This is a genomic window from Nonomuraea cypriaca, assembly GCF_015645445.1.
In the GTDB taxonomy this organism is placed as follows: domain Bacteria; phylum Actinomycetota; class Actinomycetes; order Streptosporangiales; family Streptosporangiaceae; genus Nonomuraea; species Nonomuraea cypriaca.
Window position 1 is genome coordinate 1 of the sequence record NZ_JADOGI010000034.1, and the last position, 57,671, is coordinate 57,671.

The window sequence follows — 57,671 nt, forward strand, 5'->3', positions numbered from 1 at the left end:
ACCCCTGCGCGAGCAGGCCGACGACCGGCGGCATGACGATCACCAGCACCTGCGGTGCCAGCAGGTCCGTCACCCTCTTCGCCACCAGATCGGCCGTCATGTCACGAGAGATTACGCGATCATCGACCTCACCAGGCCGACGGAGTAATGCCCTTGCTCTCCACGGCCGATTTTTGGTGCCGGAGGCTGTGCGGGCGTCACTTCGAAAGGGGAGAACGCCATGACCGAACGCCCTCCGCTCACCAGACGATCGTTCCTCACGGCCGCCGCGGCCGCCGCCCTGACCCCCACGCTGATCTCCACGCCCGCCTTCGCGATGCGCGAGCCGTATCCCTTCCCGGTGCGTCCTGGAACGCCGGAGTGGGCGCGGCTGAAGACCCGCGAGGCGCGGATACGTGCCACCCAACTGCCCGACGGGATGGCGGCGGCCATGACCACCGACGACCTCGTGTCCACCGTGCTGGACTACCCCCTGCTGTCCGAGGCGCTGGCGTTCAACAGCGTCCAGCGCGGGTTCGAGACGGTCGCCGCCCGGTTCAACGGGTTCAGCGAGTTGCTGCGCCGCCGCGACGCCGGTCCCGCGCTGCTGTCCCGGTACGCGGCGCTGGACGTCCACGTGCCGACGTCCGCCGACCTTCTGGCGGCGGGCACGCACGTGGTGGATGTGTGGCGGCTGGAGACGCTGCTCGCCCAGCCGGAGGTGCTCGGCACATTGTCCGCCGGGGAGACGGCGTCGGCCCTGCGCACCGCCCACCAGACGTACGCGGTCAAGCAGGCCGAGCAGGCGTACGGTCCAGCCGGGCTGGAGCCGACCGCGACGCTGCTCGGCCGCGCGCTGGCCACCCGCGAGGGGTGGACGTGGAACCATCTGCCCCTGCTGAGCGACGGGATCGCCCCGACCACGGCGGAGGCGAGCGCCGTCGTCCGGGCGGTCGAGCAGCACTTCGCCGAACCCGGTAAGACCCACCGGGTGAGAACACCCAACACGACCATGGACCACCTGAGCACCGTCTACACCGCCAGAGGCACGCCGGTCACCGTCTCGGTGCACACCATCGAGCTGAGCGCGGCGCTGATCGCGAAGTACAACGGCGAGGCGGACTTCTTCTACATCGACGCCACCCGGGAGACCGACGCGACGCGCACGTACAACTGCCATGCCTACGCCTGGTACTCCACGTCCCCCTTCGGGAACGTGTGGATGAACGACCCGGGCGACAACACGTACTGGCTGGACGGCACCTACAGGCAGTGGTTCTCCCCCGAGACCTACAGGAACAGCATGAGGTGGTCGTGGGTCCACGGCGACCACTCCGGCGTCGAGGTAGACGCCACCGGCGTCATCGTGTCGAAGTGGGGTCAGTGGGGACGTATGCGCCACGCTTGGCACGACAGCCCCTACGTGGATTCGGTGACGTACAAGTATTACCGCAACCAGTGAGCGATGACATGAGTCTCCGGCCATTGTCGGCATTCCTCGAATTCGCCTGCGCACAGCGTCCGGCTGGAGAGATCAACCGACCAGAGTAAAGGGTTTACTCATGGGCGGCCCGCCGGACGGCGCCGGCTACTCACCGGACAGCCCCATTCAGTCGAACGCGGTCGGCGCGCCACGACGACCAGGGAGTAGCCATTGCTCTAGTGGCCTCTGAGCGATCTTCATAATCTGCGATGGAAAAGCCCGGGCAAGTGGCGGTCACGTCAAAGGAGAAAAGGAAATGGCGAATCGATTCAAGGTTCTCATGGCTCTGATCGCGGCGGCCGCGTTCGTCACGCTGCCCGCCGCGCCGGCCAACGCCGCGGTCGGCACCGTGTGCGCCTGGAGTGTCCCCGCCGGCTGGGTGAAGACCAACGATCAGTGGGATCCGACCCGCTGCGGCAACCCCACCGCCATCGTCAACAACGTCTGGACCATCGAGACCTACTACGACAAGAACATCGGCGCGGTCATGAACGTCTGCCGCGGCTGGGTCCCCACCGGCTGGACCACGATCAGCTCGCGCTGGGACCCGACCCGCTGCGACCACCCGACCGCGATCTACGACAACGTGTACACCATCCGGCGTTTGTTCTGACGACCCGCACCTCGGCATGACCCCGGCCCGGACGCGTCACCCGACGTGTCCGGGCCTTCGTTTCCCCCGAACCGATGTCCTGACTCACCGTAGTGCCACTGTTAGAACAGTCGGCCTCATCTAGGCATCCCCCTCCAGGCATGGGATCACTGGAATCCGTGATCCGCATATCCACGGAGAATCCCTGCGAGGTCGGTGCGATGACTGATGCACATCCGGCACCAGATTCATGGCCTTTCCTGGGCCGGGAACGCGAGCTGGAGACGATTCTCCGGGCATGCCGTACGGGGGGCGGTGTCGTCCTGGCCGGGGCCGGCGGCGTGGGCAGGACCCGGCTGGCTCGGGAGGCGCTGTCCCGCGTCGCCGCCACGCCGGAATGCGCCCATTGGGTGACGGCGACGCGTGCGGGGGCGGCCATCGCGTTCGGGGCGCTCGCGCATCTCCTGCCGGAGGAGGTCCGGCTCGACGGCGACCCGCTGGCGGTCCTGCGCCAGCTCACCCGCCGCTTCGAGGAGGCCAGAGGGCCGCGGCCGGTCCTCGTCGTGGACGACGCGCATCTGCTGGATCCGGCCTCCGCCGCGTTCGTGCACCATCTCGCCACGCGCGGGCTCGCCTTCCTGATCGTCACCCGCCGGGCGGGCGAGCCCGCCTGCGACGCGATCGTCGCCCTGACGAAGGAGGAGTTGCTCACCCGGATCGATCTCGCGCCCCTTCCCGTCTCCGTGCTGGCCGAGCTGCTCGACGCCCATTTCGGCCACCCGCTCGACGCGGTCAGCCGACGCGAGCTCGCCCGGCTCAGCGGCGGCCTGCCGCTGATGCTGAGGGAGCTGCTCCACGCGCTCCACGCGGCCGACGTGCTCAGGCGAGTGCACGGCATCTGGCGATGGACCGGCCGCCTGCCCGTGCCGAGGCGGCTCGCCGAGGCGATCGACGAGCAGCTCGGCGGCGTGGACGAGAGCGTTCGCGCGCTGCTGGAGATCGTCGCCTGCGCCGAGCCGGCGCCGGTCGCGGCGCTGGACGGGATGGCCGACGAGCAGGCGCTGGCCACCGCGGAGCAGAGCGGCCTCGTGGTCATGGAGACGGTCGAGGACCGGCTGGTCGCGCGGCTGGCCCATCCGCTGCACGGAGAGGTGATCAGGGCCACTCTCTCGTCCGCACGCGCGCGGGCGCTGTGGGCGCGGATGTCCAAGATCATCACGGTACGGAGCTGGCTGCTGGACGCGGGCATACCCCTCGAGCCAGCCATCCTCCTCGCGGCCGCGCGGACGACGCTGACCCGCCTCGACCACGGCCTGGCCGAGCGGTTCGCCAGGGCGGCGCGGGCACGGGACGGAGGCGACGCGGCGGACCTGGTGCTCGCCGAGATCCTGGCCCATCAGGGCCGCTACGAAGAAGCGGCGGACGTACTCCCGCCCCTGGCGCCACCCGACGGCCCCCAGCTCGCCCGATGGGCGATCACCTCGGCGGCGGTCGCGTACGGGGAGCGGTGCGACGTCGTGGCGGCGGAGCGCGCGCTGGCCCGCGCGGCGGAGCACGGAGGGCACGCCGGGACCACAGCCGTCCGGTACTGGATCATGCTGTCCGAGGGCCGGGGGAAGGAGGCTCTGGACGCCGGGCCGGCGGCCCCGAGCTCGTCCGGCTCCGCGGTGTGGGTGTCGGCCTGCGTGATCACGGCGGCCGGACTGGGCGGGCGGCTCGCCACGGCGGCGGACACCTACCGCCGGGGCCTCGCCGACGCGCACGACCGGCCCTGGGAACGTGCGCCGATCGGGTACGCCTACTGCCTGGCCCTGCTCGCGAACGGCCGCCCGCACGACGCCGGACTGCTGGCCGAGCGCGAGTACGAGATCGCCCTGGCCGGCGGGACCGCGGCCGTCGTCGGCGGATGGACGGCCTGCCGCGGCGCGGTGGCCAAGGCCCAGGGCAGGGTCGAGACGGCGGCCCGGGCCTTCCACGAGGCCATCGCCCTGCTGGACGGTCACGACCTCGGCCACATGGGCCTGCTCTGCCACGCCGAACTCGCGGGCGCGGCGGCACTCGCCGGCGACACCGCTCTCGCCGCGGCGTGGTCGCACCGCGCCGACCGGTACCCGCACGCCGGCCCGCTCCTGCGGCCCTGGATCGAGCTCGACCGCGCCTGGTCCATGGCCGCCGGAGGAAACGTCTCCGGCGCCGCCGCGCACGCCAGGCAGGCCGCGGAGCACGCGCGCCACGCGGGGCAACCGGCCATCGAGGCCACCGCGCTCTACGACGCGGCCCGGCTGGGCGACGCGCGGGTCGTACGCCGCCGGCTGGCCGTACTCGCGGGCGACCTCGGCACCCCGGCCGCCGCGGCGATGAGCACGGCGGCGGCCGGGCTGGCCGAGCCCGAGGCCGGCGCGCTGGACCGGGCGGCGGACGCGTTCGTGCGGTTGGGCCTGTGGCTGCACGCCGCCGAGACCGCGACCGCCGCCGCCAGGACGCACCAGCGGGCCGGGCGCCTCACCCACGCCCATCGATCGCTGGAGAAGGCCGCCGTGCTGCGCGGCCACTGCCCCCAGGCCAGGACCCCGCTCCTCGACACCACGCGACCGGTGGACGTCCTGACCCGGCGCGAGCGCGAGGTCGTCCTGCTCGCGGCGGCCAGGTGCCGCAGCAGGGAGATCGCCATCCGTCTGGGCCTGTCCGTGCGCACAGTGGACAACTACCTCTGCCGCGCCTACGCCAAGCTCGGCGTCTCCGGCCGGACGGAGCTCGCCGACCTTCTCCCCCGTTGAGCCGACGCGCGCGCACATTGAGCCGACCCCGTTGACGCCGATCCCGCTGAGCGGCCGATCAGCCCTTGCCGGCGGCGTTGACGATGCGGGTGGTGGAGCGGTCGGGGATGGCGGCGAGTTCCCAGCAGTCGGCCCCGATGATGGCGGCCGCGGCGGCGCGGGCGCCGGCGTGCGGGTCACCGGCCGTGTGCGCGAGCGCCCCCGGCCGCATCGGCTTGAGCAGGTCGATGTAGTCCTCTGGCCCGTGCGCCGAGGGCGGCCCCGTCACGATGAAGACGCCGCTCACGAAGCGGAGCGCGGCCAGCACCTCCGCCCGCTCGGCCGACGGGTTGAACGGCCGGGTGGGCCCCTTCCATGCGCGTACGCGCGGATCGTCCTCGACGCCGACGACGAGGGGCAGCCCGCGCGCGGCCACCGCGCCCAGATAGCGCACGTGCCCCACGTGCAGGATGTCGAAGACGCCGGTCACGACCGCCGCCCCCGGCCGGTCGTACGGCTGCACCCAGACGGCCTCCAGGCTGCTCACGCGACCTCCTCAGACGGCCGGGCGAGTAGGCTGCTGTGCACGTTTGCTCCCCCACGGGCCTAACGACTCGTCGATCGCAGCGTACAAGGTCGGCCCCGGCGGCCGCGCAGGCGACCATGGGAAAGGGCATTCCTACCTTTTGGCGATGCTCTCCCCGCCCGGTGTGGCGCGTCTCATGACGTCACCTGCTTTGGGGGAGGTCGCCGTGGCATCGCCGGACTCTAGCCGCGTCAACGGGGGTGATTCACCCGGCTCCCGCGATCTCGTGGCCCGGCTGCCTGGGGTTCCCTCCCAGGTGTCCAGGGCCAGGGGGCTCGTGACGGCCGCGCTGGGCCGCGATCATCCGCTGTACGACGACGTCGTCCTGCTCACCAGCGAGCTGGCCACGAACGCGGTCCTGCACACCGGTTCCGGCGCGGGCGGCTCGTTCACGGTGACCGTGACGAGCTCGGAGACGGCGGTGCGGGTGCACGTGGCGGACTCGGGATCGGACGGGCCGCCGTGCGTGTGCCGTACGAGCACGCAGTCGACAAGCGGACGTGGCCTGCCGCTGGTCGAGGCGCTCAGCCACCGCTGGGGCTTCATCCGCGAGGACGGCTCGACGACGGTCTGGTTCGAGGTGCTGCAGGCCCGGGTGACGGCCGGGGCGGCCGTCTGAGTCCACGAGTGAGCATGTCCGCGTCTAGACGTCCAGACGGCACAGGCCCTCGGCGAGGGCCTTGGTGGTGAGCCTGGTGCGGCTGTCGCAGCCCAGTTTGGCGAAGATGTGCTCCAGGTGGGTCGTCACGGTGCGGACGCTGAGCACCAGCGCGGCGGCGATCTGCGGGTTGGAGTCGCCGGCCGCCACCCTGGACAGCACGTCGACCTCGCGCCCGGTGAGGTCGTAAGGGAGCGGGCACGGCCGCTCGGCCGCGATGGCGCCCTGCAGCGCCCCCTGGAAGCCGACGCCCGCCCTGATCATCCGCAGCTCGTGCCAGCGCCCGTCGCGGTCGAGCCAGAGCCCGTGCCTGCTCAGCTCGCGCGAGTCGATGAACGCCCGCGCGAACGCCGCCACCGCCGGATCGGCCCACAGCACCTCGGACACCTCGTGACCGGGCACCTCGCGCCGCGTCCCCAACCGGTCGAACGCGACCGCGCGGAATTCCCTCGGCAGCCCGACCGGATCGATCACGCACCTGGTCAGGTCGGTGACGTGGGCCAGCATCGGGCTGACCGCCGCAACCAGCACGCCCGTGAGCCGGGGGAAGGCGTCCTTGGCGGCCAGGTGCAGCAGCCCCGTGTAGCGGCCCTCGTTCAGGAACAGCGGCGCCGTCAGCCCGGCCCGCCACCCGTAGGGGGCGAGGTGGCGGCGGAAGTAACGCTCTGTGCCCGGCTCGGGCATGCTCACCGGCGCCCTGGTGGCGATCGCCCTGCGGTACGCCTCCAGCCCGGCGTACTCCTCGGCGGCGTCCCGATCGATGCGCCGGTGACCGTCGGAGACGACGCTGAGGTGCCGCCCCGTGACGGGGTCGAAGGCGACGAACTCGTAGGCGTCGAGCGGGACCACCCTGCGCAGCGCCGTCATCGCGCCGTGCGCTCCCCCGCCGCCCGCCACCTCGTAGCCGACCTCGGCGAACGCCTGTAACCCGCGGACGTCCAGGGTGATCTCGACCACGGCCTCTTTATATCATCGCCGAATCTTGACCTCGCTTGACGACGAGCGTACGCCGCCGCCTCGGTGCTAAGGTCGATTCCATGCAGCGCGCCAATGTCACGACGACGCCGGACCCCGTCCCGGCGCGCTGAATCCATGCTTCCCGGGCGGACGCCCGGGATGCTGGTCGTTCGCCCTTTCCACGCAAAGGACGATCATGAACGACCACCGCAGGCTCGGCCGCGAGCTGGGCATCTTCGACACCGATCCGCTGATCGGCTCCGGCCTCCCCTACTGGCTGCCCGCCGGCGCGGCCGTGCGCAAGGCCATCGAGGACTACGTCCACGAGCTGGAACGCCGCAACGGCTACCAGCACGTCAACTCGCCCGTGCTCGGCAAACGCGAGCTGTACGAGATGTCCGGCCACTGGGCCCACTATTCGGCGGACATGTTCCCGCCCATGAACGTGGGCGGCGAGGAGTTCGTGCTGCGCCCCAGCCTGTGCCCGCACCACGCGCTCATCTACCGCTCGCGCGGCCGCAGCCACCGGGAGCTGCCGCTGCGCGTGGCCGAGCTGGGCGGCATGTACCGCTCGGAGCCGTCCGGCGTCCTCGGCGGCCTGACCAGGGTGCGCTCGATCCAGCTCAACGACGGGCACGTGTTCTGCGCGCCCGAGCAGGCCGCCGCCGAGGTGTCGGCCGCGCTCGACCTGATCGAGACCGCGCACGCCCAGCTCGGCATCGAGGCCGCGCGTTACCGGCTGTCGCTGCGCGGGGAGGGTGACAAGTTCGTCGACGACCCCGGCATGTGGGCCCGTTCTGAGGCGGTGCTGCGCGAGGTGCTGAAGGAGCGCGGCCGCGCCTACGACGAGGAACGCGGCGAGGGCGCCTTCTACGGGCCGAAGATCGACATCCAGATCGCCGACCCCGCCGGGCGCGAGAGCACCCTGTCGACCGTTCAGGTGGACCTCTACCAGCCGGAGCGCTTCGACCTGCGTTACGCGGGCGGGCACCGGCCCGCCATGGTGCACCGCAGCATCGTCGGCGGCATCGAGCGCCTGGTCGCGCACCTCATCGAGGTTCACGGAGGCGCGTTCCCCACCTGGATGGCGCCGGTGCAGGCGGTGGTGCTGCCGCTGTCGGACGAGCAGTCGGCCGCCGCCGGGGACCTGCTGCGCCGGTGCCTGGACGCCGGGCTGCGGGCGGAGCTGGCGCCCGCAGGCCGGGGCAGCCTCGGGGCCCGGATCAGGGCGCACCGGCTGGTGCCGTACCAGCTGGTGGTGGGGCCCAGGGAGGCGGCGAGCGGGGAGGCGGCGGTACGCCTGCGCGACGGCAGCCAGGCGGGCGCCGTGCCGGTCGAGCGGCTGGCGGCCGGGGCGCGGCCTTCGTACTGAAAGAACAATCAATCAGGTAACGGAGTCTTCCCACGCGGTGTAAACGACTCGTAAAGTCCCTGCAACGCCGTGTTCGGGGAGGACGACTTGACCGAGCTGAGCGATCGAGAGGCCGAGCTGGTTTCCGCCCACGAGCAGGAGCATCCGGCTCGGCGGCTCGGCGGGGTCCTGCGGCTCGGCGTGTGGATCGTGGGCGGGCTGTTGTCCGCCTATTCGCTGGTGGTGGTGTTCCGGCCGGTGGAGGCCCTGGAGCACCGGATGACGTTCCTGGCGGTGGCGCTGCCGCTGGTCTTCCTGTGTTACCGCTCGGGCCTGGCCTCGCTGGTGCACCGGCTGCGCGCCAGGGCCCGGGGTGGCGAGCCTGATCCGCTGACCGAGGAGACGCCACCGCAGGAGACGCCGCCGCGGGAGGCGCGGCGCGCGGAGCGGCCGAGCGTGGCCGACTGGCTGCTGGCCGCCGCCGCGCTGGCGGTGCTGGTCTACCCGCTGCTCGACATGGACGCGTTCCGTGAGCGGGGCTCGGGCGCCGCGCTGACGGACCTCGACATCCTGGCCGGCCTGGTGCTGACGGTGCTGCTGCTGGAGGCGGTACGCCGGACCGTCGGCTGGTCATTCGCCATCATTTGCATACTTTTCCTGATTTATGCCTATTACGGCGCATATTTGCCCATTGACTGGACGATCGGGCATCGCGGGTTCGACCTCGGTCAGATCGTCTCGCAGCTCTACACCGGCACCGAGGGCTTCTTCGGCGTCCCCATGCAGGTGGCCGCCAGCTACATCATCCTCTTCACCGTCTACGGCGCCGTGCTGGAGTTCTCGGGCGCGAGCCGGTTCTTCATCGACCTGAGCTTCGCCGCCTTCCGCCGGTCCCGCGCCGCTCCCGGCCGTACCGTCACCATGGCGGGCTTCCTGCTGGGCACGGTGTCCGGCTCGGGCGTGGCCACCACGGTGAGCCTGGGCAGCGTGGCCTGGCCGGTGCTGCGGCGGGCCGGCTACCCGAAGGAGCCGGCGGGCGGCATCCTGGCCGCCGGCGGCATCGGCGCCATCCTGTCCCCGCCCACGCTGGGCGCGGCGGCGTTCATCATCGCCGAATACCTCCGGGTGAGCTACCTCGAGGTGCTCCTGTACGCGACGATCCCCACGATCCTCTACTACCTGGGCATCTTCCTGGCCATCGAGATCGACTCACGCCGCTTCGGCACCCACGCCGTCCAGGTGGACGCGCCCAAGGCCGGGCGGCTGCTGCTGCGCTTCGGCTACCACTTCAGCTCACTGATCGTCATCATCGTGCTGATGGCGCTGGACCGGTCGGCGTTCCAGGCGGTGGTGATCGCCACGGCGATCGCGTTCGCGCTGTCGTTCCTCGACCCCCGGCACCGGATGGGCCCCAAGCGGATCGGGCAGGCGCTGGCCAAGGGCACGCTGGAGGTGCTGCCTGTCACCGCGGTGTGCGCGGCGGCGGGCATCATCGTCGGTGTCATCACCCAGACGGGCCTCGGGCTGAACCTCAGCGCGATCATCGTGGACGTCGCCGCCGGCAGCCTGATCCTGACCACGCTCATGTCCGCCGTCGCGGTCCTGCTGCTGGGCCTGGCGGTGCCGGTGACCGCGAGCTTCATCATCGCCGCCGTGATCATCGGTCCCGCGCTCACGACGCTGGGCGTGACACCGGCCGAGGCGTACATGTTCGTGTTCTACTACGCGGTGCTGTCGGAGGTGAGCCCGCCCACGGCGCTGTCCGCGGTGGCGGCGGCCGCGATCACCGGCGGCAACACGTACCGGACGATGATGCTGACCTGGCGTTACACGCTGCCGGCCTTTCTGGTGCCGTTCGCGTTCGTGCTGACGCCGAACGGCCAGGCGCTGCTCGGTCAGGGGCCGATCGGCACCGTGCTGCTGATGACCGCCGTCTCGGCGGTCGCCGTGGCGGCGCTCGCCCTGGCCACCGGCGGCCTGCCCGGCCTGCCCGAGCGGCTGCTCGCGGCCGTGGCCGCGGTGCTGCTGCTGTTCCTCGAGCCCGTCCCCATCGTCGCGGGCCTGGCCGTGCTCGCCGTGGCCGGCGCCATGCATCTCATCAGATCCAGGAGAAGGGACCCAGCGTGAAGCGGATCTTTGCGATAGTCGCCGCGGCCGTCCTGACGGCGGCGGGGTGCGGGGGCGGTGGAGCCGGAGGCGGCGGAGGCGGGTCGGGCAACCGGCTGTCGATCGCCACGGGCGGCACGACGGGCGTCTACTACGTCTACGGCGGCGGCCTGGCCAAACAGCTGTCGGCGAACATCGCCAACACCCAGGCCACCGCGTCGGTCACCTCGGCCTCGGTCGAGAACATCAAGCTGCTCGCGAGCGGCAAGGCCGACATCGGCTTCTCCCAGGCCGACACCGCTGCTGACGCGGTCAACGGCAAGGACACGTTCACCGCGAAGCAGCCGATCAAGGCCATCGCCCGCATCTACGACAACTACGCCCACGTCGTGGTGGCCCCCGGCGTCGAGGCGACCAGGGTGGCCGACCTGAAGGGCAAGCGCGTCTCGCTCGGCCCGGCCAACTCCGGCACCCAGGTCGTGGCCAGGCGCATGATGCAGGCGGCCGGACTGAACCCCGACACCGACATCAGCAAGCAGCAACTGTCGATCAACGAGGCGGTGCAGGCCGCCAAGGACGGCACGATCGACGCGTTCTTCTGGGTCGGCGGGCTGCCCACGGCGGGCATCACCGACCTGGCCACGAGCAAGCCGGACACGAAGCTGCTCGACGCGAGCGACGTGCTGGAGAAGATGCGGGCCACGCACGGCGAGCAGTACGTCGGGCTCGACGTCGACCTGGCGGCGACGTACAAGCTGACCGGCTCGATCAAGACCGTCACCATTCCGAACGTGCTGCTGGTGCCCGACAAGATGAGCGAGCAGCTCGCGTACGACATCACCAAGACCCTGTTCACGAAGAAGGCCGAGCTGACGGCCGTCCACCCGGAGGCGGAGAAGCTCGACGTCGAGCTGGGCCGGCAGGTGGCCCCGGTCGAGCTGCACCCCGGTGCCGCCCGCTATTTCCAGGAACAGGGCTGACCAGGCTGCTCCTGGCGCTGGCGATGGTGATGGCGCTCGGCTCCGGCGGCGGCGCCGGGCGTCTCACCGTGAACGGCCTGCCCGTCGCCGGCGGCTTCGCCATCGGCTACGTGCATTCCGTCTACCGGGCGCCGTCCGCGGAGGTGTTCACCGTGGAGGGCCGTCGGTTCACCATGCGGGCGATCGTCTCGGCCAGCGAGAACGTGCTCGACTACTACGCCGTCGCGGGCGGCCGCTCCCGCACGCCGGCCGGCCTGTGGGTGCTCCGGCTGGCCAGGCCGGCCACGTACGACGAGTTGTCGCTGCTCACCACCTCGATCGGGCGCAGGACCCTGCTGGCGGGCGGGCGCTGCCTGCCGCTCTACCCCGCCACGGGAGCCGCCGAGGTGTGGCTCACGGTGCGGCTCACGCCCGACGTCCACGGCGAGCCGTGCCGTCCGCCCTACAACCAGTCCTTCCTCTTGAACACCATGTAGAGCGCCACCGAGGTCACGGCCACCAGGAAGCCGGACATCCAGAACCCCCAGCCCTGCCCCGACCCCGGGTAGGGGACGTTCTGCCCGTAGAAGCCGGTGATCATGGTGGGCACGGCGATGATCGCGGCCCAGCTCGTGACCCGCTTCATGATCTCGTTCAGCCGGAAGCCCTGCTGGGACAGGCGGGTCTCGCGGACGTTCGCGAGCATGTCGCGGATCGACTCCACCCACTCGTTGACGCGCAACACGTGGTCGTAGACGTCCTCGTAGTACGGCGCCAGTACCGGATCGGCCACGATCTCCTGGTCGCGACGCAGCAGCGTGCCGACCACCTCCCGCATCGGCATCGTGATCTTGCGGAGCCTGGTGGTGTTCTTGCGCAGCACGTACATGGTGCGCTGCAGCTCCCTGCCGTCCCGCACCTCGTCCTCGAACAGCGACTCCTCCAGCGCCTCCGCCTGCCCGTCGAGGTCCTGGACCAGGGCGAACTGGCTGTCCACCACGTAGTCGAGCAGACCGTGCAGCAGGAACGCCACGCCGTGTCCCGCCCTGCGGGAGGTGGCGTCCCACCGCCTGGTCACGGCGCCGATGTCGAAGTGGTCGTTCTCGCGTACGGTGACCAGGGCGTTGGCGGTGACGAAGACGTTCACCTCGACGGGGTCGAGGTGGCCGTCGTCGAAGTGGACGCCGTACACGGTGATGAACAGATGGTTGTCGTAGACGTCGACCTTCGGCCGCTGGTGGTCGGAGAGCACGTCCTCGACGGCCAGCTCGTGCAGCCCGAGCTCCTCACCGATGACGCCGAGGTCCTCCGGCGACGGCGAGCACAGGTCGAACCACACCGTGTTGCCCGGATCCGCCACATAGTCGGAGACCTCCTCGACGGGGAAACCCTCCTTCTCCAGGACACCGTTTCTGTACAGGCGTGTGTGCACTAGGCGAGTCTGGCAAATCGCCTCGCGTTACGCACGGCGGCCCCTCCCGGATCGTTGTTGAAGTAGACGTAGGCGTCCGGCCAGCCCGCCTCGCGCACCCGGCGGGCCCACGTCCTGAGCGCTGTGTCGCCGTACGCCCATCCGGCGGAGCCCTCGTGCAGGCGCACGTACCCCCACCCGGCGGTGCGCCAGAACGGCGCCTGCGGCCGGCCCAGCCGGTCCCCCCAGCACAGCGCGGCGGCGTGCGCCGTCAGGATGGCGCGCACCTCCTCGGTCCACCAGGACTCGTGCCGCGGCTCCACGGCCACCCGCACGCCGGCGGGGAAGCAGCCCAGGCACCGGTCGAGCCGCCCGGGATCCACCTTCAGCGTCGGCGGGAGCTGCAGCAGGATCGGCCCGAGCTTGTCCTTCAGCCCCGCCGCCGCCCCCATGAGCCTGCGCACCGGCTCCTCCGGGTCGGCCAGCCGCTTGATGTGGGTGAGGAACCTGCTGGCCTTGACGGCCATCACGAACCCGCCGGGCGTACGGTCCCGCCAGGAGGCGAACGACTCGAGGCTCGGCAGCCGGTAGAAGGCGTTGTTGCTCTCGACCGTGCTGAACTCCGCCGCGTACGTCTCCAGCCAGAGCCGCTGCGGCACGCCCTCCGGATACAGGACACCGCGCCAGTGCTTGTACTGCCACCCCGAGGTGCCCACGAGCAACGCCATGCTTTTACGCCTACCCACCCGCCGCCGTGCACTACTGTCACAAGTCGTCAGCCGAGGAGGAACCTTTACCCGATGGGCGCCAACCACGCGCACGGCACCACCCCGCCCGCCTCGCGACGTACCGTCGTGGCCGGGCTGGCCGTCCTGGTGCCGCTGGCCCTCGTCACCCTGGCGAGCCTGCTGTGGCTCTGGCCGGAGGGCCGGCAGGACACCGGCCAGGCGGCGCCGCAGTCCACCGTCGAGCGGCTCACCGGGACGGTCACCGGCGTCACGCTCAAGCGCTGCCCGGCCACGGCGGAAGGGTCGCCCCAGCCCGACCCGGCCACCTGCGGGACGGCCACCGTCCGCGTCGGCGAGGGGCCTGACGTGGGCAAGGACGTCACGCTCCGGCTGCCCGGCGCGCCAGGGTCGCAGCGGTTCGCCGTGGACGACGACGTGGTCCTGCTGCGTGACGCGGAGGGCGCGTACCAGATCTCGGATCACGACCGGGCGGTGCCGCTGTGGCTGTTCGGGGCCGCGTTCGCGCTGGCGGTGATCGCCTTCGGGCGCTGGCGCGGGGTGCGGGCGCTGGCCGGGCTGGCGATCACGTTCGTGTTCCTGCTGACGTTCGTGATCCCGGGCATCCTGGAGGGCAGGCCGCCCATGCTGGTCGCCATCGTGGGGTCGGCGGCGATCATGCTCATCGTGCTCTACCTCACGCACGGCTTCTCCCTGCCCACGTCGATGGCCGTGCTCGGCACGCTGGGCAGCCTCGCGCTCACGGGGCTGCTGTCGTACTTCGCGCTGGGGTTCGCACAGCTCAACGGCATCACCGACGACGTCGGGCTGACGCTCGGGATGAGCCTGCCGATCGACACGCAGGGGTTGCTGCTGGCCGGCATCATCATCGGCGCGCTCGGAGTGCTCGACGACGTCACGGTCACGCAGGCGGTGACGGTGGCCGAGCTGGCGCGGGCCAACCCGTCGTACGGGTTCGCCCGCCTCTACCGGGCGGCCGGCCGGATCGGCCGCGCGCACATCGCCTCAGTGATCAACACCATCATCCTGGCGTACGCGGGGGCCTCGCTGCCGCTGCTGCTGTTGTTCAGCATCGGGGCGCAGCCGCTCGGTGAGGTGCTGACGACGCCGGTCATCGCGCAGGAGATCGTCCGCAGCGTCGTGGGCACGCTCGGGCTCATCGCCGCAGTCCCCATCACCACCGCCCTCGCCGCCCTGACGGCCTCCCACCACCGTGAACCCCCCACCGAGCCCACCCGGCCCGGCACCGGACACGACGGCCACCACACGGCCGGGCCCCCCACCCGGCACGACGGCTTCTTCACGCCGCAACCGAACTTCCCACCGCAGCCCGACCGGGACGACTTCTTCGCACCACAGCCCGACCGGGACGACTTCTTCGCACCGCAGCCCGACCGGGACGACTTCTTCGCACCGCAGCCCGACCGGGACGACTTCTTCGCACCACAGCCCGATCAGGACGGCTTCTTCGCGCCGCAGGGCGACCGGGACGGCTTCTCCGGCCCGCGGCCGCGCCGGGAGGAGGCCGCGCCGCCGCCCGAGCCGACGGCCGAGCGCCCGCCCCGGCACCGCCGCCGCCGCGCGAACACCTAGGACCGAGCCCCCTGCGACCGCTCAGTAGGCGTCGAGGCTGCCGTCCACCCGGAGCTTGCGCCGCGCCCGATCGTAGAAGGTGGTGGTGCCCAGCCGCACCACCTTCGCCGCCCCCGGCCACGCCCTGACCGTGACGTGGTCACCCGGGCGCATGTATCCGACCACGGCCCCGTCGACCTCCACCGCCAGCCGGCCGCTGGAGGGCAGCACCTCCAGCCTCACCTCCTCGTCGGCGGGCAGCACCAGGGCCCGGTTGAACGCGGAGTGCGCCGCGGCGGGCACGACGAGCACCGCCTCCACCCGGGGCGACACGATGGGCCCACCGGCGGAGAAACTGTAGGCGGTGGACCCGGTGGAGGTCGCCACGATGACCGCGTCGGAGGCGAAGCGTACGAAATCGCTGCCCGCCGCGGTGACGGACACGGCCGCCAGCCCCTCCCCGGGGGTGCGGACGAGCGCGATGTCGTTGAACGCGGTCACCTCCACGCCCCCGACCTCGCTCCTGATCGCCATGCGCGGCTCGATCGTGTAGCGGTGTTCGTCGATGGCCGAGAGCGTGCCGGCCAGCTCCTCCACGTCGATCTCGGCCAGGAAGCCGAGCCGCCCGAGGTTGACCCCCAGGACGGGGGTCGGGCGTCCGGCGATCAGCCGCATGGTGCGCAGCATCGTCCCGTCGCCGCCGAGCCCGACCAGCAGGTCGGCCCGCTCGACGAGGGCGGTGGTGTCGACCGGCACGGCGGTGCAGTCGATCCTCCCGACCTCCTCGGGCAACCCGAGCACGGTGACGCCGTTGTCGGCGGCCCAGCGCAGGATGGTGTCTATCGCCTTCTTGGAGTCGCGCTGCGGATGCAACACCAGCCCGACCGTCCCGACCATGCCCATGGCACCAGCCTATGCGCCGAAGGGAAGGCGGCTTGACCGTCAGGGAACGTGTTGCGCCCGGGGATGCAATACCGTCGGATCATGCGGCTTCATGTGGGATGCGCGATGTGGACGCACGCACGCTGGCAGGGCCGGTTCCTGCCTGACGGGCTCCCTCCCGGGGAGCGCCTGCGCGCCTACGCGACGTGGTGTGACGCCGTCGAAGGCAACACGACGTTCTACGCGACCCCGGCGCGGAGCACGGTGGAGTCGTGGGCCGGCCAGACCGATCCGGGCTTCAGGTTCGTCGTCAAGCTGCCCAAGACCATCACCCACGAACGCCGCCTCACCGGCGCGGACGACGATCTGCGCGCCTTCCTGGAGGCCATCGAGCCGTTAGGACCGCGGGCCCACGCCTTGTGGGTGCAGTTGCCCGGTTCGTTCTCCCCGGCCGACCTCGGCGCCCTGGCGGCCTTCCTGCGCCGCCTGCCGGGTTCGTACCGTTACGCCGTCGAGGTCCGCCACCCCGCGTTCTTCGCGGAGGAGCGCTCTGAACGACTCCTCGAACGCGTCCTCGCAGGCTCCGGCGCCGAGTGGGTGCCCTTCGACACCACCGCCCTCTTCCAGAGCCCGCCCACCAGCGACGCCGAGCGCGACGCGTGGACCAAGAAGCCGCGCGTGCCGCGCCGCGACCGCGCGCTGACCGCCCACCCGATCGTCCGCTACCTGGGAAGGGACGCCGAGGACCGTACGGTCGAAGGCTGGCGGCCGTGGCTCGACACGGTCACCGGCTGGCTGCGCGAGGGGCGCTCGCCGACGGTCTTCATCCACACGCCGGACAACGCCGACGCGCCGGCGCTGGCCCGCCGCTTCCACGACGAGGTACGGGCCCGCCTGCCCGCACTCGAGCCGCTACCCGAGCCGATGCCGGCCGAGCCCCTGACCCTCTTCTGATCAGGAACCCCGCCCCTCTGATCAGGGACCGGCCCGTCTGTTCAGGGACCCGCCCGCCTTCTGGGGACCGGCCTGGCTGATCAGGGACCGGCCCTTCTGATCAGGGACCGGGCCGGGAGCGAGGTCAGATGGCGGCCTGGAACGTGCTGGCGCGCATGCCCGCCAGCAGCCCCGCCGTCTGCTCGGGCGTGAACCGGCGCACCGGGTCGTGGTGGAGCAGGCCCTCGATCAGCGGCCGCATCACCCCGGCCCGCCGCGGCGACGGGTAGGGGCCGCTCCGCGCCATCCCGAGCACCGTGGCCGCGTCCTGGCCCGGGTAGGGCGGCTGGCCCTCGACGGCGCTGTAGAGGGTGGCGCCGAAGGACCACATGTCGGCCTCCTTGCTGGCCGGCCCGCCGTGGAGTCGCTCGGGCGCCATGAAGGCCGGCGTGCCACGTAAGCGCCGCGAGGTCGTCATCCTGATGTCCCCCTCGGCCGTGGCTATGCCGAAGTCGGTCAGCACCACCCGGTCGCCGGTCAGCATGACGTTGGCGGGCTTCACGTCACGGTGCAGCACGCCCGCCTGGTGCGCGGTGCGGAGCGCGGCGAGCAGATGCTGCCCGATCGCGACCACCGACTGCGCGGGCAGCGTGCCCACCTGGGAGAGCAACTGGTGCAACGACAACCCGTCGAGGTATTCCATCACGATCCAGAGCTTGCCGCCCTCCTCGATCAGGTCGTGCACCGTGACGATGTTGGGATGCGTCAGCCCGGCGGCCATCCTGGCCTCGCGCAGCACCCGGCGACGCACCATCTCGGCCTCAGCGGCCAAGGTCAGCTCCTTGAGCGCCACCGTACGGTGGAGAAGCTGATCGAACGCCCGCCAGACGACTCCCATACCCCCACGACCGGCCTCCTCGTTCAGGAGGTACCGTCCGCCGATCTCCCGCATACCATCCCCTCAAGCTCGGGGATAATCATGTCACTTCAGCAAAGGCCGTAGGGTGCCTAACGTGATCTGGATATGTCGGAAAGTGCGGGTTCGCTGGTCAACGGGCTAGAAATTCGATCCCGCAACGCACGCCACACGAGTCCGACCGCCACCAAACATACTCCTGTGGCGCCCACGAGGACCGGGCCGATGCCCGCGAACTCGGCCGTGACGCCCCCGAGCGCCGCCCCCACGGGCATGCCGCCCATCCCGAGCAACCGGTACGCCGAATTGACCCGCCCGAGCAGTTCGACCGGGATCAGCCGCTGCCTGGACGAGATCACCAGCACGTTCGCCGCAGCGCCCACCACGCCCCACAGCACGGCGGTCGGGTAGAGCGTCCACGGCGACGGCACGATCACCGGCACCAGGAGCAGCAGGCTGCTGATCAGCCAGGCCCCCACCAGGGTGCGGAACTCGCCGAAGAGCCCCGCGGCCCGCCCCGACAGCAGGGATCCGGCGATCGCGCCGACCGCGAAGGCCGTCGTCATCAGGCCGTACTCGCTCGGTTCCAGCCCCATCCGCGATCCGTCGCCCACGGCCCACAGCACGAAGACGCCGAAGTAGGCGGCGTTGGCGAGGTTGAGCATGCCCGCCGTGATGGCCAGGCTCCGCAGGACGCGGTGGGACCACAGGTAGCGGAGCGCCTCACCGATGTCCCGCCGTAAGGGACGGCGCTCCAGGCCCGTGGCAGGCCCTGTGGCGGGCCCTGTGGCGGGCCCTGTGGCGGGCCCTGTGGCGGGCCCTGTGGCGGGCAACGCGTACGTACCGCGCATGCCCAGCAGGACCAGGCCCGCGACGCCGTACAGGAGGGCGGGGGCGCCGAAGACGACGGCGGGGAGGGCCACGACGAGGAGGCCCGCCACGGGGGCGCCGACGAAGTCGTTGCCGATCATCTGGGCGGTGGACACGCGGCCGTTCGCCCTGGTGAGGTGCTCCTGGGGGACGGCCATGGGCAGGATGGACTGCGCCGAGGTGTCGGCGAAGACCTCCGCCACGCAGGCCGTGAGCACGGCCGCCAGCAGCATCCACAGGTTCAGCAGGCCGAGGGCGGCGAGGAGCGTGGCCGCGGCGAGGACGACGGCCCGGGCGAGGTTGGCCAGGACCATGATGCGCCGACGGTCCACCCGGTCGGCGATCGCACCCGCGTGCAGGGCGAACAGCAGCCACGGCAGCGTCGCCGCCGCCCCCACCAGGGAGACCAGCGTGGGCGAGCGGGTCATCGACACCGCCAGCAGCGGCGCTCCGACCTTCAGCACGCCGTCGGCCAGGTTGGACAGCGCCGTGGACGACCACAGGAAGCCGAACGAGCGTCCGAGGGCTGTCATGAGCTCACTCCGATAGTATGTAAGGAAAAGTGTGCATAGATTCCTTTGCAAAGATAGGCTTGCACAGTGAGGCGACACAAGAGCTTTTCCGCCCATACGATCGACGCGAGCGCGCTGAAGTCGTTCGCCCACCCGCTCCGGCTGCGGATCTTCGAGCTGCTGGACGAGCACGGACCCTCCACGGCCACCAGGCTCGCCGGCCTGCTCGGCGAGAACACCGGGGCGACCAGCTACCACCTGAGGGAGCTGGCCAAGCACGGCATGATCGAGGTGGCGCCGGAGATGGGGCGCGGCAAGGAGAAATACTGGCGCGTCACGCCGGGTGGCTTCTCCTACGGCGAGCCGCCGCCCGGCACGGAGGCGGCGAAGGCGCTGGAGTTCCTGCTCGACGATCTGGTACGCCAGCGCGGGGCGGAGCTGACGCGCTGGCGGCAGGACGCGGCGCGGGCGCCCGAGGAGTGGGTGGCGGCCAGCGGGTTCGGGCGGCGGTCGTTGTGGCTCACCGCGGCGGAGACGGCCGGGATGAGGGACGAGGTGTTCGAAATCCTTGAGCGCTATCGGACCCTGTCCGACCGGCGCCAGGACGAGTCCGCGCCGGACACGCGCGACCCCGAGACCGGGCACGTGGTCGTCCACTTCGACGTGCTCCCACTGGGCCCCGGCCAGACGAAACCGGACGAGACCTAGACTTCCGCCGGCTTCAGGCGGGGTCCGGGCTCCCCCGCCGAGTTCAGGCGGGGCCAGGCGAGGTCCCGAGGGCTCCGGGAGATGTCCAGCGGGTCCGGGAGATCCAGGCGGGTCCGGGAGAGGTCCGGGCTTACTCCGCCGGTTCTCTTGGCCGGTTCGGTCAGGTGATGATGCTGAGGGCGCGTTCGGCGGTGCCCTCGGGGGCGGTCTTGGGGGAGCCGGCGTTGAACGGGGGCTGCGGGTCGTACTCAATGGCGAGTTGCACGGCCTGGGCCGTCTCCACGTCGGTGGCCCGCGCCAGCAGCGTCAGCGCCATGTCGATCCCCGACGACACCCCGGCCGCGGTGACGACCTTGCCCTCGATGACCACGCGGTCGCTCACCGGCTCGGCGTCGAACTTCCTGAGCAGGTCGAGGATGGCCCAGTGAGAGGTGGCCCGCATCCCCCGCAGCAGGCCGGCCGCCCCGAGCAGGAGGGAGCCGCTGCACACCGAGGTCGTCCACCGGGTGTGCTCGTGCGCCTGCCCGATCCACTCGATCAGCGCCTGGTCGGACAGCACGTCCATGGTGCCGGGGCCGCCGGGCACGACGACGACGTCGGGCCTGGGCAGGTCGTCGTACGAGGCCGTGGCCGTCAGGACGAGCGAGCCCCTGTCATCGGTCACCGGCCCAGGCTCGGCCGCCACGAACGTGACGGTCCAGCCCGGCGCGTAGGCCAGCACCGTGTACGGCCCGACCGCGTCAAGCGCCGTGAACCGGTGGTAGAGCGGTATGGCGACGTGCATGTCACTTCTCCTTCGACTGGAACCTGCGGCGATGATCGCCCGGTGAGATCCGCCAGTGGCGGCGGAAGACGCGGTAGAGCGTCTCCGCCGAGCCGAGCCCCGACTCCCTGGCCACCGTCTCCAGCGGATGGCCGGTGACCTCCAGGAGCCGCCTGGCGGTGTCGGCCCGGCTGCGTTCGACGTACCGGCCGGGTGACAGGCCGGTCTGCTCGGTGAAGACGCGCGAGAAGTGGCGCTCGCTCATCCCGGCGCGCGCGGCGAGCGCGGGCACGCTGAGGTCCGCCGCCGGGTTCGCGTCGATGTACGCCTGCAGTTCCCGAAGCGGTTCGCTGCGCGGCGTCATGGCCCGCATGGGCGTGCTGAACTGGCTCTGCCCGCCCGGCCGGTGCAGGTAGACCACGAGGCCGCGGGCGACGTCGCGGGCCAGCGCGTGACCGTGGTCCCTGGCGACCAGCGCGAGCGCCAGGTCCACGCCCGACAGGACGCCTGCCGAGGTCCAGACGTTCCCGTCCTCGATGTAGAGCGGGTCGGCGTCCACGTCGACATGCTCGTAACGGCTCTTGAGCTCGTCGGCGGTCAGCCAGTGCGTGGTGGCCCGCCGATGGTCCAGCAGCCCCGCCTCGGCCAGGATGAACGCGCCGTTGCACACGGAGGCGACCCGCCGCGCGGCGCCGGCCAGCCTGGCGACGGCCGTGACCAGTTCCCCTTCCCGTATCTGCGCGGGCACGGACAGCCCGCCGGCCACCAGCAGCGTGTCGATCGGGCCCACGACGTCGCCGAGCCCCGCGGCCATGACGGTGACGCCGTTCCCCGCGGGCACGGCGCCCGGCCGCACGGTGACCGGCTCCACCCGGTAGCCGCCCTCGCGCAGAAGGAGGTCCGCCGTCGAGAAGACGTCGGCGGGACCGGCCATGTCGAGGAGCTGGAAGCCGGGGAAGACGACGATCAGGACACGTCGCTGCATGTCTTCATGGTGGTCGCCCGCCGGCCATGGCGTCAACGACACGAATATTGCACATTATGCCATCAGGCTGCATGCAGGTTGGACACGGCCAGCTCAAGATCGTGCGGCATCCCATGCTGCCCCTGCAGTCGCGGGTGCTGGAGCTTCGGGACGACCTCACCGCCTATGACGGCATGTACGTCGCGCTCGCCGAACTACTCGGCGTACCGCTGCTCACCGACGACGCCAAGTTCGCCGGCTCCACGGGGCGTCGGGCGGAGATCCACCGATATCCGCCGCCGGCGACGTAGAGCCGAGTGCCCCCGGACCGGCCGGCCGGGGGCAGGGCTGCCGATCAGCCCATGTGCGGGTAGCGGTGGTCGGTCGGCGGCACGAACAGCTCCTTGATCGCGCGGGCGCTCACCCAGCGGGTCAGGTTGAGTATCGAGCCCGCCTTGTCGTTGGTGCCCGAGGCCCGCGAACCGCCGAACGGCTGCTGGCCGACGACCGCGCCCGTCGGCTTGTCGTTGACGTAGAAGTTGCCCGCCGCGAAGCGCAGCCGCTCCGAGGCGGCGGCGATCGCGTACCGGTCCTGGGCGACGAACGCCCCGGTCAGCGCGTACGGGGCGATGCCCTCCATCTGGTCGAGCACTGTGTCGAAGTCGCGGTCGTCGTAGACGTGGACGCCGAGGATCGGCCCGAAGTACTCCTTGACGAAGATCTCGTCGGCCGGGTCGGCGCACTCCAGGATGGTCGGCTTCACGAAATATCCGACACTGTCGTCGTATGAGCCGGTGAGGACGTCGATGTTCGACGCCGCCCGCGCCCGGTCGATGGCCACCTTGTGCTTGGCGAACGCCCGGTCGTCGATGACCGCGCCCATGAACGTCGACAGGTCGCCGCTCACGTCCCCCACGGTCAGCGACTCGGCCACGGAGACGAAGTCGTCCCGCATGCGGTTCCAGACCGAGCGCGGCACGTACGCCCGCGAGGCGGCCGAGCACTTCTGCCCCTGGTACTCGAACGCGCCCCTGATCAGCGCCGTCGAGAGCACGCCTGGATCGGCGGACGGGTGCGCGAGCACGAAGTCCTTGCCGCCGGTCTCACCGACGATGCGCGGGTAGCCGTGGTAGGAGGCGATGTTCGCGCCGACCGTGCGCCACAGGTGCTGGAACGTCGCCGTGGAGCCGGTGAAGTGGATCCCGGCCAGGGCCGGGTGCGCCAGGGCGACCTCGGAGACGGCCTGCCCGTTGCCGGTGACCATGTTGATCACACCGGGCGGGAGTCCGGCGGCCTCCAGCAGCCGCATCGTGAAGTGCGCGGCGAGCTGCTGCGTGGGCGACGGCTTCCAGATGACGACATTCCCCATCAAAGCGGCAGAAGTCGGCAAATTTCCGGCGATGGCGGTGAAGTTGAACGGCGTGATCGCGAGCACGAACCCCTCGAGAGGCCGGTACTCCATCCTGTTCCACACGCCGGGCGACGACATCGGCTGCTCGGCGTAGAGCTGCCGGGCGTAGGACACGTTGAACCGCAGGAAGTCGATCAGCTCGCAGGACGCGTCGATCTCGGCCTGCTGCACCGACTTCGACTGGCCCAGCACGGTCGCGGCGTTCAACGTCGCCCGCCACGGCCCGGACAGCAGGTCGGCGGCCTTGAGGAAGATCGCGGCCCGCTCGTCGAACGACAGCGCCCGCCAGGCGGGAGCCGCCCGCAGCGCGCTCTCGACCGCGTCCCGCACGTCCTGGGCCGTGGCGTCGTTGGCACGGCCCAGGACGGAGGCGTGATTGTGCGGCTGCACCACGTCGATGGGCGCGCCGCCGCCGAGGCGCTGCTCTCCCCCGATGGTCATCGTCAGGTCGAGCGAGCCGCCGGCCAGCTCCTTGACGCGGTCCTCCAGCGCGGCGCGCTCGGCGCTGCCCGGCGCGTAGCCGTACACCTTCTCGTTGACGGGTACGGGGACATTGCTGATGGCATCCATTACTTACCCCCAAGGGCGCGAAGGAAGAAGGCGACGTTGGCCGGGCGCTCGGCGAGGCGGCGCATGAAGTAGCCGTACCAGTCGTCGCCGTAGGGGACGTAGACGCGCACCGTGTGACCGGCCCCGGCCAGGGCCTCCTGCAGGTCGGTCCTGATTCCGTAGAGCATCTGGAACTCGTGGTCGCCGATCGCCCGCCCGAACCTGTCGGCGAGCAGCTCGGTGATGGAGATCATCCGGTCGTCGTGCGTCGCCACCATGGGGTACCCCTTCCCCGCCATGAGGACTCGCAGGCATCGTACGTACGCCTTGTCCACGGCGGCCCGGCCCTGGTGGGCGACGGTGACGGGCTCGCGGTAGGCGCCCTTGACCAGCCGCACCCTGGAGCCCTCGGCCGCCAGGTCGCGGCAGTCCTCCTCGCTGCGGAACAGGTACGCCTGGATCGCCACACCCGTCGCGGGATAGTCCTCGCGCAGCTTGCGCAGGATGCCCAGCGTCGAGTCGACGGTGGTGTGGTTCTCCATGTCGAGCGTGACCGTCGAGCCGTTCGCCGCCGCGGCGGCGCAGATCTCGCGGGCGTGCTCCAGCGCCATGGCGTCGTCGAGCCGCTGGCCGATGGCCGACAGCTTCACCGACACCTCTCCCCCGCGGCCGAGTTGGAGCGGGCGCAACGCGTCGAGCAGCGTGAGGTAGGCGTCCGCGGTGTCCTCGGCGGCCCGCGCGTCGCGCGTCTCCTCGCCGAGGTGGTCGACGGTCACGGCCAGCCGGGCGTCGCGCAGGCGTTCGACGGTGTCGCGAACGTCCTGGACGGCCTCGCCGGCGACGAACCGCTCGACCGCTCTCTTGGTGAGCGGGAAGGCCGACACGAAGCGGCGTACGACACCGCTCCCCGAAGCGGCGAGAAGCACTTGACCGAGCATGCGTCCAGTCTAAAAACGCAGTTCAGAGAGGGCTATCGACGCGCGTAACGACCGATGTGGGAGGCTGTCATACAAATGCACAACACGGCAGACCTACAGGAGATCGTCGACGAGATCGCCGCCCGGCTGGGGGCGTCCGCGACGCTGGAGGACCGCTCGTTCCGGCTCCTGGCCTACGGGGCTCAGCACGGCGACATCGACACGGTCCGCCAGGAGTCGATCCTGCGCAGGCGCGCCACCGGCGAGGTGCGCGACTACTTCGAACGCTACGGCATCGCCAGGGCGGAGGGGCCGGTCAGGATCCCGGCGGACGCCGAGCTGAAGGTGCTGGCCAGAGTGTGCTGGCCGCTGCGCCACCGCGACGTCACCTACGGCTACCTGTGGCTGCTCGACTCCGGCGCGCTCACCGACGCCGCGCTGCGGGCCGCCGCCCCGCTCGTGGCCAGGGCCGCCGCCGCGCTCGCCCAGGAGGCCAGAAGCCGCCAGGACCTCGGCCACGGCCTGCGCGCCCTGCTCTCGGCCGACCCGGAGGAACGCGCCGGCGCCTCCGTCGAGGTGACCGGGCCGGTCACGGCCGTCGCCGTACGCGCGTCCGAGGAACGCGTCGCCGCCCTCTGGACGCTCCCGCGCGGCGTCCTTGCCCGCACCGGCTCGCCCGTGGCCCTGCTCGCCCCCGCCCACCTGGCCGGCGAGGTGGCGCAGATCGTCCAGAGCGCGTACGGCACCGCCGCCGGCATCGGCGCGCCCAGGGCCGACCCCGGCGACGCCTGGCTGAGCTGGCGCGAGGCCCGCCAGGCGTTGCGCATCGCCGAGCACTTCCCCCGGTACGCGCCCATCGCCCGCTGGGAGGACCTGGGCGTGCACCGGCTGCTGGCCAGGCTCGGCCAGCCGGACCTGCGCGAGCTGGCGGCCGAGACGGCGGCGCTGGACGCCGAGCTGGCCCAGACCGTCGAGGCCTACCTCGACCGGGGCGGCCACGCCCAGAAGACGGCCGCCGAGCTCGGCATCCACCGGCAGACGCTCTACTACCGGCTGGGCAAGGCCGAGCGCCTCATCCACCGGGACCTGTCCGACGGCGACGACCGCCTGGCCGTGCACCTCGCACTCAAGGCCGCCCGGCTACGCCCTCACGACACCCTGTAGGCCGGCCCTTTAGACCGGCCCTGTAGACCGGCCCTGTAGACCGGCGCGGCCGACCCGCGCGCTCACGACGCTTTGTACACCTTCACCCAGTCGACGTACATCGACACGGTGGCGGGCGTGCCGGAGTCGCGGCAGCGCGGCTCGCACACCACGTCGTTCTGCAGCGCCAGCCCCATCTTCCGCCCTTCTGGCACGTGCGCGCCGCGGTAGTCCCAGACCTTCTTCCCGTCCAGCCAGAACGTCAGCCGCCCAGGCAGCCAGTCCACCGCTACCGTGTGCCACTCGGTGAAGTCGGCTCGCAACACCCGCCGCGCCCGTTCGCGGCCGTCGTGCACGAAGATGCCGCCGCCCTGCCGCTTCGGGTCCACGATCTCGGCGAAGTCGACCTCGGCGTAGTCGCCGCCCTCGCCCTGCGCCGTCGGCCACAGCAGCGCCACCGGCGTGTAACCGGCGCCCGCCTCGGCCTTGAACCTGACCTCCCACCTGCCGTACTCCTGCGCCAGCCGGGTGGCGACGCCGCCGGACAGGTCCTTGCCGCCGTACCTGCCGCCCTTGAGGCGCAGCACACCGTTCGAGACCGTCGACGCCTTCCCGGTGCGGGGATTCCGCTCCGCCTGCGGCGAGTGGTAGATCATCCACTTGTTCGTGTTGACGGTGGAGCCGGTGAAGTTCTCGACGAGGACGGGGTCGCCCCACGCCGACGTCTGGGCCTGCGCGGTCTGGGGAAGGGCGGCGACGCCCAGGAGCGCCACCGTCGCGAGGATCGGACTGCGTGTAGACATGCGTTCCATCGAAGCAAAGATCTCGCTCCGATTACACCCCATCCGCCCCTTTCGCCACTCTCGGCACAGGGCGGGAGTTGCCGAGCAGGGAGCGGGTCAGCGCCTCGTGACCGCGCAGCATCTCGTCGAGCGCAGCCGACAGGTGCCCGGCACTCAGCCGCTCCCCGACGGCGCCCTCGTCCAGCGCCACCAGCACCGCCCGGCGTACCAGCTCCTTGAAGAACGACGCCGTCATCCCGTCGGTCCCGGCCACCAGCGGATCCAGGTCGTCCGCCGCCACCAGGTCCGCCCCGTACAGGCGCAGCAGCGCCGCCCGGCAGCGCGCGTCCGGCCGCGGCACCTCCACCGCGAGGTCCACCCGGCCCGGACGGTTGGCGAGGGCCTGTTCGAGCACCTCGGCCCGGTTGGTGGTGAGGACGAACGTGACGTCCGCGTCGGCGCCGACCCCGTCCATCGCGTCGAACAGGGTGAACAGCAGGGGGCTGCCCTCCTCGGAGAAGCGGCGGTCGTGCGCGACCAGGTCCACGTCCTCCACGACCACGATGGCCGGTTGCAGCCGCCTGGCCAGGGCCGCCGCCTCGGAGATGAAGCGCATGGCCGTACCCGCCATGATCAGCACCGTCACGCCAGGCATGCGGCCCATCAGGTAGCGCACCGTGTGGGTCTTGCCGGTGCCGGGCGGGCCGTGCAGCAGCAGCCCGCGCTTGAGGTGCTGGCCGCGGGCGCGCAGCGCCTCGGCGTGCCTGCCGATGCCGGCCACATGCCGTTCGACGGTCTCCAGCACCCCGTCGGGCAGGATCACCTCGTCCGGGCCGAGCGACGGGCGCGGCAGGAACGTCACCAGGCTGTTGCCCCGGTGCTCCGACATCCCGAACGTGAGGATCTGGCCGCGCAGCGCGTCGTGCTCGCGCATCAGCCGCTCGATCTCCTCCCTGGCGGCGGTGGCGCTCGCGCGGGAGGCCGCGATCACCTCGATCCGGCAGCCCTCCCTCCCGAACGGGCCGGGCATGGGCATGGGCATGGGCTTGCGGAAGGTCTCGGCCGGCCCGCGCAGCGCGATCACGATGGGCGCGCCGTCCGGCGCCGATGTCATGGCCAGGCCGAACGTGACCACCTCGATCGTCTCGTCGGGGCCGACGGCCGTGGTGGCGTAGTCGACGGCGCCGATCTCGAAGTGTTCAGGACCCCGCCCGGACAGGATGTCGATCGTGTCGTTGTGCTCGCGGCCGTGCCCCGACACGCCGAACCACTCCCCGCCGCCATGAGGGCCGCCATGAGGGCCGCCACGGGCCGCCAGGTACGCCTCGACGCCGCGCTGCAGGCTGGCGTGCTCCCAGCTCGTGAAACTCTGCGTGACGGAGACCAGGTCCCTGAGCTCGCAGGACAGGTGCCCGGTGATCCGGGAGGACAGCTCGGGGACGGGCCGGGACTCGTCGATCAGGGTCTGCGCCTCCTGGAGGAGGTTCTTGAGCGCGCGTGCGAGCGATCGTGCCTCATCGATCTCCATGCCGGTCACACTCGCACACCGGAACGGGTCTGGAAATGGTGCCGGCAGGTGGCTGGTGCCACCTGCCGGAGTTCTATGGCCGGAGTTCTATGGCCGGAGTTCTATGGCCGGAGTTCTATGGCCGGAGTTCGATGGTGGTGGTCAGGCGCAGGCCGACTCGTAGACGCGTACGAGCTCCTGGCTGACGCGCTCCCAGGAGTAGCGCGAGCGCGCCCGGTCGGCGCCCGCGTATCCGAGCGCGGTGCGCAGGGTCGGGTCCCACAGCAGCTCGCGGGCCAGCCGCGCGGTACGCGCCGGCCGGTCAGGCGGCACCAGCAGCCCGGTGACGCCGTCGATGATCGAGTCCAGATGCGCGCCGACGGACGAGGCGATCACCGGGACGCCGCAGGCCATCGCCTCCAGCGCGACGATCCCCGTCGACGCCTCGCGCGGCACCGACACCACGGCGTCCGCGCTGCGCATCAGCTTCGGCACCCCGGCCCGCTTCACCTGGCCCAGCAGCGTCATCCGGTCGGCCACGCCGAGCTGCTCGGCCAGCGCGCGCAGGCGGCGCGCGTCCCGGTCGCGGTCGAGGTCCTCGGGCTCGGGGCCGCCGGCGATGACCAGCTCGACGTCGCCGAGCCCCTGGAGCGCGCGTACGACGGTGTGCGCGCCGCGCTCGATCGTGAGCGGCCCGACGTGCAGCAGCCGCTTGCGCGTGCCCCGCGTGGCCATGGGCCCGCGGCGCTGGAAACGCTCGGTGTCGACGCCGTACGGGACGACGGCGATGTTGCCGCGCGGCACGCCGAGCCGGATCAGCGCGGACTCCTCGTCCCCCGAGCCGGCGATGACCGCGTCGGCCCGGCGGCCGAGGGCCCGCTCCAGCTCCTGGTGCAGGCTGTCGACCGTGTGGAACGTCTGCGTGACCGGCACCGACAACCCCTTGGCGCCCGCCACGGCGGCCAGGCCGCAGGTCCATGAGTGGGCGTGGATCACGTCGGGCCGGTCGTTGCTCCACCGCCGCATGAGGTGGTCGCCGACGTCGTTGAGGTACGGCACGACGTCGTCGGCGGGCAGGTCCTTGGCCGGGCCCACGTCGATGTGCTCCAGCGTGACTCCCGGGGCCACCCGCGTCTTGGGCTTGCCCTCGGCGTTGTCACGGCGGGAGTAGATGGTGACGTGATGCTCGCGCCCCAGCTCGCGTGCGACGGCGAGGATGCGGTGGCGCTGGTTTCCCCCGGAAGCGACAATCGCGATATTCATGGCACACCTCAGCGTGGAAAGCGTTCAAGGTGTGCCTGCGTCTTAGGCACATGCAACTACAAACCCGACGATACCCACGTTCTGCCCGTTCGCAAACCCCCGCAGATCAGACACCTCGCAGGGCCAGAACCACGATCTCGTCCCACACCTGGCCGCCCGAGAACGCGTGCCGATCCGCCTCCACCGCCTTGACCACGGTGGCCGGCGACTGACCCGCGCACCGGCCGAGCACGTCGGCCAGCCGCTCCTCGCCGTACGGCTCGCCCCGGTCGTTCCTGGAGGAGATCAGCCCCTCCGAGTAGAGCACCAGCGTCTCCCCTGAGGCGACCGTCAGCGTCTCCTGCCCCGTCTCCGCCTCGGGTGAGATGCCCAGTGGCACGCCGCCGCCCGCGGCGAAACGTACGCCGCCGTCGGCCTGCAGCAGCACGGCGGGGTGGTGCCCGGCCGAGGACAACCTGATCTCCCGCCCGCGGACGAACCCCGCCACGGCCATCACGAACATGCCGGTGCCCTGCGCGACCAGCGCCTCGTTGACCTTGCGCATCACCAGGTCGGGATCGGACTCCCAGACGCTCAGCACGCGCAGGCCACCGCGCACCATGGCGCTGACCGTGGCCGCCTCCTCCCCCTTGCCCGCGGCGCCGCCGAGCGCGAACCCCCACCCGCGCGAGCAGACGGGGAACACGTCGTAGAACTCGGCCCCCACCGACGACCCGGGATGGTAGACGGCCGACGCCTCGTAGCCTGGCACGTCGGGCAGGTTGCGCGGCGCGACGCTCGCCGACAGCGCGTCCGCCGCCCGCGAGCGGCTCTGGAAGCTGCTCTGGACGTGTACGGCCATCCCGAGCTGCAGCCCCACCTCCTGCATGACGGCCAGGTCCGCCAGCGAGAACGGCCGCCTGTCGTGGGTGCGCACCAGCGTCAGCACGCCGTCGGCCCGGCCGATCGGCACGTTCAGCATCGATCCCGCGCCCATCGCCGTCAGCACCGGCCCGTCGGCGCAGAAGCCGAGCAGCGTCTCGTCGTCCAGCATCTCGTGCACCACGCCGGAGCCCCGCTCCAGCACCTGCAGCACCACGTGGCTGCCGGCCGGGTCGGCGGCCTCCACCTGGCGGACCAGCTCGCCGATCGGCTGGTCCTTGGGCGCCACGACGACCGAGCGGCGCGGCAACCCGCCCCGGACCATGTCCGCGATCACCCAGTCGGCCCACTCGGCCGCCAGCAGCCGCGTCGCCCGCGCCAGCGCGACGGGGCGCAGCAGCGCCTCCTCTTCGAGCAGCAGCGTGGCCATCTTGACCAGCAGGTCCTGCCGTTTGGCCGCGGCCAGCAGGAGCGCGCCGTCGGACTGCTCGGGCCGGCGCGCGCCCGGCTCGGGCAGCTGCACCTCGGTCGGCAGCGCCACCGCCGCCACCATCTGCTGCGGCTCGCCCGGCATCGTCAGCCGGGTCAGCGCGACCTGCACCGTGTGGGTCCGCCCCTGGTGTGCCAGCCGCGTCTCGAACGCCGCCGGCTGCCCGGTCTGCAGCACCGACGTCAGATGCGAGCGGAACGCGGCCCGCCGCGACACGTCCACGAGCAGCGGGAACGAGCGCCCCACCAGATAGCCGTCGGGGCTGCCCAGCATGCGCGAGGTCTCCGGGTTGATCCGCCGGACCACGCCGCCGCCGTCGAGCACGATGACGGGCACGGGAAACGCCCTGAACACCTGCCGCAGCAGCTTCAGCTCCCGCTGCCCGCCGTCCTTCTTGCCCCCTGGCCGCTTGGGCGCCTTGCGCAACTCCTCGCGGGCCTCGGCCAGCAACTCGGCGGCGGTGTCGAGCTCCGCGAGCGCCGCGTCGAGCGTGGGCGCCAGGTCGGCGGGGTAGGCGGCCCTCGCCTCACGCAGCGACGAGACGCGCCCGGCCAGCGCGTCCAGCGCGTGTTCGAGGTCCGGCATGGTCACCCTTTGACGCTACGCCACTCGGGATAACAGGAGCCATAAGGGGTAGGGGCTTCTCACTGTGACTCCTCCGCTCCCTGAAGGAAGCGGCTTCTCACGAAGCCGCCTCCGCGGCCTCACGAAGGGCAGGCCCCGCCCTGAGGGCGTCGATCGCCGCCGTCACGCCGGCGCGCGCCGTGTGCCCGCCGGCCGTGTCCGCGGCGGGAGTCACGGGGAACGGCTCTCGACCGGAGCTTTCGTCCCGCACCACCGATGGGCGCCGACAGAACCCGAGGGGAGGGAGCGCGGACTTCCCCGCCGGTTGAGGCGGGCGGTCCCCTCCGCGCGCACCTGATGGAATCGACCGCGATGATCACGCCCGGTCTCGCCCGCGATCTGGTCACTCTGGGCCGGCTGGGCGAGGACACCTCCACGGAGAGCGTGCTGCGCGGCCTGACGACGGCTCTGGCCGGCGGTGTTCCCGGCTGCTCCGGGGCCTCCGCCGAGCACTGGCGCGACCACCGGGTCCAGGTCTCCGGCTCGCACAGCGAGCTGATCATGCTCGTCGAAGGCGAGCGCGAGCTCGGCGAGGGCCCCTCCATCGAGGCCAGGAACAGCGGCGGCCGCGCCTCCGTCACCGACGTGCTGAGCGACAGCCGCTGGCCCCGCTACGACGTGCTGGCCACCCGCTGGGGCGTGCGCTCGGCCCTGCTCGTCCCCATCGACGTGGCGCCCGCCGTGCTGGTCGTCGGCCTCTATTCGGTACGCCCCGGCGCGTTCTCCCCACAGGGCGCCCATTCGCTCGCCGACATGCTGACCGAGCACGTCGGCGTGGCCATGGCGAACATGTGGGAGTTCGAGGAGGTGCGCACCGACGCCGCCCAGCTCCAGCAGGCCCTCGCCGGTCGTTCCGTCATCGACCAGGCCAAGGGCATCATCATGCAGACCAGCGGATGCACCGCCGAGGCCGCGTTCGAGGAGCTGCGCAGGATCTCGCAGCACCACCAGGTGAAGGTCGCCGACCTGGCCAGGCTCCTGGTGGACGAGCACCAGCGCAAGTCACGGCACTGACCTCACCCGATGGCGGCCAGGGCGTCGTCGAGCGTGTCATAGAGGGGCAGCCGCTGCGCCAGCCCGGTGATCCACATCACCTTGGACTTGGAGTATTCGACTCCGATCAGCGCGAACCTGGCGCCCGAGGCCAGGCTGGTCTGCCAGTGGTGGACGATCAGCCCGAGCGCGCGCGAATCCATGAACGTCACCCCGGCCAGGTCCAGGATCAGATCGCCTCCGGTCATGGACAGATAGTCGGCGAACTGCTCACGTGTCGTGGCGTCGAGCACGCCATCGACCTTGATCACGGTGATCTCGTCCACGGTCGACGACGTCAGGCTCAGGGCCGTCACGGACCCTTCGCCGTTTTCCGGCATTGTCACGCAGCAACCCTACTGTCACCACACGATGGAGGAATACTTCCGGCGGCACGGGGGAGACTGGAGGCGAAGTCCAGCAGCGGGCTTTCGTCTCGAGAGTAGAGCGAGGCGTGCCTCTGCCTGGGCTTTTCCTGTTGCGGAGGCCGCCTGCGATCCATATGAGGAGCAGCGATGGCTGTGCAGGAATACCTCCTCGAAGACATGACGGCAGAAGAGCTCCTGGCCGAGATGGTCAGGGCGGAGACCTCCGACAGCCACCGGGAGCGGTTGCGCGAGCGCATCGTCGAAATGCACCGGCCGCTGGCCATGGAGATCGCCAGACGTTACCGCTACCGGGGCGAACCTTTGGAGGATCTTCTCCAAGCCGCGTACGTCGGGCTCATGAAGGCGGTCAACGGCTTCGACCCGACCCTCGGCCACGCGTTCAGGGGATACGCGGTCGTCACGATGACCGGCGAGGTCAAGCGGCACTTCCGCGACCGCACGTGGGCCATCAGGGTGCCCCGCCTCTACCAGGAGCGGCGCTCGGAGCTCAACCGGCTCGTCGCCGACCTCAGTCAGGACCTCGGCAGGTCCCCGACCGTGGCGGAGCTGGCCGCCAAGATGAACATCACGGAGGAGGACGTCCTGCTCACGCTCGACGCCTCCGCCGCGTACAGCACGTTGTCGCTCGACGCGCCGCTCGGCACCGACGACGACGCCGCCTCGCTCGGCGACGTCATCCCCGAGGACGACGACACGCTGAGCACCATGGTCGACAGGGAGGCGGTCAAGCCGCTCATCGACGCGCTCCCCTCGCGCGAGAAGCACATCCTGCTGCTGCGGTTCTTCGGCAACATGACGCAGGCCGAGATCGCGGCGGAGTTCGGCATCTCGCAGATGCACGTCTCACGTATCCTCCGCAAGGTTCTCGACCAGCTGCGCGCCGAGCTGGTCGGCTGAGAGAGGTCGCCGGGTGAACGAGGACGCAGAGCCTCCGTCGGGCTTCACGAGCCCGCCGCCCGGCGCGCCCGTGAAGAGGCTCAGTTTCCGGCTGCCGGACCTGCCGCGGGTCCGGCGGTTCGCCGAGGACGAAGCCCGCGACGTCGGCATGCCCGAGGAGGCCGTCGGCGACTTCGTCATCGCCGTGAACGAGGTCGCCACCAACGCGGTCACGCACGGGGCCGAGCCGGCGAGCCTGCGTACCTGGGTGGCGAACGGGAACCTGGTGGTCGAGGTGCACGACGAGGGCGCGTGGCGGCCTGGGCCCAGGCCGGGCGCCGTGGGGGGCATGGGGTTGTGGGTGGCCCGCCTGCTCTCCTCGGACCTGGCCCTCCGGGTGGGGAGCGGCGGCAGCACCGTGACCATGCGTTTCCCGGGCAAGGAATGAGTGGATCCCGCCTTACAGAGGGAGGCCGCCCGCGCGGGGCGTACCGGGTACGCCACGCGCGAGCGGCCTCGCTCTTCTCGCCTAACGGCGGGCTCGGGTGCGCCAGTTGCTGTAACCCGTGCGGACGCCGGCCGTGCCGATGCCTGCCTGGTGCAGCGCCAGCAGCGCCAGCCCCAGCAGCGCGAACGTCATGCCGGAGAACCCGCCGGGGATCGCCGCGCCCACCAGGTCGAGCAGGAAGCCCAGCCCGAATATGATCGCTGCCACTATCGCGAGCATGTCATGTCACCTCATTCCCTGACTCTCGGTCCTGCCTGAGAGAGCGAGCAGGCGCTCCAGAACGCTCCTGTAGTCGCGCAGCGCCAGACGCAACTGCTCGGTGTCGGGGGTCTCCGCGTCCTTCCAGCGGTCGCGCAGGGCGTTCGTACGGGTGGTGAGGGTGCTGGTGAGCGACTCCACCACCTCGCCGACCAGCCCGTCCGCGCGCTGAACGGCCTCGCCTGGGTCGTCGACGAAGGACGACTGCAGGTCGCGCCAGCGGGCCTGCACCTGGGCGGGATCCTGATCGAACAGGACGACGTCCTCGGGGGCGGCGTGGGCCGGCGTCTCACCCGCCGCGTCCGGCTTGTGCAGGGGGTCGGGCTCCGGCTCAGGTTCCGCCGGCATGTCGCCCTCGGTCCTGGCGTACAGGTCATCGCCACGCCCGTACTCGTCACCTTCGTGGACCTGAGCCGGGTCTTCTGCCCTGTGATCAGATCTCTCGCCGGCCGTGTCGTCGTTGTCGGGGGTGGGCTCATCGGCACGCTGCGACGGCACCTTCAGCTCGTCGCCGCTCATATCCTTCACCGTCCTCGGGTGGATTCTTGGAGCAGCTCATCGAACAGCGCACGGTAGTGCACCATGGCCTGCCGGAGCTCCTCCGTGGAGGCCTCCTTCTTGGCCGCCCGCCCGCTGATCTCGTGAGCCGCCCGGTAGTGGTCGAGTGTCGCCGCATGCCCCACCGACAGGTCGGACAGCCGCTGTTCGAAGCCCTCCGTCGGGTAGCCCCGCTCCGCCATGACCGCCGTGACCAGCTGATCGGCCTCGGTCACCGCGAACCCCGGCGCGTCCACGAAGCGCTCCTGCACCTCGGTCCACCGATTGGCGTAGATATCCCGCGACTCCTCAGGAAGGGGGCGGATGTCGAGCTCGGAATGACGCTGCTCGCGGTCGAGCAGCTCCTGCTCCGCGTCTCGCCGGTTCTCGTGCTCGGCGACGATGCGCTCGTACTCCGGGCCGAAACGTTCGCGGAGGTGGGCACGGCGCTGCTGCCGCTGGAACACGACATACACAGCGGCGACCGCCACCACCGCGACCACGACGACGGCCACCCATGTCCAGGTGGTCATGATGTTCGCCTCCGGTCTCTGTGTTGAGACCAGCGACTGCCCTCGACCGGCCGCTCGAAACTCCCGCCCTCAGCGGGCTTCCAGGCCTTTCCTGGCCGCGGCGAGCACTGCGGCGACGTGTGAGCCGGCTGGTGGAGCAGGGAACTCAACGAACCCTTCAGTGGCGTCGTACCGCACGTCCAGGCCGGCGTCGACGAGCCGCTGCGCCCATCGCAGCGCGGTGTTCAACCGCTCAGGCGCGGGCGGCTTCCCCTGCGCGGCCGCCGACAGGTTACGCAGATTGGTGGCGGGCCCCGACTGCGCGTGCGCCCTGGCGAGCTTCCACGGCACGGCGGCGCTGTGGTCGAGCATCGGCTTGGCCAGCCCGGCGGCCCGCTTGGCCTGCAGCACCCCGGACTCGCTGACCCCGAAGTGCGCGGCCAGCTCCTGCACGCTCATCCCCTCCGCCACCAGCTTGGCCAGCTCGCTCCGATCGATGCTCGGCCTACGCCCCACCGGCCCGCCTCCGCTCCCGTTTCCGTGTGCGCGTGCACCTCCGATGTGCGCTAAGGTTATGACGTCCCGCCCCACAGGGGGCGGCCGACACAACCGGGACGTAGCGCAGCTTGGTAGCGCACTTGACTGGGGGTCAAGGGGTCGCAGGTTCAAATCCTGTCGTCCCGACCAGATTTTCTCTGGTCGTTGAGGGTGTCACTCTTGTGGGTGGCACCCTTTCGCATTGGTGAGTGACCGCCGGGCGAAGAGATCATCCATCGCCGCAGCTCCTTGCAGGAGTACGGGGCGGATCTGCTTGCGGTAGACGGCTTCGGTGACGACGGTTCCGCTGCGGCCGACGTGCCTTCCCCGATCCGACGGCCAAGGCCGAGCAGTTCACCCCGGATCCGACGGTGCCCCCATCGCGGATTCTCTCTGGCCCCGCACACGCTCCGGGCGTCACGCCTGAGCAGCTTGCCCACCGGGCGTACAAGCGGATCCCGTTCACGCCGTCGAAGGTGCTCACCGCTCCCCCACACCGCTCCGTCGGCAGCGTGAACGGCAGGTCCTTCTTCCACTGACGGGCGGGAAAACGGGCGCCCCCTCTAGAGCCGGACGAAAGAACATGATTATGATTATCATCCGCACATCTGAGTGGGATTGTGCCTGTCTTGGCAGTTTGTGCGTCGACCTGAAGGAGACTCATGCGCGAAGCGCCCCCCTCCTCCTCGCCTGTATCCGTCGAGGACGTCACGGATCTCGTTGCGGAGGTCCTTGGACTATCGGCCTCCGAGGTGGCCGCCGATACCGCGCTGACCGTCATGGGGCTGGAGTCGTTCACGGCCGTCCGGCTGCGCCGACGGCTACGCGACCTGGGCCTCGACCTGCCGATGACGGCTTTCCTCGGAGCGGCGACGGTCCGCACCATCGCGGCGGGCATGGCCGACCCGGGAGAGGCGATCGGGCCCGCGGCCGAAGAGGAAGGTTTTCCGCTCACGCCGCTGCAGACCGCCTACTGGATCGGCAGGGATCCGGCGTTCCCACTCGGAGGCGTCGCGACGTTCTACTACCGGGAGTACGACCGCGAAACCGCTCCTGACGGTCCGGAGGCCGACCTGGCGCGGCTGGCGGAGGCCTGGAACCGGCTGGTGGGGCGCCATCCCATGCTACGGATGACCATCGATCGGCAAGGACGCCAGCACAGCCTGCCCAACGTCGACCCGTACGAGATCGCCGTCGAGGACCTGCGGAAGGCCGGCTCGGACGAGGTGCGGGAGCGCGTCCGCCTGCTGCGGTACGAATGCTCCCACCAGGTGCGTCCCGCCGACAGGTGGCCGCTGTTCGACATACGGGCGGCCTTTCTCCCGGACGGCCGCACCCGGATCTTCTTCGGAACCGACATCCTCGCCTTGGACATGACGGGCTGGATGCAGATCATGTCCGAATGGGGACGGCTCGTCGCTGATCCGGACACCGTGTTGCCCCCCATACCGACGACCTTCGCCGAGGTCGTCCGCCGCCGGCAGACCGATCCTGACGAGGAGCGGCGCCGGGAGCATGACCTGGAGTACTGGAGAGGGCGGGTCCCGTCACTGCCGCCCGGACCGCGCCTGCCATGGGCGAAGGATCTGGCGCAGGTGCATGCCCACCGATTCACTCGCAGTCACGCCGAACTGGACAGCGGAGAATGGCGAACGCTGAGAGAACAGGCGGCACGGCGAGGACTGAGTCCCACCGGGGTACTGCTGGCCGCCTTCGGGTTGGTGCTGGCCCGTTGGGGCGCCGACGAGGCGTTCTGCCTGAACACCACGCTGTTCGACCGCCCCGAGGATCCTGAGCTGACGCAGGTGGTCGGCGACTTCACCACTACGGTGCTCGTCGAGTTCCGCCAGGTGGACCTGCGGCGCTGGAAGGGATTCGAAGACTTCGCGACCCAGGTCAACCGCCGCTTCTGGACCGACCTGGAGCACCGCGCCGTCTCCGGCATCGAGGTGCTGCGCGAGGCCGCGATGCCCGCCGGCCTCACCCCCAGCCATCCGGTGGTCTTCACCAGCGGCATCGGCCTGGCGCCGGAAGGTTCGCCCGCGGGCTGGCTCGGCGAAGAGGTCTTCGGTGTCTCCCAGACTCCCCAGGTGGCCCTCGACCACATCGTCCACGATGAAGACGGCTGGCTGCGCATCTGCTGGGACGCGGTCGAGGGGCTGTTCGCCGACGGATTCGTCGAGGGCATGCGGGACGCGCATCACCGCCTGCTGCGCCGCCTGGCCAGCGATCCCGGCGCCTGGCACGATCCCGGGCTCGGCTGGGATCCGTCGTTCCTGGCCGACGAACCACTGCACGGCCGCACAGATGTGGGGCCGCTCCTGACCGATCCACTACGCGCGGCTGCCGACGCCATGCCGACCAAGGAAGCCCTGCTGGCCACGGGCGGCGGCCTCACTCACGGGGAACTGGCCGAACGGGCGGAACGGATCGGCTCCGCTCTGGCCGCCCTCGGCGCCGGTCCCGGGGATCTGATCGCGGTCGCCGTCCCCCAGAGCGTCGAACAGGTGGTCGCCCTGCTCGGCGTCTCCGCGAGCGGCGCAGGATACGTGCCGGTGGAACCGTCCTGGCCGGAAAGCCGAATCGCCTCCGTCTGCGAACAGGCCGGCATTCGCCACGCGCTGGTACCGGGAGAGGGTGGACCTGGCTGGCCTGGCAGGGTGACCGTGCACCGGCTGCCCGAACTGGAGAAGGAGGAGGGGACCGCACCCGTCCGCCGGCCCGGCGCGGACGACCTCGCCTATGCGATCTTCACGTCCGGTTCGACCGGGCGGCCCAAGGGCGTGGCGATCGAGCATCGGGCCGCGCGCACGACCATCGACGCGATGATCGACAGGTTTCCCGTCGGCCCCGAGGACCGCGTTCTGGCGCTGTCGGCCTTCAGCTTCGACCTCTCCGTCCACGATTTCTTCGGGATGATGGGCACCGGCGCCGCCCTCGTACTGCCGGACGCCGCCCGCCAGCGGGACCCCGGCCACTGGCTCGACCTCATGGAAGGTCACCGGGTGACGGTGTGGAACACCGCCCCGGCACTGATGGAGATGCTCGTCGAGTACGCCGAGATCGACCCGGATCGGGCCCGCCGGGCGCTCGCGTCACTCCGGCTGGTCTTGCTGTCGGGTGACTGGATCCCGGTCACGCTGCCCGATCGCATCCGTGCCATGGCGCCGGACGCCCAGGTGGTCAGCCTGGGCGGCGCCACGGAGGCGTCGATCTGGTCGATCTGCCACCCGATCGGCGAGGTGTCTCCCTCCTGGGTGAGCATCCCGTACGGCCGGGCGCTGCCCGGGCAGAGCTTTCACATTCTGGACGACCAGGGGCGCCCGTGCCCGGTGGGACGGCCCGGCGAGTTGCACATCGGCGGAGCGGGGCTGGCACGCGGTTACATCGGTGACGAACGGCAGACGACAGAGCGCTTCACCACCGATCCTGTCCTGCGCCGGCGCCTGTACCGCACGGGTGACCTGGGCCGCTGGCGCTCCGACGGCACCATCGAGTTCATGGGCCGCATGGATCGCCAGGTCAAGATCCGCGGACATCGGATCGAGCTCGGCGAGGTGGAGTCCGTGCTGCGCCGCGTGCCGGGCGTCCAGCACTCGGTGGCGCTGTCGGTTCCAGGCCCGGACGACCGGCCGAGGCTGGTGGCCTACGTGGTCGCGGCCGACCCCGGACAGCCGCCCGCCGACGAGGCGGTCATCGCCCACCTACGCGAGCGCCTGCCCGACTACATGGTGCCGAGCCGGTTCGTGCTCATGGACGGGTTCCCCATCACCGACAACGGCAAGATCGACTACAAGGCGCTGCCGAACCCCTATCAGCGGCCCGGCGCACCTGCCGATCAGCAAGTGGCCGAGGATGCGGCGGCCGCGTCCGTACCTGTGGCCGGTCCGAGTACCTCTGCGGCGGACCTCGCCACGCTGATCCGGGAGGCGGCCGAGGACGGCTTGGAGATCACCCTGAGGATCGCCGCGGGGACGCTGCCCCCGGCGCGGGCCATGGCCGCGGCCGGCGGCTGGGCCGAACGTCTCCGTGCGGCGGCGGGCCGCGGCCTGACGCTCGGCGAGCGCCTCGCCTACGACGGTGCTCTCATCGAGCTGCCGGTGCTGCCCACCGGTCCTCAGGGCGGACTTCCCGCGCCGCGGGCCCCGGAGGAGATCTCCGCGTCACCGGCCGGTGGGCCGGGCCTGACACGGCCTGATGCCGAGGTCGAGCGGACGGTGAGCCGGGTGCTGAGCGAGTTGCTCGACGACATGGAGCTCGATCCGACCGTGCCGTTCTTCCGGCTCGGGGCCACCTCGCTGACCCTGGTCCGCGCCCACGTGAGGCTGACGGAACTGCTCGACCCGCGGCTGACCGTCCTGGACATGTTCAACCACCCCACGATCCGGCAGCTCGCCGTGCACATCACCGAAGGCTGTACGGAAAGCCCGCCCCCGGCTCAGGCCGACGCCGAGGCCGGAGACGTGGACACCGCCGCGCGGCGGCCCCAAGCCAGGCGCCTGGCGCGGATCAAGGCCGAGGAGACCGTCCGATGAATTCCCATGACGACCTCGTCGCCGTGACCGGCCTGGCCTGTCGTTTCCCCGGCGCGCCGGACGCCGATGCGTTGTGGCGGCTGCTGGTCGAAGAGCGTGACGGGCTGACCCGGCTCACCGACGAGGAGCTCGCCGCGCGCGGCGTGCCCCGCAAGCTGCGCCGCGACTTCGCCTACGTGCCGGTGGCCGGCATGATCGACGGCCAGGACCTCTTCGACCCTGAGCCGTTCGGCCTCACTGACGGAGAGGCCGCACTGATGGACCCGCAGCAGCGGCTCTTCCTGGAGATCTGCTGGCGGGCGTTGGAGCAGGCCGGTCACGGGGGCGGCCGTGGCGCCGGAGCCGTGGGGGTGTTCGCCGGAGCGGCGCAGAGCGCTTATCTGGCCGCCAATCTGGCCGGACGCTGGGATCCCACCGGCGGCGGCGCCGATCCGGGCGGCAGCCTCCAGACGGCCATCTCCACGCACACCGACTACCTGCCCGCGCAGGTGGCCTACCGGCTGGACCTGACCGGCCCGGCGATCTCGGTCAACACCGCCTGTTCGACCTCGCTGGTCGCTGTGCACCTCGCCGTGCAGTCGCTGCTGTCGGGTGAGTGCGACACGGCACTGGCGGGAGGCGTCTCTTTGATCGTGCCGCAGGGCCGGGGGTATCTGTCCACGCCCGACGGCATCTACTCCGAGGACGGCAAGGTGCGACCGTTCTCCGCCCATGGCACCGGAATCGTCTACACCCAGGGCGTCGGCGCGGTCGTGCTGCGCCGGCTGCGCGACGCACTGGACGACGGCGACCCGGTTCTCGCCGTGGTGCACGGATCGGCCGTCAACAACGACGGAGCGGACAAGACGGGGCTGACCGCGCCGTCGGTGCGCGGGCAGGCCCGCGCCGTCGCGGAAGCTCTGGCGGTCGCCGGTGCGGACCCCCGGCAGGTCGGCTACGTCGAGGCGCACGGCACCGGCACCCGGCTGGGCGACCCCATCGAGGTCGCCGCGCTGCGCCAGGTGTTCGGCGGCACCGGCCCGGCCTGGTGCGGGCTGGGTTCGGTCAAGAGCAATCTCGGCCACACCAACTCCGCGGCCGGGATCGCGTCGTTCATCAAGACGGTGCTGGCGGTCCGGCATGGCGCGCTTCCCGCTTCGCTGTACGCGGAACCCGTCAACGATCTGCTCGGTCTGGCGGGGTCGCCCTTCGAGGTGGTGAGCCGTACTCGCCGCTGGGACGGCCCCGAGCTGGCCGGGGTCAGCTCGTTCGGCATCGGCGGCACCAACGCCCACGTCGTCGTGGGGCCCGCACCCGAGCGGCCCGCCCGGCCCGCCGATCGCCGGCCGCACCCGTTGGTGCTGTCGGCGCACACCCCCGAGGCGCTGGAAGAGACCGTGGCCGACCTGGCCCGTTGGGCTGAGAGCGCGCCGGCCGTACCAGTGGCGGACGTGGCCTACACGCTGCAGCAGGGCCGTCGTCACCAGACCCATCGGGTCAGTGTCATCGCCGAGGACGGGAATCTGGCGCCGGCCCTGCGTGATGCCGCGCCGGTCGCCGCGCCCACCGTGCCCCCGAGGCTCGTGTTCGCCTTTCCCGGTGGCGGCAGCGCCCGCGCGGGCATGGGCGCCGGCCTCTACGACGCCGAGCCGGCGTTCGCCGCGTGCGTGGACGAGTGCGCCGCGCTGTTCGCCGCCCACCTGGGCCTTGACATCCGCGCGGTCGTCCGTGGCGAGGAGGACCGCATCCGCGGGCCGGTACCGGGGCTGCCCGCCCTGTTCTCGGTCTCCCTGGCCACGGCACGGCTGCTGGAGACCTGGGGCGTGCGCCCCGACCTGGTCCTCGGGCACAGCCTCGGCGAGTACACCGCTGCCGTGGTCGCCGGGGCGTTGCCGTTGCCGGACGCGGTACGGCTCGTCGCGGTCCGCTCCCTGGCCATGGCCGAAGCCGCCGGCGACGGCGCCATGCTCTCCGTACCGCTCGGCGAGGCCGAGACCCGCGAGCTGCTGCGCGCGCATCCCGACATCGATCTGGCGGCCCTGAACGCTCCCGGCTCGTGCGTGGTCTCCGGTCCCGAGCCGGCCGTGGCGGCGCTGGAGAAGACGCTGACGGACGCCGGATACGAGCCGGCCCGGCTGCGGTTCGACGGAGCGGCGCACTCACGGCTCGTCGAACCGGCCCTGCCCCGGCTGCGGTCCGCCGCGGAGGGACTGTCCGCCGGGGTGCCGGCAGTGCCCGTGGTCAGCACGCTGACCGGGGAAGTGGTGACCACCGGACTGGGTACGGCCGACCACTGGGTGCGCCAGCTTCGTGAGCCGGTGCGGTTCTCCCAGGCACTGCGCACGGCCATGGACACGGCTGAGGGTGCACCGGTGGTGCTCCTCCACGTCGGACCCGGCGGGGCACTGGCGTCCCTGGCCCGAGCCCACCGCCTGCCGGAGCTGCGGGCCGCGCTGACCACCTTGGCCACCGACCAGGACGACAGCGATCTGCCGGCCCTTCGCGCAGCGGCTGGACAGCTGTGGACGCACGGAGTGGAGCCGGACTTCGCGGGCATGCATCACCGGTGGCGGCGTGTCGCGCTGCCTGGCCAGGCGTTCCAGCGGCGGCGGCTGTGGATCGACCCACCCGTGGAGCCCGCGCGATCCGTCACCGGAACGCAGGAGCCCGACGAGGACGATCCGTTGCAGATTCCCGTCTGGACGCAGGTCGCGCCGCTCGATCCGGCGGCCGCGCTGGAGGGCCGCTGGGCGGTCGCCGGTGACGACGAGGACGCGATCACCACGGTGGTCGAGGCGCTGTCGGCCGTCGGCGCCGAGGTGATCCCGGCAGCCCGTGCAGGCGAGTATCCCGACGCGGAATGGACGGGTGTGGTGGTGCTGGCCGGGGAGTGGGGCGCACGCCGCGCCGATCCCGAGGCCGTGACCGAAGGCGTGCTGGCGCACGCGCGGCTCGCCAGGACCTTCTTCACCGGGGAGCGGTCCGCCGGACTGCTCCTCCAGGTCACGCGGGGAGCCCAGCGGGTGACCGGTGCCGAACGTCCCGACCCCGCCGCCGCGGCGCTGCACGCGCTGCCCAGGGTCATCGCCCAAGAGCAGCCGGGTGTGCGCTGGCGGGTGCTGGACGTGGACGAGCACACCGACCTGGCCGAGGCGGTGCCCGCCGAACTGGCCGACCTCCTCGCCACCGCGACCTCCGGAGCCGAGCCGGCCCTGCGCGGCCCGGACCGCTGGCTGCGGGGAATCGCCCCGTGGCGGCCGCGGCGCGCCCCGGGTCCATCCGCATCCGCCGGCGTCGCGACGGCGCTGATCATCGGAGGGCTCGGCGACGTCGGACTCACCACGGCAGCGCATCTCGCTCGCAAGGGGTTGCGCGTGGTGGTCACCTCCCGGAGCGGGCCGCCCGGCGATGACGCCGATCCGGCCGTCCGGGAACGGGCCGCCTCACTGCGCAGGCTTGCCGAGGAGGGATTGCCCGTCGAGGTCAGGCGACTGGACGCCGCCGATGCCGAGGGCACCGCCGCGCTGCTCGCAGAGCTGTCGGCGCAGGGACCGATCGCCCTGGCCGTGCACGCGGCCGGGGTCGTGGCGAGCGCCGACCTGCGTCCCCTGCGCGGGGTCGGATCCGGTCAGGTCGCCGGGCACGTGCACGCCAAGATCGCGGGGGCGCTGGCGTTGCGCGAGGCGGTCGACCGCCTGCCGGTCGACCGCAAGCCCCTAGACGTGGTGCTGATGTCCTCGGCGGGCACCTTCGTCGGAGGCATCGGCATGGGGCCGTACTGCGCGGCCAACCGATACCTGGACGCGCTCGCCGAAGAGGTGGGATCCGGCGCGCGGGACGCCACCCGATGGGTCAGCGTGGTGTGGGACGCGTGGAAGGTCGGCCCTGCGGGGACCGAGCGGACGGTGCGGCTGGCGTTCGCACTCGGGGCACAGACCGGGATGGCGGCGCTGGACCGCGTCCTGGCCGGCCCGCGCCGCACCCGCCCTCCCGTGGTCGCCGTGTCGACCACCGACCTGCGCGAACGCGTCGCCCCGGCGGCCTACACCCCGCCCGTGCGGCAGGCCGCCGATCCCGGGCAGGAGAGCATGCTCACCCCCGCGGAACAGGCGGTGGCCGAGCTGTGGTCGGAGTTGCTGGGCGTGCCGGTGACCTCGGCCGACGCCGACTTCTTCGTGCTCGGCGGGCATTCCCTGCTGGCCACCCGCATTCTCGCCCTGCTGCGCGAATCCCACGGGGTGCGGCTGCGGTTGCGGGACCTGATCGCCAACCCCACGGTCGGTGCGCTCGCCAGGCTGCTGACCGGCCGGGAGGCGGTCCGGCCCGCCATGACGGCGACGCCGGCCGCCGAGCCCGATGCCGGGACACGAGGCGACGACCCTGACGGCACCTTCCCCATGACCCGCGTCCAGCACGCTTACTGGGTCGGCCGTGAGGGCGGCTACGCGCTGGGCGGCATCGCCTGCCAGTTCTACCTGGAATACGACTGCCCCGACCTGGACCTGGCCAGGTACGAGCGGGCCTGGCGGGACGTGATCGCCAGGCATCCGATGTTGCGCGCGATCGTCACCCGCCAGGGGCGCCTCAAGGTGCTCGACCACGTGCCTCCGTACCGGATCCGGGTGCATGACCTGACCGGGGCCGGCGAGGCCGTCATGGCCGAGCGGCTGGCCCGGCTGCGGGAGCGGATCTCCCGTGACCCCGGCCCGTCGGACCGCTGGCCGCTGGTACAGATCCAGGCCGCCCGACTGCCTGGGGGACGGGTCCGGCTGTTCATCGGCGTGGACGTGCTCATCTGTGACGCCGGCAGCTACTGGATCATCGATCGGGAGGTCCGCCACCATTACGAGCACCCCGGCACCCCGCTGCCCGAGCCCGCCGTCGACTTCGCCGCCTGCGTGCGCGCTCTGGAGCAGGGCCGGCAGGGCGACGAGTGGCGGCGTGCCGCCGGCTACTGGCGGGCCCGGCTGGACACGCTGCCCGGCCCTCCGCCACTGCCGGTCGCCGTACCCGAGGGCGCTCCGCGTTTCGTCCGCCGCACCGCGCGGCTGACGGCCGGACAGTGGCGCACGCTGAAACGGGAGGCGGCCCGGCGCAAGCTCACCCCCGCCGCCGTCCTGCTGACGGCCTATGCGGAGACGCTGGCGACCTGGTCGGGAAGCGAGCACTTCGCGCTCACGCTCACCCTGTTCGACCGTCCGCCGATCCACCCGGACGTCGAGAAGGTCGTCGGAGACTTCACCTCGCTGCTGCTGCACGAAGTGGACCGGCGCGAGCCCGGGACGTTCGCCGAGCAGGTACAGCGGGCGCAGCGCCGGCTGTTCACCGACCTGGACCACCGCACGTACTCGGCGCTGGACCTCCTCGCAGAACGCGCCTCCGGGCAGGGACGCGCCGAGTCCGTGCCCGTGGTGTTCACCAGCGCTCTCGGCCTGGAGGACCTCGTCGGCGGCCGGCCCGATCTGCAGTGGGTGGGTGAACAGGTCCACGCCCTCAGCCAGACCCCGCAGACGTGGCTGGACCACCAGGTGCTGGTGCAGCGCGACGAACTGCTGCTGCAGTGGGATGCCGTCGCCGGGCTGCTGCCCGACGCCGAGGTGGAGGAGATGTTCACCAGGTACGCGGCCCGGCTGCGCCTCCTGGCCACCGAGCCCTCGACGTGGGACGAGCCGCCGTCGAGTCATCCCGCTACCGTGTCCGGCCACGACGACATCGTCGTGCCGATGCGGGAGGGGACGGAAGAGCAGACGCTGTTCCTGATCCACCCCTCCGGCGGCGACGTCCTGTGCTACGCCGAGCTGTCCAGGCTGCTGGACGAGCGGTTCGCGGTCGTCGCGCTGACCGACCCCGGCCTGGCCGGCGCGTCCGCCCCGGACGACCTGCCGGGCCTGGCCCGCCGCTACCGGGAGGCGATCCGGCGGCACCGCCCGCACGGTCCCTATCTGCTCGGCGGCTGGTCCATGGGCGGCAGCCTCGGCCAGGAGGTGGCGTGCCAGGTCCACGAGGACGGCGCCGCGGTCGGGCTGCTGCTGATGTTCGACTCCAACGACCCGACCTACATCACGCCGCTGCCGGGCGACGGGCTGGCCGAGGCGACCGTACGGCAGCTCGGCGCGTTCGAGGCGTACCTCGGCCTCGACCTGGGCGTCGGCACCCGGGCGGACCGTGAGGCGCTGCTCGCGCTGCCCACCGGGCAGCGGTGGGAGACGGTCGCGGCGCGGCTGCGGGAACACCGGCTGCTGGGCCGGGGCGAGGACCCGCGTGAACGGGTCGCCGTCTTCGCCCGCCACCTGCGTGGCCTGGGCGCCCACACGCCCCGGCGGCTGGCCGACGCGACCACCACCACCGTGCTGGTCCGGGCCGAGCGGCGGGCCGTGCGCAACTCCGGCGTGGGCATGGGCGTGGACGACACTCCGCCGGAGCTGCCCGACCTGGGCTGGGGCCGCCATCTGGCCGGTCCGCTGGAGGTCCACGGGCTGGACACCGACCACTACGGCGTGCTGCGCCCACCCGCCGTCGCCCGGCTCGCCGAGCTGATCAACCGGGTGCTCGCCCGCTACTGACCTGAACCGCACAAGAAACGGAAACCCCTTGAAAATCTCACTGCCCGCGCGCCTGGGCGCTCTCGTCCTCGGTCTGGCCCTGGTGACGGCCGGATGCGGTGGCGACGCCGGCGGCTCCGCGGCGCCGGCGGGCCAGAGCCTCCAGACGCTGCGGTACGTCGCGGTCGGCGCTCCCGCCACCGCGATCTACGACCCGCACGGCGGTGTCGGCAACCAGTCCGACCTGACCCGCTTCGCCCTGATGTACGACGTCCTGGCGACGTCCCGGCCTGACGGCACGCTGGAGCCGCGGCTGGCCGCCTCCTTCGAACCCGATGCCAAGCTCACCACCTGGACGATCCGGTTGCGTGACGGCGTGACCTTCACCGACGGCCGGCCCGTGCGGGCGGCGGACGTGCTGTTCTCCCTGCGCCGCATCGCCGGCAAGGCCGCCGAGAACTTCGGCAGGCTGCGGATGTTCGACATGGACGCCTCACGTGTGGTCGACGACCGCACCCTCGAACTCGTCACCGTCAAGCCGTACGCCGAGGTGCCGCAGGCGCTGGCGTGGTTCACGTTCGTGGTCCCCGAGGGCACCACCGCCTTCGACCGGCCGGTGGTCGGCTCGGGCCCGTACCGGATGACCGGCGGCAACGCCCAGCACGCCGTGCTCGAACGCAACGACCGGTGGTGGGGCGAGCGGCCGCCGACGCCGCGGATAGAGCTCATGGCCGTGCCCGATCCGCAGGCCCGCGCCCAGGCGGTGATCTCCGGTCAGGCCGATGTGGCGAGCAGCGTCAGCCCGGCCACCGTCCGGCAGGTCTCCGGTAACCCGAACCTGAAGGTCGTGCATCGCCCTGCCGTCACGATGTACCCGTTCGTCATGCGGCTGGACCGCGAACCGTTCGACGATCCCCGCGTGCGGGAGGCGATCAAACTCGCGACCGATCGCCAGGAACTGCTGGACAAGGTGTTCCTCGGGTACGGGAAGGCCGGCAACGACCTGCTGACCCCGGCCGATCCCTCCAGCCCGGCCGACGTGCCGCAGCGGGCGAGGGATCTCGCCCGTGCCAAGGACCTGCTCAAGCAGGCGGGCCACGCCGGCGGGTTGACCCTGGAGCTGGCCACCACCACCTCCTACCCGGGGATGGACACCGCCGCGACCCTGTTCGCACGGCAACTCGGTGAGGCCGGTATCACCGTGCGGGTGACCAACGAGCCGCCGGACACGTACTGGACGAAGGTGTTCGCGCAGAGCGACTTCTACACCGGGTTCTTCGGCGGCATCCCGTTCACCGACGTCGCCCGAGTCTCCCTGCTCGGCGACTCCCCCACCAACGAGACCGCGTGGCATCGCCCGAGCTGGGACGCCGCCTACGACGAGGCGATGGCGATCAGGGACGACGCGCGGCGGCGGGAGGCCCTCGGAGAGCTCCAGCGTGAACTGAGTGAGGAGGGCGGGTACGTGGTGTGGGGCGTCGGCGACGGGCTCGACCTGGCCTCGGCGCGCGTCTCCGGCCTGCCTGACGGACCTGGGTTCGACCTGGCCTTCGTCGAGCAGGTCCGGCTGGACGGGTGATGGCACGTGTCGTCGGCATGGCGCTCGCGCGGGCGCTGGTCCTGCTCGTCGCGGTGTCGGTGCTGGTGTTCGGTGCAACGGAACTGCTGCCCTCGGACGCGGCCCAGAGCCGTACCGGGGGCAGAGCCGGCGCCGAACAGCTCGAACAGGTGCGGGAAGAGCTCGGGCTGCACCTTCCTGCCTGGCAGCGCTATCTGTCATGGCTGGCGGGGCTGTGCCGCGGTGAGGTGGGCACCTCGCTCGTCACCGACCGGCCGGTGGCTCAGATCGTCGCCGAGCGGCTACCCGCGACGCTCACCCTGGCCGGCTGTGCGCTGGCGGTGGCCGTTCCGCTGACGCTGCTGCTGGCCTGGCTGGTCGGCACGGCCTCACCACGATGGCGCGGGCCGTTCTCGGCCGTGGTGACGGGTGTGGCCGCGGTCCCGCAGGTGGTGTTCGCCACCGGCCTGATCGTCCTGTTCGCCGTGGTGCTGGGCTGGCTGCCGCCTGTGTCATTGTTGCCGGCCGAGGGCGTGTCGCCGTTCGATGTGGAGCGGCTGGCGCTCCCGGCAATGGCGCTCGCGGTCCCGGCCGCCGCGTTCGGCGCGGGGCTGCTCGGCGGCGCGGTCGCCGACACCGTGCGCCGGCCGCACGTACGGGACGCGGTGGCGCGCGGGCTGCCGCGCCACCGGGTGGCCTTCCGGCACGTGGCGCCCTTTCTGCTGGCCCCCGCCGTCCGGGTGCTCGCCCTGACGGCGGGCGCCCTGATCGCCGCGACGGCCGTGGTCGAGATGATGTTCGGGTACGCCGGGCTGGGAGAGCTGCTGGTCAGCTCGATCGGCACCCGCGACACCCCCGTGGTGCAGGCCGTGGCGATGCTCGGCGCCGTGATCGTGCTCGCCGGGTCGGCCGTCGCCGACGTGCTCGGCGCGCTGTCCGACCCCGACCGGGGAGACGTCCGTGCACCGGCGTAGCTGGGCGGCCGCGGCGCTCGCCGCGGTGACCGTGGCCGCGGCGGTGTGCGGCGGTGCGCTCGCACCGCATGATCCGGCCGCGTCGATCGGCATGCCGTGGGCGCCGCCCGGTGCGCAGTGGCCGCTGGGCACCGATGTGGCCGGGCGCGACGTGCTGTCGAGGCTCCTGGCGGGTGGTCGCGACCTCACGCTGACCGCGCTGGCCGCGGCCGTGGCGGCCGGCCTCGCGGGCGTGGCCGGTGGACTGGCCGCCGGATGGGCGGGCGGCCGGATCGGGCGGTGGCTGACGGCGCCGGCCGACCTGTTGCTGGCCTCGCCGTTCATGCTGACGGCGCTGGTACTCGCCGTCGCCCTGCCCGCGCCCGCCGCCGTGATCGCAGGCACGGTGTGCGGCGGAGCCCCGTTGGGGCTGCGGATGGTACGCGACCTGGTGCGGCAGGCCCGCCGCACCGGTTACGCCGAGGCGGCCCGCTGCCGGGGTGAGACGGCCGTCGCGATCGTCGGGCGCGAGATCCTGCCGTCGGTGGCAGGACTGGCCTCGGCCGACGTGGTGCTCCGTTTCGTCCTGGCGTTACAGCTCGCCGCCGCCTTCGGCATGCTCGGTCTGGGCCCGCGGCCTCCGGCGCCCGACTGGGGATCGATGCTCCGGGAGAACCTGGCGGGCGCGGCGCTCAATCCCGCGGCCCTGGTGGCACCGGCGGCTGCGCTCACCGTACTCGCCCTGGTGGCCATGCTGCTGTCGGCTGCGCTCAACGCCCCCTCCCGGCCCGGCGCGAACACCTTGCCCCACGTGACCGCCGCCGCGACGACCCGCGGGGACGCCGTCTTGGCGGTCGTGGGGCTCACCGTCGCCGACGACCACGGGCGGCCGATCGTCACGGAGGGTGCCCTGCACGCCGGCCCCGGAGAGGTCATCGCGATCGTGGGCCCATCCGGCAGCGGTAAGACCACGATGGTCCGGGCTGCGCTCGACATCCTCGAACCCGGGCTGCACCGGACGGGCGGCGTCGTCACCTGGCGCGGGAGCCCGGTGCGCCCCGGGTGGGACGCGCGACGGTGGCGCAGGGCGCACGTCGGCCTGCTCGACCAGGACCCGGCCGGATCCCTGAATCCGCTGCTCGGCGTCGGCGCCCTGGTCGGTGAGGGCCGCCGTCGCTCGCCGGCCATGGTGCCGGCCATGCTGACGGCGCTCGGCCTGGACGCCGACCGGCTTCGGCACCGTCGGCCCCACCGGTTGTCGGGTGGCCAGGCCCAGCGGGTGGCGCTCGCCCGCGCCCTGCTCGGCGACCCGGGCCTGCTGGTGCTGGACGAGCCCACCAGCGGGCTCGACCCCGGCACGCTCGACCTGGTCGTCCAGGCGATCGAACGCCGCCGGGGCGACGGCCGGTCGGTGACTCTCGTGATCTCCCACGACGCGGCTTTCGTGGCCCGCGTCGCCGACCGTGTCCTGACCATCGGGACCCCGGACACCGCGGCCCTCGACGCCGTCCCCGGAGCCGCGCATCAAGATCGCGCTGAGCAGCCCGTACTTCGGGTGCGGGGGCTGTGTCTCGCCCAAGGCAGAGAGACGTTGCTGGCCGGCACTGATCTGACCCTGTGGCCGGGCGAGCTGGTGGCGGTTCTCGGGCCGTCCGGTGCCGGTAAGAGCACGCTCCTGCGTGCGCTGACCGGCCTGCTGCCCCCGGAAGCGGGCGACCTGTGGTTGCACGGGCTTCCCCTCGCCTGGCCGCTGGACCGGCGGCCACGGGAGGCACTGCGGGACGTGCAACTCGTCGGCCAGGATCCGGCCGGGGCGCTCAATCCCGCCCACCGCGTGGCCACGGCGCTCGCCCGTCCGGCATGTGTCCTCCGCGGGCTTTCCCGCGCCCAGGCGTACGCCGAGGTCCCCGGATTGCTCCGGCAGGTCGGGCTCGACCCTGCCCTGGCCGCCCGCAGGCCCGGTGAGCTGTCCGGCGGGCAGCGTCAGCGGGTGGCGCTCGCCCGGGCGCTGGCCGCCGGCCCCGCAGTGCTGCTCGCCGACGAGATCACCTCCGCGCTGGACGACGTCACCGCCGCCGGGCTGCTGCGACTGCTGGAACGCCTGCGCGCCGACGGCCTGGCCGTGCTGCTGATCACGCACGACCGCGGGGTCGCGGCCCGCGCCGATCGGGTGCTGCACCTGGCGGACCACCGGCTATCCCAAGATCCCATCGGAACGGAGACCCACACCCGTGCACCCTGATCCGGAATCCCCGCTCGCCGAAGCGGCCAGAACACTGATCACCCACCCCTGGATCGGCGACGCCCGGCCGGGCCCTGACGGTTCCCTGCGTGTCCGCCCCGCCCGGTCCGCGCTGACCGTCCGGCCCACCGGCGGCCTCGTCACCGAGTACCTGGAGCACTGGGGCGAGGTCTACGACTGGACCTACACGCAGGCGAACGTCCAGCACGCCCCTGACCTGGACCTGTCCGGATGGCGCGCGTCCGACACAGGCCGCCCGCTGCCGGTCGCGCACATGCGCGAGTGGATCGACCACATCGTCGATCTGGTGCTCAGCACCGGCCCGCGATGGATCCTGGAACTCGGCTGCGGCACCGGGCTGCTGATGCACCGGCTGCTCGATCATGTCGACGGCTACGTCGGCACCGATGTCGCGGCGGCCGCGGTCGCCGCCCTCCGTGCCCGCGCTCTTCCCACGAGCGCCATCGTGCACGCGGCGGCCCACGAGGCGACTGCCCCTGCGGTCAGTGCCGCCCTTCACGAGATCGGCGCACCCGACGGCCGTCCCGACTGCGTACTGCTGAACTCCGTCACCCAGTGCTTCCCTGGAGTGGACTACCTGCGGGCGGTGCTCGGCGACGCGATCGGGCTGGTCGCACCGGGCGGCTCGGTGATCGTCGGTGACGTCCGCGACTCCAGGCTGCTGGACGCCTACGCGCTGTGGGTGGAGCGGGCCGTCGACCCCTCGGCCGCCGACGCCGAGCTCGCACGGCGGGCGGCGGACCGTGCCGCCCGCGACGAGGAGTTGCTGTTCGACCCGCCCATGCTGGCCAGGCTGGCCGCGGGGATCGCGCGCGAGAGCGGGCGTACGGTCCGGCTGAGCGTGCATCCCAAGACCATGACGGACGACACCGAGCTCACCCGCTACCGCTTCGACGCGGTGCTGCGGGTGGACGCCGACACGCCGCCCGCGCCGAAGAAGATCGCCTGGACGTCGCTTCCCGGCGACGACCGCCTGGGCACGCTGAAGACCTTGCCGTCCGGTGAGCCGGTGCACGTCCACGGCATTCCCAACGCCGTCCTCGCGCCCGATCACCAGGGGGCGGTGGCGCCGTCCCGCCTGCGGGCCGCCGTCGGCCCCGAGGCCGCCGTGGTGGCCGATCCCGACGACCCGGCGACGCTGGGCGTGGTGGGCCCGGCGGAGGCGGCGGCTCGGCCGGTCGAGGGGATCGGAGGCGGGGCGGTGCACGACCCGTTCGCCGCGTTCACCCGCCGCAGGCTTCAGGAGATCTCCCGCGCCGCCCTTCGCCGTTCGCCACCTCCCCACCGTGACATCCCCATAGTGGTCGAGCTCCCCGATACCGGCGACGGCGCGGAAGTACGGCGACGCGCCGGTCAGCGGGCGGCCGAGGCGGTCACGGACGTGGATGCCGCGCGGTTGCCGGGATTCCTGGACCGGCTGGACGAGGCGGCGCTGCTCGCGATGGCGTGCACCTTGCGCCCGGCCGGGTTGATCCGGGGCAGGGCGACGGCCGACGAGATGGCGGCCACGCTAAGGGTGGCGGAGCGGCACCGGTGGATCCTGCGCCGCTGGCTCGAAGCGCTCACGCGGGAAGGATGGCTGGGCCGTGACGCGGAGGGCCGCCTCCACGGGTTGCGGAAGGTGCGCAGGGACGAGGTCATCGCGGCCGGTCGAGGCATGGAGGCCGACGGCGCCGCGATCGGCTATCCGGCGGAGACGACCAGGTTCCTGCTGGCGGCCATGAACCGGCTGCCCGAACTGCTGCGCGATGAGGTGCCGGTGCAGGGGTTGCTGTTCGCCGGCGACGACATGGGCACGGCTGATGGCGCGTACCGGGAGAACACCGTCAACCGGTACCTCAACGCCGCCGCCGGGGAGACGTTGCGCTGGGCGGCCGAACGCGGTGCGGGCCCGCTGCGGGTGCTGGAGCTGGGCGCGGGGGTCGGCGGCACGACCGTGGACGCGCTGCGGGCCCTGACCGGCCAGGACGTCGACTACCTGTTCAGCGACGTGTCCAGGTATTTCCTGTCACTGGGCCGCGAGCTCTTCGGTGACCGTCCGGGGGTGCGCTTCGACCTTTTCGACATCAACGCCGATCCGGCCGGCCAGGGCGTACCGCCGGGATCACAGGACGTGCTGCTGTCGGCGAATGTGTTGCACAACGCCCGCCACGTGCAGGACGTGGTCGCCGGGCTCAGCGGGTTGCTGGCGCCGGGCGGTCTGTTCGTCTTCGTGGAGACCTGCAGGGAGATGGCCGCCATCCTGACCTCGATGCAGTTCCTCATGTCGCCGCGGACCGGTGAATCCCGGCTGGATCCCGGCGATCCGAGGAACGCCGACGACCGGGTGTTCCTCACCCGGGACGAATGGCTGGAGGTGCTGAGCGGCGCCGGTCTGCACCCGTTGTTCACTCTGCCAGGCGACGATCACCCTCTCGCCGCCACCGGGCTGCACCTGTTCGTGGCCCGGAAGGGTTGAGCCGAGGGTGGCCGGAGCCGGGCGCTCCGGCCACCCGCCCGGTCAGGACGGAACCAGGCCGAGGTCGGAGCGGAACAGGTCACCGTCCATCCACACCGCGGCGCGCACCCCGTCCGCGGCGCCCAGCGAGACCAGCGTGGGAGCGTCCGGGACGGCCGGGAGTTTGGCGGTGTCCCCGGCCGCCGCGACGCCCGGCACCGTGGTCTCCTGCAGCTCGTTCACCCGGACGGTGCCGTCGGAGTTGAGCTCGCAGCCCAGCTCGGCCGCGAGCGCCGAGTGCTGCCGGGTCGGCGCCCGGTGATAGACGTCCTGGCGGGTCAGCGTGCTGCCGTCGGCGAAGTGCAGTTCCAGGGCCCCCGGCTCGCCGGCCACCCGGGTGATCGGGGTGTCGATCACCCGGACGCCCTTCTCGCCGAGCTTGGCGGCGATCAGGGAGGGCAGCTCCAGCGGGCCGTGCGTGCACAGGACGACGTCGGTGCTGAACCGGTCGGCGACGTACAGCGCGAGCGAGGTCTCAGCCGGGTTCTGGGTGATCACGGCCAGGGACCTGTCGCGCGTCTCCCAGCCGTGGCAGAAGGGACAGTGGTGGACGCCGCGCCCGAACCGCTCCCCCAGCCCTTCGATGGGGTACGGCTCGTCCACCTGCCCGGTGGCCAGCACCAGCCGCCGTGCCCGCTCGATCGCACCGCCGTCGAGCTCGACCTCGAAGTCGTCCTTCTTGCCCCGCGCCGACAGCACGGAGTCCTGCCGGATCTCCACCGAAGGGTAGGCCGCCAGTTCCGATCGGCCCAGCTCCAGCAGCTGAGCGGGAGGGAACCCGTCACGGCTCAGGTACATGTGCATCTCAGTGGCCGGCGCGTTGCGCACCTTGCCCCCGTCGACCAGCAGCACCCGCCGTCGCTGCCGTCCGAAGACCAGCGCGGCGCTCAGCCCCGCGGGGCCGCCACCGACCACGATCACGTCGTGCTTCATCGACTGCCTGTTACCGTTGATCATTTCCGTCCTCCAGGGAAGCTGTTTCGTGACGGGGCGCCGCAATGCTCGGACAAGGGCGCTAGCGGATCTCGGCGTGCGTCACCAGCGGATCGCCGGACAGCCGGGCGAACACGCCGGCCGCGTCCAGGCACTCGGCGGCGGAGCGAGCGCCCGGCTTGACCCGGCCGCCCAGCACCTCGCTGGTGGCGATGGCCGCGACGACACCGCTCAGCGCGTAGGAATCCGGCGTACGCAGAAGCAACCGGCGCGGGGCCGTGCTCTCTCCGAGAGCGGGCACGGCCTGGAAGAGCAGCGTGTAGTAAGGGCCGGTGGCGGCTATGTCGGCCTCGGCCGCCGCCACGACCGCGGGCACGTGGTGCTCGATCGGCCCGTCGTCCGCCCACGCCGTGGCCAGCGCTCGTGGGATGGCGTCGGTGACGTAAACGGTGTAGTTGCGCGCCTCTCCGACGTTCAACTCGGTGGCGAGCCTGGCGAACTCGGCCGACAGGAACGGCCACGCGTGCACCCGCCCGCGGAAGCCGGGCAGCGTCACGTCATGCAGCGGGGCCAGGGCGCCCAGCGCGATGCGGCCGTTCTGCCAGGCCGCCAGGGCGGTGCCGAAGCGCGGACCGCGGGTCAGCAGCGCGTCCACGGCCGAGAGTTCGCTGATGTGGGCGGCGCCCCCCACGTAGCCATCCAGCCGGGCCAGGGGCCTCGTGGCCAGCACGCGCGGCAACAGCCCCGACAGCCCCGGCATCAGCCCGGCCGAGAACACCGCCGCCCGCTCGCCCAACTCCGGCGGCGCAGCGGACTCCAGGGCGTCGATGGCCGCCAGATCCCCTGCCGCGTCGACGTAGTCGGCCCCGGACGCCACCGCGACCCGTGCCACGGTGTCGAGCACCTGGTAGGACGGGCCGGCACAGTTGACCACGACCTGGCAGCCGGCGCAGAAATCGCGCAGCCGGCGGGGATCGTGCAGATCCACGCGCACGGGCACGGCCACCCCTGGCGTCGCCCGGCAGACGGCCGTCACCCGGTCCATGTCCCGCCCGCCGATACGCAGCTCACCAAGCCCGTAGCCGGCCAGCCGATCCACGGCCACCCGGCCCACCGTCCCTGCGCCACCGAGGACGCCGATCACTGTCATCGCCGCGCATCCTCCAGGCGCGCCCGGACCGCCGCAGCCACCCCCGCCACCGTGGGAGCATTGAGGAACTCGCGGACACTCGGCGCACCGCCCACCTCCTTGGCCAGCCGGGCGAGGGTGCGGACCACCAGCAGCGAGTCGCCGCCGAGGGCGAAGAAGCCGGCGCCCCGGTCGAGCACCGGGACCCCCAGGATCTCCTCCCAGAGCGTGCAGATCCGCTGTTCGAGCTCATCGACCGGCGGCCCGTCCTCGTGGGCGGCGTCGTGTTCCGGCAACCGGTCCAGTGCCAGGCCCGTCATCCCTTCCTTGACCGCCTCGGCGGGCAGGTCGACGATCTGGTCCCAGCCCGGCCCGTCGGCCAGCGTCTCGACCAGCGTCAGCAGATCGGCGAAGGCGGCGTCCACCTGCTCGGTGTGGAACAGCTCCTCCACCAGCGAGAAGACGAGCACCAACTCGTCGCGCAGCTCGTAGAAGCGAGCCTCCAGCGCCACCTGCGGGGTCCGTAGCTGATGGTGGAAGTCGTCGAAGTTCAGATCGCCCAGCGGCCCGGCCGAATCGGCCTGCGCCCCGATCGCCGCGTCCATGCCGAGGGTGCTCTGGAAGACCACGGGCGCGACCGGCCGGGTGGTCCCACGACGGCGCGCCAGCTCCCGTGACACCTCCACGCCCGAGACCAGGTTGTGCGCCACGTGCTCGGTGAAGTCCCGCTGCACCTCCCCCGCCAGATCGGCGAACGTACGGTCCTGCGCCGGCTCCACCGGAAGCAGCATCGTGGTCGCGAACGCGCCGATGACGCGATGGATGTCGGGGTGCAACGGCAACCTGTTGAGCTGCAGGGAATTGAGCAGCATCCGCCGGTGACCGGCCCAGCGGGCGAGCACCACGGCGAACGCGGTCAGCATGGCGGCCGACGGCGTGACCTCCCGGGATGCGCATTGGTCGCGCAGGGCCGCCCAGCGGTCCGCCGCCACGCGGTTCTCCCGGGTTTCCATGGTGGTGGTTCGCACATCCCGGGGATCGGCGCGTAGTGGCAGCGCGGGCGGGCGGGGTACGTCGCCGAGCCGCGCCCACCACCAGTTCCGGTCCGCGGCGTACGGTTCGCTGTCACGCAGCCGGCCCAACGAGGTCACGTAGTCGCCGAAGTCCACGTCCAGCGGCGCGAGAACGGCGTTCCAGTCGGCGGCCAGGGTGAGCAGTTCGCGGTTGAGGAGCGTCGCCGACCAGCCGTCCATGATGAGCAGGCTCTCGCCCGTGTGCAACCGCCCGCGCCCTTCAGGAAGGAGGCTGAGCCGGATGTCCAGCCCCGGTCCGTCGAGCGGGTTCGGCCCGGTGGTGCGCATCTCGTGCCGGACGGCCAGCAG

Annotated in this window: 45 protein-coding genes and 1 tRNA gene (1 of these 46 running past the window's edge); 23 read left to right on the forward strand and 23 right to left on the reverse strand. The window is 71.8% G+C overall.

All coding sequences use genetic code 11. The features are described from left to right. Window positions 1-220: 220 nt before the first annotated feature. The 3 genes from ITP53_RS13955 to ITP53_RS13965 all read left to right on the forward strand — a co-directional run bounded on the left by ITP53_RS13955 (window position 221) and on the right by ITP53_RS13965 (window position 4,831). Entirely contained in the window at window positions 221-1,441 is a 1,221-nt protein-coding gene (locus ITP53_RS13955; protein WP_195895802.1) for a hypothetical protein, read from the forward strand. Between the two features lie 277 nt (window positions 1,442-1,718). Then, a complete protein-coding gene (locus ITP53_RS13960) occupies window positions 1,719-2,075 on the forward strand; it encodes a hypothetical protein (RefSeq protein ID WP_195895803.1) in 357 nt (118 codons plus the stop codon). Window positions 2,076-2,275: 200 nt separating this feature from the next. Further along, the gene (locus ITP53_RS13965; RefSeq protein ID WP_195895804.1) at window positions 2,276-4,831 is read left to right on the forward strand and encodes a helix-turn-helix domain-containing protein; all 2,556 of its coding nucleotides are present in this window, start codon (window positions 2,276-2,278) and stop codon (window positions 4,829-4,831) included. Between the two features lie 58 nt (window positions 4,832-4,889). On the opposite strand, the gene ITP53_RS13970 is transcribed toward ITP53_RS13965, so the two are convergent. Then, window positions 4,890-5,357 (reverse strand): adenylyltransferase/cytidyltransferase family protein, encoded by a 468-nt coding sequence (locus tag ITP53_RS13970; RefSeq protein WP_195895805.1) that lies wholly within the window; start codon window positions 5,355-5,357, stop codon window positions 4,890-4,892. Between the two features lie 205 nt (window positions 5,358-5,562). Here ITP53_RS13970 and ITP53_RS13975 point away from each other — a divergent pair, with 205 nt between their 5' ends. Next, window positions 5,563-6,015, forward strand: a complete 453-nt coding sequence (locus tag ITP53_RS13975; protein ID WP_328814405.1) for an ATP-binding protein — start codon at window positions 5,563-5,565, stop codon at window positions 6,013-6,015. A gap of 24 nt (window positions 6,016-6,039) precedes the next feature. On the opposite strand, the gene ITP53_RS13980 is transcribed toward ITP53_RS13975, so the two are convergent. After that, window positions 6,040-7,011, reverse strand: coding sequence for a helix-turn-helix transcriptional regulator (locus ITP53_RS13980; RefSeq protein ID WP_195895806.1), 972 nt, complete (start codon window positions 7,009-7,011; stop codon window positions 6,040-6,042). A gap of 127 nt (window positions 7,012-7,138) precedes the next feature. Here ITP53_RS13980 and thrS point away from each other — a divergent pair, with 127 nt between their 5' ends. The 4 genes from thrS to ITP53_RS14000 all read left to right on the forward strand — a co-directional run bounded on the left by thrS (window position 7,139) and on the right by ITP53_RS14000 (window position 11,924). Next, window positions 7,139-8,383 (forward strand): threonine--tRNA ligase, encoded by a 1,245-nt coding sequence (thrS, locus tag ITP53_RS13985; RefSeq protein ID WP_268961035.1) that lies wholly within the window; start codon window positions 7,139-7,141, stop codon window positions 8,381-8,383. An 87-nt stretch (window positions 8,384-8,470) separates the two neighbouring features. Next, on the forward strand, window positions 8,471-10,489 hold the full coding sequence (locus tag ITP53_RS13990) for a TRAP transporter permease (RefSeq protein ID WP_207755948.1): 2,019 nt from the start codon (window positions 8,471-8,473) through the stop codon (window positions 10,487-10,489). Further along, complete coding sequence (locus tag ITP53_RS13995) at window positions 10,486-11,448, forward strand: TAXI family TRAP transporter solute-binding subunit (RefSeq protein ID WP_195895809.1); 963 nt, start codon at window positions 10,486-10,488, stop codon at window positions 11,446-11,448. Before ITP53_RS13990 ends, ITP53_RS13995 begins: the two co-directional genes overlap by 4 nt. A 29-nt stretch (window positions 11,449-11,477) precedes the next feature. Then, entirely contained in the window at window positions 11,478-11,924 is a 447-nt protein-coding gene (locus ITP53_RS14000) for a DUF1850 domain-containing protein (protein ID WP_207755949.1), read from the forward strand. Here ITP53_RS14000 and ITP53_RS14005 read toward each other — a convergent pair. Next, window positions 11,891-12,859, reverse strand: coding sequence for a magnesium transporter CorA family protein (locus tag ITP53_RS14005; protein WP_328814408.1), 969 nt, complete (start codon window positions 12,857-12,859; stop codon window positions 11,891-11,893). The two genes, ITP53_RS14000 and ITP53_RS14005, sit on opposite strands and share 34 nt — an antisense overlap. Next, the gene (locus tag ITP53_RS14010) at window positions 12,859-13,566 is read right to left on the reverse strand and encodes a DUF72 domain-containing protein (protein ID WP_195895811.1); all 708 of its coding nucleotides are present in this window, start codon (window positions 13,564-13,566) and stop codon (window positions 12,859-12,861) included. Before ITP53_RS14010 ends, ITP53_RS14005 begins: the two co-directional genes overlap by 1 nt. Before the next feature lie 72 nt (window positions 13,567-13,638). Here ITP53_RS14010 and ITP53_RS14015 point away from each other — a divergent pair, with 72 nt between their 5' ends. Further along, the gene (locus tag ITP53_RS14015; RefSeq protein ID WP_207755950.1) at window positions 13,639-15,177 is read left to right on the forward strand and encodes a YibE/F family protein; all 1,539 of its coding nucleotides are present in this window, start codon (window positions 13,639-13,641) and stop codon (window positions 15,175-15,177) included. Between the two features lie 21 nt (window positions 15,178-15,198). Here the strand turns inward: ITP53_RS14015 and ITP53_RS14020 are convergent, their stop codons facing one another. After that, the gene (locus tag ITP53_RS14020) at window positions 15,199-16,059 is read right to left on the reverse strand and encodes an NAD(+)/NADH kinase (protein WP_195895812.1); all 861 of its coding nucleotides are present in this window, start codon (window positions 16,057-16,059) and stop codon (window positions 15,199-15,201) included. Between the two features lie 81 nt (window positions 16,060-16,140). Here ITP53_RS14020 and ITP53_RS14025 point away from each other — a divergent pair, with 81 nt between their 5' ends. Beyond that, window positions 16,141-16,992: a DUF72 domain-containing protein gene (locus ITP53_RS14025; protein ID WP_195895813.1), complete on the forward strand. Its 852-nt coding sequence runs from the start codon at window positions 16,141-16,143 to the stop codon at window positions 16,990-16,992. 124 nt (window positions 16,993-17,116) lie between these two features. Here ITP53_RS14025 and ITP53_RS14030 read toward each other — a convergent pair whose 3' ends face one another. Both ITP53_RS14030 and ITP53_RS14035 read right to left on the reverse strand, forming a co-directional pair. After that, complete coding sequence (locus ITP53_RS14030; protein ID WP_195895814.1) at window positions 17,117-17,923, reverse strand: serine/threonine-protein kinase; 807 nt, start codon at window positions 17,921-17,923, stop codon at window positions 17,117-17,119. Window positions 17,924-17,979: 56 nt separating this feature from the next. Continuing rightward, window positions 17,980-19,290 carry an MFS transporter gene (locus ITP53_RS14035; RefSeq protein ID WP_195895815.1) on the reverse strand — a complete coding sequence of 437 codons (1,311 nt, stop codon included), beginning with the start codon at window positions 19,288-19,290 and terminating at the stop codon, window positions 17,980-17,982. Window positions 19,291-19,356: 66 nt separating this feature from the next. Here ITP53_RS14035 and ITP53_RS55995 point away from each other — a divergent pair, with 66 nt between their 5' ends. Next, window positions 19,357-19,977, forward strand: a complete 621-nt coding sequence (locus ITP53_RS55995; protein ID WP_207755951.1) for an ArsR/SmtB family transcription factor — start codon at window positions 19,357-19,359, stop codon at window positions 19,975-19,977. Between the two features lie 160 nt (window positions 19,978-20,137). Here the strand turns inward: ITP53_RS55995 and ITP53_RS14045 are convergent, their stop codons facing one another. Both ITP53_RS14045 and ITP53_RS14050 read right to left on the reverse strand, forming a co-directional pair. Continuing rightward, a complete protein-coding gene (locus ITP53_RS14045) occupies window positions 20,138-20,761 on the reverse strand; it encodes a DJ-1/PfpI family protein (RefSeq protein ID WP_195895816.1) in 624 nt (207 codons plus the stop codon). 1 nt (window position 20,762) lies between these two features. Then, window positions 20,763-21,725 carry a GlxA family transcriptional regulator gene (locus ITP53_RS14050; RefSeq protein WP_195895817.1) on the reverse strand — a complete coding sequence of 321 codons (963 nt, stop codon included), beginning with the start codon at window positions 21,723-21,725 and terminating at the stop codon, window positions 20,763-20,765. A gap of 71 nt (window positions 21,726-21,796) precedes the next feature. Here ITP53_RS14050 and ITP53_RS14055 point away from each other — a divergent pair, with 71 nt between their 5' ends. Beyond that, a complete protein-coding gene (locus ITP53_RS14055; RefSeq protein ID WP_236050792.1) occupies window positions 21,797-22,015 on the forward strand; it encodes a type II toxin-antitoxin system VapC family toxin in 219 nt (72 codons plus the stop codon). 44 nt (window positions 22,016-22,059) lie between these two features. Here the strand turns inward: ITP53_RS14055 and pruA are convergent, their stop codons facing one another. Further along, window positions 22,060-23,685, reverse strand: a complete 1,626-nt coding sequence (gene pruA, locus ITP53_RS14060; protein WP_195895818.1) for an L-glutamate gamma-semialdehyde dehydrogenase — start codon at window positions 23,683-23,685, stop codon at window positions 22,060-22,062. After that, complete coding sequence (locus ITP53_RS14065) at window positions 23,685-24,602, reverse strand: proline dehydrogenase family protein (protein ID WP_195895819.1); 918 nt, start codon at window positions 24,600-24,602, stop codon at window positions 23,685-23,687. Before ITP53_RS14065 ends, pruA begins: the two co-directional genes overlap by 1 nt. 75 nt (window positions 24,603-24,677) lie before the next feature. Here ITP53_RS14065 and ITP53_RS14070 point away from each other — a divergent pair, with 75 nt between their 5' ends. Further along, on the forward strand, window positions 24,678-25,745 hold the full coding sequence (locus ITP53_RS14070; protein ID WP_195895820.1) for a PucR family transcriptional regulator: 1,068 nt from the start codon (window positions 24,678-24,680) through the stop codon (window positions 25,743-25,745). Window positions 25,746-25,807: 62 nt separating this feature from the next. Here ITP53_RS14070 and ITP53_RS14075 read toward each other — a convergent pair whose 3' ends face one another. The 4 genes from ITP53_RS14075 to ITP53_RS14090 form a co-directional block, all read right to left on the reverse strand. Then, window positions 25,808-26,527, reverse strand: coding sequence for a glycoside hydrolase family 16 protein (locus ITP53_RS14075; RefSeq protein ID WP_195895821.1), 720 nt, complete (start codon window positions 26,525-26,527; stop codon window positions 25,808-25,810). Between the two features lie 31 nt (window positions 26,528-26,558). Further along, on the reverse strand, window positions 26,559-28,034 hold the full coding sequence (locus ITP53_RS59210) for an AAA family ATPase (RefSeq protein WP_195895822.1): 1,476 nt from the start codon (window positions 28,032-28,034) through the stop codon (window positions 26,559-26,561). Between the two features lie 141 nt (window positions 28,035-28,175). Beyond that, a complete protein-coding gene (locus ITP53_RS14085; RefSeq protein ID WP_195895823.1) occupies window positions 28,176-29,276 on the reverse strand; it encodes a glycosyltransferase in 1,101 nt (366 codons plus the stop codon). Window positions 29,277-29,382: 106 nt separating this feature from the next. Then, on the reverse strand, window positions 29,383-31,212 hold the full coding sequence (locus ITP53_RS14090) for a SpoIIE family protein phosphatase (RefSeq protein WP_195895850.1): 1,830 nt from the start codon (window positions 31,210-31,212) through the stop codon (window positions 29,383-29,385). 351 nt (window positions 31,213-31,563) lie between these two features. On the opposite strand from ITP53_RS14090, the gene ITP53_RS14095 reads away from it, so the two are divergent. After that, window positions 31,564-32,265, forward strand: coding sequence for a GAF and ANTAR domain-containing protein (locus tag ITP53_RS14095; protein WP_236050793.1), 702 nt, complete (start codon window positions 31,564-31,566; stop codon window positions 32,263-32,265). A 2-nt stretch (window positions 32,266-32,267) separates the two neighbouring features. On the opposite strand, the gene ITP53_RS14100 is transcribed toward ITP53_RS14095, so the two are convergent. Further along, the gene (locus ITP53_RS14100; protein WP_195895851.1) at window positions 32,268-32,624 is read right to left on the reverse strand and encodes an STAS domain-containing protein; all 357 of its coding nucleotides are present in this window, start codon (window positions 32,622-32,624) and stop codon (window positions 32,268-32,270) included. Window positions 32,625-32,798: 174 nt separating this feature from the next. Here ITP53_RS14100 and ITP53_RS14105 point away from each other — a divergent pair, with 174 nt between their 5' ends. Both ITP53_RS14105 and ITP53_RS14110 read left to right on the forward strand, forming a co-directional pair. Then, window positions 32,799-33,569 (forward strand): SigB/SigF/SigG family RNA polymerase sigma factor, encoded by a 771-nt coding sequence (locus ITP53_RS14105; protein ID WP_195895825.1) that lies wholly within the window; start codon window positions 32,799-32,801, stop codon window positions 33,567-33,569. Window positions 33,570-33,582: 13 nt separating this feature from the next. Further along, window positions 33,583-33,996, forward strand: a complete 414-nt coding sequence (locus ITP53_RS14110) for an ATP-binding protein (RefSeq protein WP_195895826.1) — start codon at window positions 33,583-33,585, stop codon at window positions 33,994-33,996. 81 nt (window positions 33,997-34,077) lie between these two features. Here the strand turns inward: ITP53_RS14110 and ITP53_RS14115 are convergent, their stop codons facing one another. The 4 genes from ITP53_RS14115 to ITP53_RS14130 form a co-directional block, all read right to left on the reverse strand. Next, on the reverse strand, window positions 34,078-34,263 hold the full coding sequence (locus ITP53_RS14115; RefSeq protein ID WP_328814420.1) for a hypothetical protein: 186 nt from the start codon (window positions 34,261-34,263) through the stop codon (window positions 34,078-34,080). Window positions 34,264-34,281: 18 nt separating this feature from the next. After that, window positions 34,282-34,833: a hypothetical protein gene (locus tag ITP53_RS14120; RefSeq protein WP_195895828.1), complete on the reverse strand. Its 552-nt coding sequence runs from the start codon at window positions 34,831-34,833 to the stop codon at window positions 34,282-34,284. 5 nt (window positions 34,834-34,838) lie between these two features. Then, the gene (locus tag ITP53_RS14125; RefSeq protein WP_195895829.1) at window positions 34,839-35,384 is read right to left on the reverse strand and encodes a hypothetical protein; all 546 of its coding nucleotides are present in this window, start codon (window positions 35,382-35,384) and stop codon (window positions 34,839-34,841) included. A 69-nt stretch (window positions 35,385-35,453) separates the two neighbouring features. Beyond that, window positions 35,454-35,879 (reverse strand): helix-turn-helix domain-containing protein, encoded by a 426-nt coding sequence (locus tag ITP53_RS14130; RefSeq protein WP_195895830.1) that lies wholly within the window; start codon window positions 35,877-35,879, stop codon window positions 35,454-35,456. Window positions 35,880-35,973: 94 nt separating this feature from the next. On the opposite strand from ITP53_RS14130, the gene ITP53_RS14135 reads away from it, so the two are divergent. From ITP53_RS14135 to ITP53_RS14165, 7 genes are all read left to right on the forward strand, one after another. Then, window positions 35,974-36,050 (forward strand) — tRNA-Pro (locus ITP53_RS14135). A gap of 512 nt (window positions 36,051-36,562) precedes the next feature. Next, entirely contained in the window at window positions 36,563-40,435 is a 3,873-nt protein-coding gene (locus ITP53_RS14140) for a non-ribosomal peptide synthetase (RefSeq protein WP_195895831.1), read from the forward strand. Next, window positions 40,432-46,977, forward strand: coding sequence for a type I polyketide synthase (locus ITP53_RS14145; RefSeq protein WP_195895832.1), 6,546 nt, complete (start codon window positions 40,432-40,434; stop codon window positions 46,975-46,977). The genes ITP53_RS14140 and ITP53_RS14145 overlap by 4 nt, the downstream gene beginning before the upstream one ends. A gap of 28 nt (window positions 46,978-47,005) precedes the next feature. Next, the gene (locus tag ITP53_RS14150) at window positions 47,006-48,535 is read left to right on the forward strand and encodes an ABC transporter substrate-binding protein (RefSeq protein ID WP_195895833.1); all 1,530 of its coding nucleotides are present in this window, start codon (window positions 47,006-47,008) and stop codon (window positions 48,533-48,535) included. After that, window positions 48,535-49,488, forward strand: a complete 954-nt coding sequence (locus tag ITP53_RS14155; protein WP_195895834.1) for an ABC transporter permease — start codon at window positions 48,535-48,537, stop codon at window positions 49,486-49,488. Before ITP53_RS14150 ends, ITP53_RS14155 begins: the two co-directional genes overlap by 1 nt. Then, the gene (locus tag ITP53_RS14160) at window positions 49,475-51,709 is read left to right on the forward strand and encodes an ATP-binding cassette domain-containing protein (RefSeq protein ID WP_195895835.1); all 2,235 of its coding nucleotides are present in this window, start codon (window positions 49,475-49,477) and stop codon (window positions 51,707-51,709) included. The genes ITP53_RS14155 and ITP53_RS14160 overlap by 14 nt, the downstream gene beginning before the upstream one ends. Then, window positions 51,699-54,188, forward strand: coding sequence for a methyltransferase (locus tag ITP53_RS14165; RefSeq protein ID WP_195895836.1), 2,490 nt, complete (start codon window positions 51,699-51,701; stop codon window positions 54,186-54,188). Before ITP53_RS14160 ends, ITP53_RS14165 begins: the two co-directional genes overlap by 11 nt. A 42-nt stretch (window positions 54,189-54,230) precedes the next feature. On the opposite strand, the gene ITP53_RS14170 is transcribed toward ITP53_RS14165, so the two are convergent. The 3 genes in view from ITP53_RS14170 to ITP53_RS14180 are tightly spaced (at most 58 nt apart) and all read right to left on the reverse strand, a layout consistent with a single transcriptional unit that may run on beyond the window. Further along, window positions 54,231-55,184 (reverse strand): NAD(P)/FAD-dependent oxidoreductase, encoded by a 954-nt coding sequence (locus tag ITP53_RS14170; protein ID WP_236050794.1) that lies wholly within the window; start codon window positions 55,182-55,184, stop codon window positions 54,231-54,233. A 58-nt stretch (window positions 55,185-55,242) separates the two neighbouring features. After that, window positions 55,243-56,310 carry a saccharopine dehydrogenase NADP-binding domain-containing protein gene (locus ITP53_RS14175; RefSeq protein ID WP_195895837.1) on the reverse strand — a complete coding sequence of 356 codons (1,068 nt, stop codon included), beginning with the start codon at window positions 56,308-56,310 and terminating at the stop codon, window positions 55,243-55,245. Beyond that, window positions 56,307-57,671, reverse strand: partial view of a phosphopantetheine-binding protein gene (locus tag ITP53_RS14180; RefSeq protein ID WP_195895838.1) — the 3' portion only. The gene runs 621 nt beyond the window's last position; the window shows 1,365 of its 1,986 coding nt (coding positions 622-1,986); the start codon falls outside the window, past its right edge; the stop codon is at window positions 56,307-56,309. Before ITP53_RS14180 ends, ITP53_RS14175 begins: the two co-directional genes overlap by 4 nt.

Excerpts from the sequence above, each read along its gene's own strand:
- ITP53_RS14155 (WP_195895834.1), top strand. The coding sequence starts at position 48,535 with ATGGCACGTGTCGTCGGCATGGCGCTCGCGCGGGCGCTGGTCCTGCTC.
- ITP53_RS14100 (WP_195895851.1), bottom strand. The coding sequence starts at position 32,624 with ATGCCGGAAAACGGCGAAGGGTCCGTGACGGCCCTGAGCCTGACGTCG.
- ITP53_RS13965 (WP_195895804.1), top strand. The coding sequence starts at position 2,276 with ATGACTGATGCACATCCGGCACCAGATTCATGGCCTTTCCTGGGCCGG.
- ITP53_RS14030 (WP_195895814.1), bottom strand. The coding sequence starts at position 17,923 with ATGCGGGAGATCGGCGGACGGTACCTCCTGAACGAGGAGGCCGGTCGT.
- ITP53_RS14090 (WP_195895850.1), bottom strand. The coding sequence starts at position 31,212 with ATGCCGGACCTCGAACACGCGCTGGACGCGCTGGCCGGGCGCGTCTCG.
- ITP53_RS14000 (WP_207755949.1), top strand. The coding sequence starts at position 11,478 with ATGGCGCTCGGCTCCGGCGGCGGCGCCGGGCGTCTCACCGTGAACGGC.
- ITP53_RS13960 (WP_195895803.1), top strand. The coding sequence starts at position 1,719 with ATGGCGAATCGATTCAAGGTTCTCATGGCTCTGATCGCGGCGGCCGCG.
- ITP53_RS14015 (WP_207755950.1), top strand. The coding sequence starts at position 13,639 with ATGGGCGCCAACCACGCGCACGGCACCACCCCGCCCGCCTCGCGACGT.
- ITP53_RS14070 (WP_195895820.1), top strand. The coding sequence starts at position 24,678 with ATGCACAACACGGCAGACCTACAGGAGATCGTCGACGAGATCGCCGCC.
- ITP53_RS14050 (WP_195895817.1), bottom strand. The coding sequence starts at position 21,725 with ATGCAGCGACGTGTCCTGATCGTCGTCTTCCCCGGCTTCCAGCTCCTC.
- ITP53_RS14055 (WP_236050792.1), top strand. The coding sequence starts at position 21,797 with ATGCAGGTTGGACACGGCCAGCTCAAGATCGTGCGGCATCCCATGCTG.
- ITP53_RS14065 (WP_195895819.1), bottom strand. The coding sequence starts at position 24,602 with ATGCTCGGTCAAGTGCTTCTCGCCGCTTCGGGGAGCGGTGTCGTACGC.
- ITP53_RS14025 (WP_195895813.1), top strand. The coding sequence starts at position 16,141 with ATGCGGCTTCATGTGGGATGCGCGATGTGGACGCACGCACGCTGGCAG.
- ITP53_RS59210 (WP_195895822.1), bottom strand. The coding sequence starts at position 28,034 with ATGGAGATCGATGAGGCACGATCGCTCGCACGCGCGCTCAAGAACCTC.
- ITP53_RS14145 (WP_195895832.1), top strand. The coding sequence starts at position 40,432 with ATGAATTCCCATGACGACCTCGTCGCCGTGACCGGCCTGGCCTGTCGT.
- ITP53_RS14170 (WP_236050794.1), bottom strand. The coding sequence starts at position 55,184 with ATGATCAACGGTAACAGGCAGTCGATGAAGCACGACGTGATCGTGGTC.
- ITP53_RS14085 (WP_195895823.1), bottom strand. The coding sequence starts at position 29,276 with ATGAATATCGCGATTGTCGCTTCCGGGGGAAACCAGCGCCACCGCATC.
- ITP53_RS14105 (WP_195895825.1), top strand. The coding sequence starts at position 32,799 with ATGGCTGTGCAGGAATACCTCCTCGAAGACATGACGGCAGAAGAGCTC.
- ITP53_RS14125 (WP_195895829.1), bottom strand. The coding sequence starts at position 35,384 with ATGACCACCTGGACATGGGTGGCCGTCGTCGTGGTCGCGGTGGTGGCG.
- ITP53_RS14045 (WP_195895816.1), bottom strand. The coding sequence starts at position 20,761 with ATGCACGTCGCCATACCGCTCTACCACCGGTTCACGGCGCTTGACGCG.
- ITP53_RS13955 (WP_195895802.1), top strand. The coding sequence starts at position 221 with ATGACCGAACGCCCTCCGCTCACCAGACGATCGTTCCTCACGGCCGCC.
- pruA (WP_195895818.1), bottom strand. The coding sequence starts at position 23,685 with ATGGATGCCATCAGCAATGTCCCCGTACCCGTCAACGAGAAGGTGTAC.
- ITP53_RS14075 (WP_195895821.1), bottom strand. The coding sequence starts at position 26,527 with ATGTCTACACGCAGTCCGATCCTCGCGACGGTGGCGCTCCTGGGCGTC.
- ITP53_RS14095 (WP_236050793.1), top strand. The coding sequence starts at position 31,564 with ATGATCACGCCCGGTCTCGCCCGCGATCTGGTCACTCTGGGCCGGCTG.
- ITP53_RS14010 (WP_195895811.1), bottom strand. The coding sequence starts at position 13,566 with ATGGCGTTGCTCGTGGGCACCTCGGGGTGGCAGTACAAGCACTGGCGC.
- ITP53_RS14020 (WP_195895812.1), bottom strand. The coding sequence starts at position 16,059 with ATGGGCATGGTCGGGACGGTCGGGCTGGTGTTGCATCCGCAGCGCGAC.
- ITP53_RS14175 (WP_195895837.1), bottom strand. The coding sequence starts at position 56,310 with ATGACAGTGATCGGCGTCCTCGGTGGCGCAGGGACGGTGGGCCGGGTG.
- ITP53_RS14120 (WP_195895828.1), bottom strand. The coding sequence starts at position 34,833 with ATGAGCGGCGACGAGCTGAAGGTGCCGTCGCAGCGTGCCGATGAGCCC.
- ITP53_RS14035 (WP_195895815.1), bottom strand. The coding sequence starts at position 19,290 with ATGACAGCCCTCGGACGCTCGTTCGGCTTCCTGTGGTCGTCCACGGCG.
- ITP53_RS14140 (WP_195895831.1), top strand. The coding sequence starts at position 36,563 with ATGCGCGAAGCGCCCCCCTCCTCCTCGCCTGTATCCGTCGAGGACGTC.